This window comes from Hymenobacter piscis, assembly GCF_018760735.1.
Classification (GTDB): domain Bacteria; phylum Bacteroidota; class Bacteroidia; order Cytophagales; family Hymenobacteraceae; genus Hymenobacter; species Hymenobacter piscis.
This window is the reverse complement of the sequence record NZ_JAHHZN010000008.1, coordinates 1-57,671: the sequence shown is the minus strand read 5'-3', so window position 1 is coordinate 57,671 and position 57,671 is coordinate 1. Positions and strand designations below refer to the sequence as shown.

The following is a 57,671-nucleotide window of genomic DNA, read 5'->3' as shown; positions in this document are numbered from 1 at the left end:
CCCACGTTTCGGTGCCATCGGCGGCCTGCTGCCGCTCGCTGAGCTCCATTTTCGGGTCCTGGAGCTTGCCTTCGGCGCGCTTGCGGGCGCGGTACTGGCCCCACTTGCTGCGGTACTGCCGGCCGTTCACCTCAAACTCCACCTCCGACCAACTCTCGCCTGTGCCGTGGCTCATCACCTGTTCGGGCCCGGTGGTTTCGTGGCGGGGCACTTGCCCGTAGAGGGCCAGGGTGATGGCGTCGAGGATGGTGGTTTTGCCCGCCCCGGTAGCGCCCGTGATGGCAAACAGGCCCGCGTCGGCCAGGGGCGAGAGGCTGAAATCCACGGTATGCTCGCCGCGCAGGGAGTTGAGGTTGAGGAAGCGGACGCGGAGAATTTTCATGTATAATCGGTACTCCTCTTCTCCACAGGGCCCTGAGCGTTACTGCCGGCGCTGGAATGGAGAAGATGAATGATAGGGAAACCGCAAGTTAAGACGGTTCAGCAGCACTGGCACCGCCGGGCACACAGGGGAAACCTGCACGGGTGAGCCCTGCCTGAACCAGACAACAATTTCGGCCGCTTGGCTGACCTGAAGAAACGCTGTATCATAGCTCCTGCTGCCTAACCATTAGTGCTACCGTTCTATCCTATTGCCCTATCTGCCTTTTACCCACTTTGTAGCACACGGACAACGCATTGAAGGCCTCTATCAGCACGGTGACCAGGCTGCCATTGTACGAAAGGCCGCCATTGCCAAGAAGCGGAGCAGGCCCGAAGCCTATAGGATCGGTTGCGCCTATTTCCAGCTTGGCCAGGATGCGCTGGCGGATTTGCCTGCTGCATCGGATTACAGAAGCTGAAAAGCTGGCCGCGGCAAGGGGTTAACGGGGTGAAGGCTGAAATAATGGATCTGGAAGACAGTGCTTTAGCACTATTTGTAATTTAAAATAGGAGCTAGGGCTTGCCAGATATAAAACGAACCTCTACTTTTGCACTCCCTTCCGAAAAGGCCTGGCCAACGAAGCGGATCTGATTCTGTAGCTCAGCTGGTAGAGCAATACACTTTTAATGTATGGGTCCTGGGTTCGAATCCCAGCGGGATCACCAAAAACCCTCACTACGCTCCGTGGTGAGGGTTTTTTCTTGCCTAATGGCGCCGGGTCAGTAGGAGCCCGGAGTAAGCCAACACGCCCGCGCCGATAGCCGCGTCGTACTCAACCCAACAGAAGCCAACGGCAAGGCGAACCTTCCGAGAGCAAGAAACGCAAGGGAGGCGCAGAGGTAGAACAATTTCCTGAACCCAAAGGCGAAAGCAGCCCAGGCATACGCAGACTGCCGGTTCCCTTTTCCACATTGGGATGGGTCGTTCCCACAAGTGAATCATTCAGGCTAATTTTATAATCTTTATCAAAAATAATTATATTAAATATTGCTTTAAACATAAAAATAGTTTCCTTTGTAGAAACGGACCCTACCGTATCCCACTCCTCGCAACGCTACCCACCCGTTCTATCTGAGCTGCCCACGTACACTTCACTCCCCGTCTCATGGAACGTTACCGGCACTACACGGACACTTCCCGCCTCATTCTGCCCCTGGTAGACGTACTACTGATTTTCGGCGCCTTCCGGCTGGCGGGTCTGCAGCAACTGGGTAGCTGGCATTTCGGGGGGTATTACCCTTTCTTCTTCGTCATTTTCGCCTTGCTGTGGTGGATTTTGTCGGGGCAGTTCGCCAACCTCTACCGCACTGACCGGCTCATCACCTATCCCGAGAAGCTGCTCTACCTGATGCGCACGTTTCTGCTGCACGCCGGTGTGGTGCTCCTCGTGATTGTGGCGCTGAAACTGTACTGGCCCCCGGCCCGCTACCTGTTTGCCGTGTACAGCTTTGCCGTGACGGCCGTAGTAGCGGGGCGCTTTCTGATGACGTTTGTGTATCGCACCTACCACCGTCACCTGGCGCGGCCTCACAGCCGCTTCGTGATAGTAGGGGCGGGGGCCAGCGGACGGGAACTGTACCGCTTTCTGGAGTCGCACGACCCGATTGCCAATCAGTTCATGGGCTTCTTCACCGATGCGCCCGACAAAGTGCCCGCCGAGCTGCAAGCCACGGTGCGCGGCCGCCTCGCGGAGCTTAAGGCCTACTGCCTGCAGGAGCAGATTGACGCCATCTACTTTGCTATGCCGCTGGACCGGCGCCAGCTGATTGAGGACCTCTCACGCTTCGCCGACGAGCACTTCCTTTCCTTCCGCATTGTCCCCGATTTCCGCGGTACCGTCCGTAAAGATGTGAACGTTTACTTCTACGACCACCTGCCCATCCTCACCATTCGCCACGAACCCCTGGGAATGGGGGCCAATCTGGCCGTGAAACGGGCTTTTGACGTGCTATTTTCCCTGGCTGTTATCGTGCTGGTGTTTCCGCTGGTGCTCACGGTGCTGGCCCTGCTGATTAAGCTCGATTCGCCGGGCCCCGTGTTCTTCAAGCAGCTGCGGCCAGGCAAGCGCAACCAGCTGTTTCCGTGCTTCAAACTGCGCACCATGCGCACCGACCACGGCCGCACCGAGCTGCAGGCCACCAAGGGAGATGCCCGCATCACGCGGGTGGGCAAGTATCTGCGCAAGTACAACCTCGATGAGTTGCCCCAGTTTTTCAATGTACTGCTGGGACACATGTCGGTGGTAGGGCCGCGCCCGAACATGATTTCCCAGCTCGAAGAATACAGCAAGCACATCCGCACCTATCAGATGCGCCACGCCGTGACGCCCGGCATTACGGGCTACGCCCAGGTGAACGGCTTCCGGGGCGAAACCCGCGAAGCCGGTACCATGGAAAAGCGGGTCGAGTACGACCTCAAGTACATGGAAAACTGGTCCTTTGGCCTGGATATGAAAATTATCTGGCTCACCCTCTGGAATATGGTGCGCGGCGAAAAGAACGCCTACTGACAGTGAGGCAGTCAGATACTGTGGTGGTGAAATGGTGAGTTGGATGTTCTCATTCTCCTGATTTCCCCGTTTGCGCCGTAAGGCCCACCTGACCGTCAAACCCGCCATTCCACCCTATCACTACCTCACCGATGCTACCCAAGCTGCCCGTTCTGGACTCGTGGATTTCCACCGGTGCGCCGGCCGATTTCGTGGCGGCTATTCTGAAGCTCGGAGCTCTGCGCGCCTCGGCCTACGTGTGTTTTGCCAACGTGCATATGGTGGTGGAAGCCCAGCGCGATGCCGGGTTTCGCCAGATTCTGCGTAACGCCGCTCTGGTAGCCCCCGATGGCAGCCCGGTGGCGGCGGCGGTACACTGGCTGAATGCAGGGTCGCCGCCCCAGCCCCGCGTGGCCGGTATGGATCTGCTGCCGGAGCTGCTGACCGCCGCCGCCGCCAGCGGGCAGTCGGTGTACTTCTACGGTACCACCGAACCGGTGCTGGCCGCCATGGTAGCCCGGGCCCGGCGCGAATTACCTGCCTTGCGCATCGTAGGCACCTGTTCCCCCCCCTTTCGCCCCCTCACGCCCGCCGAGGATGCCGCCGAAGTAGCCGCTATCAACGCCGCCGACCCCGATCTGCTGTTTGTGGCTCTGGGTTGCCCCCGGCAGGAGCGCTGGATGGCCGCCCACCAGGACCGTGTGCGGGCCTGCATGCTGGGCGTGGGGCAGGCCTTCCCGGTATATGCCGGGTTAGAGCCCCGCCTGCCGCGGTGGGCCCGGCGCTTGTGGCTGGAATGGGCCTACCGGCTGTGGCTGGAGCCCCGCCGTCTCTGGAAGCGCTATCTGGTAACCAATTCCCGCTTCGTGTACCTGCTGGCCCGCCGCTCGGTGGCGCATCTGGTAGGCCGTCCCGCACCCCGGGCCACTGCCTGACGCTCAGTCAGGTGCGCGGACCCAGACAAAGCAGTATCCTTCAGGCTAGGGCAGGAGAAAGGAGCCAGTATGCTCTTACAGGATAATTGCGCTCTTTTATTTTATCATTGTAAAAAATAGTAATAAAAAATATTGACAAGATTATAATTTACTGTATATTTCAGAAACTTTAGCCCCAGCACAGCGGCCGTCTGAAATCAGCTTATTGTCTGCTCTGCCACCCGTCTTTCAGGCTTTTTTCATTGACTCATTCCGGCATCTTATGAAAGCAGTAATACTAGCGGGTGGCTACGGCACCCGAATTAGCGAGGAAAGCGGCGTGCGGCCCAAACCCATGGTTGAAATCGGGGGCAAGCCGATTCTGTGGCACATTATGAAGATTTACGCCCACCACGGCATCCGCGACTTTGTGGTCTGTTGCGGCTATAAGGGCCACCTGATCAAGCAGTACTTTTCTGATTATTTCCTGCACAACTCCGACGTGACGTTCCGTATGGACCGCAACGAGATGCAGATTCATCGCAACCACGCCGAGCCCTGGACCGTGACGCTGGTAGACACCGGCCAGGAAACCATGACCGGTGGCCGCCTGCGCCGGGTGCGCGACTACCTCACGCCCGGCGAGCCATTCTGCCTGACCTACGGCGACGGGGTAGGCGACGTGGACCTGCGGGCGGCCGTGCGTTATCACCGCGAGCAGGGCGCCTTGGCCACGCTCACGGCCGTCCGCCAGCCGGGCCGCTTCGGCGTGTTCAACCTCACGGAGGAGAGCGAGCGAATCGGCAGCTTCACGGAAAAGCCCGAAGGTGGCGAAACACCCTGGATCAACGGGGGATTTTTCGTGCTCGAGCCGGCCGTGCTCGATTACATTGCCGACGACGACACGGTCTGGGAAAAGGGGCCGCTTGAGCGCCTGGCCGCCGAGGGCAACCTGGCCGCCTTCCGCCACACCGGGTTCTGGCAGCCCATGGACACGCTCCGCGACAAGAACATGCTGGAGGAAATGTGGCAGCAGGGCCGCGCCCGCTGGAAGGTCTGGAGCGATACGCCCGAGCCCCTGGAACCCGACCCCGTCCTGGCCGACATTCTGGCCCTGCCTCTGGTGGCTCCCAGCCACGAGCGCGTGGCTGCGCCCACCATCATGCCCGCTGATTAAACTGATTAAGTGGTAAGTGAGTGAGGCGATGCATGCGGGCAGTAACAAGCGAGTATCGCCTTGGGCAGCCGATTAGGGCGCTGCTACCGCATCATGCAGGCTCACCATGTTCTTATCGGGTTTCACGCAGGCAGTTATTTGCTCACTCGCTCATTCACTGAGCCTCTCATTCACACCTTATGCAACGCATCCTGATTACGGGCAACATGGGCTACGTGGGGCCCGGCGTGGTGCGCCATTTGCGCCAGCAGTTTCCGCACGCCGAACTCATCGGCTTCGATATGGGCTACTTCGCGCACTGCCTCACCGGCGCACAGCGCCTGCCCGAGTCGCGTCTGGACCGGCAGCTGTTCGGCGATGTGCGCCACCTGCCGGCCGGCCTGCTTGAGGGCGTGGATGCAGTAGTGAGCCTGGCCGCCATCAGCAACGACCCCATGGGCCAGACCTACGAGGACGTGACCCTGGACGTGAACTACCGCGCGACCATTGAGCTGGCCCGCCGGGCCAAGGCAGCCGGCGTGAGCAGCTTCGTATTCGCCTCCTCCTGCAGCATGTACGGAGCCGGGGGCGAGGGCGCCAAAACCGAATCGGCCCAGCTTAACCCGCTCACGGCTTATGCCCGTTCCAAGGTGATGAGCGAGCAGGACCTGCGCCCGCTGGCTTCGGACGATTTCCTCGTTACCTGCCTGCGCTTTGCCACGGCCTGCGGCTGGAGCGACCGGCTGCGCCTGGATCTGGTGGTGAACGACTTCGTGGCCGGTGCCGTAGCATCCGGCGAAATCAGCATTCTGAGCGACGGCACGCCCTGGCGGCCCCTGATTCATGTACAGGACATGGCCCGCGCCATTGAATGGGCCATTGGCCGGCCGGCCGAGGTGGGCGGCAACTTCCTGGCCGTGAACACCGGCTCCGACCACTGGAACTACCAGGTGCGCGACCTGGCCCACGCCGTAGCCGACTCGCTGCCCGGCACTCTGGTGAGCCTGAACGCCGATGCTCCCCCGGATAAACGCTCCTACCGCGTCGATTTCAGTCTCTACCGCGAGCTGGCCCCGGCCCACCAGCCCCGCCGCACGCTCCTGGATGCCATCGACGAGCTGCGCGATGGTCTGCTGGCCATGAATTTCCGCGACGAAGCCTTCCGCTCCTCCGAACTGATGCGCCTGCGGGTGCTCACCAGCCTGCGGGAGTCGCGCGAGCTGACCGACGACCTGAGCTGGCGGGCGTTGGTGAGTGCCCGCCCCGCTGAGGTGGCCCAGACCGTAGAAGCGTAGCCGCGTCCGCCGCCGGCCCCTGTTTTCGTTTTCATCTTTCCAACCGTCTCTGTTATGATTTTCACCGAAACCGAACTGCCCGGCGCCTTTATTATTGACGTGGACCGCATGGCCGATGAGCGCGGTTTTTTTGCCCGCTCCTGGTGCGAGGACGAGTTTGCGGCCCACGGCATCCTGATGCCCCCGTTGCAGGCCAACGTATCTTCCAACCCCCGGCGCGGCACCCTGCGCGGCATGCACTTCCAGCTCGCGCCCTACGAGGAAACCAAGCTGGTGCGCTGCACCCGCGGGGCCATCTACGATGTAATTGTGGATCTGCGCGAGGAGTCGCCAACCTACGGGCAGTGGCTGGGCGTGGAGCTCACCGCCGACTCGTTCCGGATGCTGTTCGTGCCCGGCCGCTTCGCCCACGGCTTCATCACGCTGCAGGACGATACCGATGTTTGCTACCAGGTATCGGCCAAGTACACGCCGGGCCACGAGCGGGGCCTGCGCTGGAACGACCCCGCCATCGGGATTCAGTGGCCTTTCGAGCCGGTGCTCGTTTCCGAAAAAGACCAGCGCCACCCCGATTTCGAGCTCAACGTGCCGGTAGAGGAAATCAATTAAAAGGGCAGAAGCAGGCAACAAAAAACGGTTCAGAGGGTGCTTGAGCCCCCGGCGCCATCTGAATTCCTGAAATTTTACTTTCCATTTTCTAATTCAGAAGCGCATGCTCATCATTGATACTGCCCTGCAGAAACGTCAGCGTGAAGGCCGTCCGATTCGGGTGGGCATGGTGGGCGCGGGCTTCATGGCCCGGGGCGTGGCCCGGCAGATTTGCTGCTACGTGCCCGGCATGGAACTGGTGGCCATTGCCAACCGTACCCCCGAAAAAGCCCGCGCCATTTACGCCGAAGCCGGTGTGCTGGAGGTGGCCGAAGTAGCGTCCGTAGCTCAGCTCGAAGCCTCTTTGGCCCAGGGCCGCCCCGCCATCACCGCTGATGCCCTGCTGCTGAGCCGGGCCGCGGGCATCGATGCCATCATCGAGGTAACCGGGGCCGTGGAGCACGGCGCGCATGTCGTGCTCGAAGCCATCCGCCACGCCAAGCACGTGGTCCTGCTCAACGCCGAACTCGACGGCACAGTGGGGCCCATCCTGAAAGTGTACGCCGACCGGGCCGGAGTGGTGTATACCGTAGCCGACGGTGACCAGCCGGGCGTGACGCTCAATCTGGCCCGCTTCGTGAAAGGGCTGGGCATCCGGCCGGTGCTGTGCGGCAACATCAAGGGCCTCCACGACCCTTACCGCAACCCCACCACCCAGGAGGGCTTCGCCCGGCAGTGGGGCCAGAACCCAAGCATGGTCACAAGCTTTGCCGATGGCAGCAAAATCAGCTTCGAGCAGGCCGTAACGGCCAACGCCCTGGGCATGCAGGTGGCCCGGCGGGGCATGCTGGGCCCTACCGTGGCGCCCGGCACGCCCATCACCAAGGCTGCCGAGTGGTACCCGCAGGAACTGCTGCTCAGCGGCGGCCCCGGCATCGTGGATTACGTGGTGGGCGCCGAGCCGGGCCCGGGCGTGTTCGTGCTGGGCACCATTGAGGATGCCGTGCAGCAGCACTATCTCAAGCTCTACAAGCTGGGCGCGGGGCCGCTCTACTGCTTCTACACCCCCTACCATCTCTGCCACTTCGAAACGCCGACCACCGTGGCCCGGGCTGTGCTCTTTCAGGATGCGGCCCTGGCCCCCGCCGGGCCCATGTGCGTGGAAGTGGTGACGGCCGCCAAAATCAATCTCCACGCCGGGCAGGTGCTCGATGGTATCGGGCATTACCACACCTACGGCCTGGCTGAAAACGCCGACATCACCCGCCGCGAAAACCTGTTGCCCCTGGGCGTGGCCGAAGGCTGCATTCTGCGCCACGACGTGCCCCAGGACCAGGTGCTTACGTACGACGATGTGCTGCTGCCCGAAGGCCGTCTCATCGACCAGCTGCGCCGGGAGCAGGCGCTTTATTTTGGCGAAGCAGTTATTTCGCACGGCCCGCCGGTTTCGGAACCCATGGCCTGATCCGGCCGTGCCTGTGCAGTTGCCCGCCGTGAGACAAGCCAGGCGGCGGATCAATAAGGCAGATAATGCCGAGGACGCCCAAAGCCGAGACTGGTTTCGTTAACCTGATTTCGGGGCCGTTGTCAGGCAGGGACGGCTGTATAAGCAACTCCTGGTGCCCCGCCCGCCAACGCGCAGCCCCTTCTTCCGTGTCAAAAAGCAGATGACAACGGGAGAAGGGGCTGCGCGTTGGCGGGCGGGGCACCAGGAGTTTCAGCGTCACAGTGGAATTTCGACCGGATATCAGCGGGCAGAGCTGGCGCTGGTGGGAGGAGGAAAGATCCTGGGGCAGCATACGGGCACCCGGGCACGCGCTTTAGCTGACGGGTGTGAGCCAGGCCAGGGAACGGGGTTGCGGGGGCGTCCAGCGCAGGCGCATAAACAGGTGCATAAACAGGTGTACCGGCCGCCAACGTAGTGGCAACCCCATCTGATGCAACTCGGGTAGCTTAAGGAGTTGCAGCGTCCGGCGCGCCGCGGCCGGGTCCTGCTGACGCAGAGAACGGTAGGCCCCGGCCAGCACGAATTGTGCAAAAAAGTGAGCCTGGGCCCTGGCCAAACGGTCGGGGGGGAGCAGTTGCTGCGCACGCGCCTTATGGAAGATGCGCAGCAGCAGCTGGATGGTCTGTTCGTTGAAAACGCCCGTGGTGGCGGCGCCCTCGTGCACGGTGTAGGCACAGGTGGTAACCGGAACGCGGTAAACGCCCACCTGGGCAAAAACCCGCAACCAGAGGTCGGTGTCGTCGGTGGTGCGCTGGGTAAGGTCGGGGCCGCCGGTGCGCTGGTACACGGTTCGGCTCACCACCATGGCCGGTACCCGCACCAGGGAAGAGTTCGAAAGCAGAAATTCAACCGCCGTGTCCGGGGCCAGGTACTGCTCGCGGGCCGGGGTCTGGTGCTGAATAATCCGGCGGCGGGCATCTACCACATCAACCCCAAACAGCACGGCGTGCTGCTGGCCCCGCGTACGATGCAACACCCGGAGTATGTTGGCCAGGCCACCAGGTTGCAGATAGTCGTCGTCGTGGAGCATGAGGATGTACTCGCCACGGGCTCGTTCTACGCAGGCCACCCAGTTGGTGGTGCTGGTTCCGCCGGCCGCATTGCGGTAATAGCGCCACTGGTGGGCGGGCTGCCCGGCCAGTACGTGGGCCGTTAGCTGCTGGCCGTAGTCGTTGGCGGTAGAGTTGTCGGATACCAGCAGTTCTACTTCGGGGGGCAAGGGCCCCACGGAGCGCAGGGCGCGGGCCAGCAGGTCGGGGCGATGATAGGTGGGCACGCAGATACTGAGCAGGGGGGGAGCTGCCGGCGGGGCGGGGCGGGTGGCTGGCGGAGGCCACCCGTGGCGGGCCCGCTGCTGCACTACCCGGCGGCTGGTGAGCACGGCGCGCCAGTGGCGCCAGAAGTAGCGCACGGCCTGGAGCGAGGCCCGCTCGGCCACCAACGAATACGCCACAATGGCCAGTTGGCGGGGCAGAGCCCGGAGCAGCAGGCCCGGCGCCTGATGGGTGGTGGTGTTCTTGAGCAGCAGCAGCCACTGATTTTTTACGGCATCCGCCTTGATAGCCCCGCTCAGACGGCGGCGCAGTTGCAGGTTGGCGGGCAGGAACTGGCGCGGGTGCAGGGCCCGGCACGCCGGCTCCAGCACCGTGCGCCAGCCGTAAAGCCTCCCCCGCCAGGCAATGTCCCAATCTTCCTTGTGGGCAAAAAAACGGGAGTCGAAGAACTCCCCTTCCACCCGCAAATCGTTGATGAAGCGGCGGCGGAACAACGGGAGGGCCCCATCGGCGCCGTCCACGCTCGTGGTGGTGAGAGCCGGTATTTCGCTCAGGCGGCGGCCGTGCAGGCGTAGGCGGTAGCGGCCATCGGGCAGGGCCACCATGCCGGCGCTGTCGATGCGCGGATCAGGTTCCCGGCTTTGCAGCAGCAGGCCGCAAACGGTGCCGATGCGCTCATCCTGGTGCATGGCGGCAACGGCCCGGGCCAGGTAGTCGGGGGCCATTTCCACGTCGGGATTCACCAGTAGCACCAGGTCGTGGCAGGTGCGGTCGAGGGCGTAATTGTGGCCGCCGCAGAAACCGGTGTTGGTCGGCAGCGCGTGCAGGTGCAGCCGCGCATCGGTGGCCGCCAGGGCCGCCACCCGGGCCCGCGTATCGTCCTGGGAGGCATTGTCAACCACCCAGACTTCAAAATCTGGGTAGGACTGGGCCAATACCGACTCCAGGCAGGCGTCGATGGTGGCGGCACTATTCCAGGTAACAACGGAAAGCAGAACAGAAGACATAGGCAGCGCGAAAGAACAGCGGGAAACGAAAGAGCGGCAAGGCCGGGGGCCGGCTCAGAGCACCGGAGGGCTGGCAGGGCGGACCAGGGCCGTATCCAGCAGCCGGCGCAGGGCCGCCAGGTCCACGGTCAGGTCGTCACGCTGGGCGTTGGTACGGGAGGTACTCACCCGGGGCGAGGTGCCCACCAGATACTGGTGCCCGATGCCCAGCCGGGAGGTGAACTCCAGGTAATCGGCCACCACAAAACCGGGCGGGAACAGCTCGATGAGCTGAGCGCCGGCCGGACTGAAGACCAGGTTGGCCAGGCCGGCTCCCACCGCTGCCACCACCACCTGGGCCTGCGCAAAAAGAGCTGTTTTTTCGGCCTGGGAGTAAGGCGTGAGCACGTGGGTTTCGAAGCCGTACGCACGCAGCAAGGCTTCCAGGGCCGGCTCGTTGAGGATGCGGCGGCCGGGAGCGTCGCGGCGGCTGATGTAGATGCGGGGGCCGAAGCGGCGCTCTACCGGTGGCGGGGGCAGCAGGTGGCAGCGCAGAAAATCGAGGGCCCAGGTGGGCGTGTGGGTGAGGTTGCCCCGCACGCTGGAAGTGGCCAGCAGCGTGCGCGCCCGCAGATGCGGGTGGGTGGCCACGTCGAGCAGGCGCTCGGGCCCGATGCCCAGCGCAGCCATGGTTTCCCGCACGAAGGAGGTGGTTTTATCGTAGACGACAAAGTAGTCCACGGCTTCGAGAAGGCCGGCTTCCCGCACCAGGTGCAGGCGGGGCAAGGAGTCAATCAGCCAGTGGTAGTAGTTGCCGCTGGCGGCGCCCCCGCCCGAAAGCAGGCTGCAGACGGTACCGGCAATTTCCAGCGGCGGCTCGAAATAAGCCTGGCGGAAGATGTTGTTGTCCTGGGGCGGGCATAGGCTCCAGTGCTGACTGCTGTACTGAAACGAGACGTCGCCCACCAGGTAGCCGTCGGCCGCCATGATGGCGACGCTGTCGAAATTATCGGCGTAGAGACGGCCATTGGTCAGCTCCACTACGAAGGCGGGCGGTACCTTTTCCTGGCGATGAGGTTTGCCGTGCAGGCCCGAAAATTCGGAGGCCAGGGCGTAAAACGCATCGGGAACAGTAAGGTAGGAGGTATAGCCGGGCACCACCCCGAAATAGGCGGCCCCGCTGCCCGGGCGCGCAGCCAGTTCCCGGCTGCTGCCGTGCACGCCCCCGGGCCGGTACTGAATCAGGTGAGGCGTCCATTCGCGCAGCCAACGACCCGCTTTGCGCCGGGCCCGGATCAGTATATCGTGCATATTCGGCAGAGCTATAACACCGGGAAAGATCAGGCGCCGGCTAGCTGAGGCTCGGCGTATCGGGTGGTGGCCTGCTGCCACTCGCTGGAGCTGAGCACGGCCGTGATGCCCTCCCGCAGCCCGGTGCGGTGCTGCCAGCCCAGGGCGTGCAGGCGGCTCACATCCAGGAGCTTGCGTGGGGTGCCGTCGGGCTTGGAAAAGTCGAACAGGATTTCGCCGGCGTAGCCCGTGAGCTCGGCCACCAGGTCGGCCAGCTCCTGAATGCTGATGTCGCGCCCCGTCCCGATGTTGATGGGAGTCGCCTCGTTGTAGGTCTGCAGCAGGTGCAGGCAGGCATCGGCCAGGTCGTCCACGTGCAGAAATTCGCGGCGGGGCGTGCCCGTTCCCCACACTGCTACCCGGGGCAGGCCCCGGGCCACGGCCTCCGAGAACTTGCGCAGCAATGCCGGCAGCACGTGGGAGTTCTGTAGGTCGTAATTGTCGCCGGGGCCGTAGAGGTTGGTGGGCATCACGGAGATAAAGTTGCAGCCGTATTGGGCGCGGTAGGCTTCGCAGAGCTTGAGGCCGGCAATCTTGGCAATGGCGTAGGGCTCGTTGGTGGGCTCCAGGGGACCGGTCAGCAGGTATTCCTCCCGGATGGGCTGGGCCGCCAGTTTGGGATAAATGCAGGACGAGCCCAGAAACAGCAGCTTGCGCACGCCCCGGCGCTGACTTTCGCGCAGCACGTTGCTTTGAATCATCAGGTTGTCGTGCAGGAAGTCGGCGCGGTAGGTGTTATTGGCCACGATGCCGCCCACTTTGGCGGCGGCCAGCAGCACGTACTCCGGGTTTTCGAGGGCGAAAAAGTCCTCTACGGCGGCGCAGTCGCGCAGATCCAGTTCCCGGGACGTGCGCAGAATCAGGTTGTGGTAGCCAGCCTCGTGCAGGCGTCGTACCAGGGCGGCGCCCACCATGCCTCGGTGACCGGCTACGTATATTCGGGCGTCAGGATGTATCATCTTCAGGCGTGTTGAGGGAAGGAGGAGGTAGATAATGTGTATGAATGTGCTAAATGTGAATTTGAAATGAGGTGTTTATCAGCGAAGTCTGTTGCTTGAGGACTTCACTTATTCACATTCACCGCATTCATCACATTTACAGACTGGGCCTATTCATCGTGGTACATGATCTGATGCCCGGCTTCCCGGAGCACGGCGTCGCGGCGGAACAGGCGCAGGTCGGCCTGCACCATGTCCTGCACCAGGGCCGGCAGGTCGAAGCGGGGCTCCCAGCCGAGCTCGGTCTTGGCGCGGGTCGGGTCGCCGATGAGCAGCTCCACTTCGGTCGGGCGGAAGTAGGCGGCATCCACGGCCACTACCTCCTGGCCCACGGGCAACTGGTAATCGGGGTGGTGGCAGGCCACTACGAAGGCCGTTTCCGCGGCCCCGTCACCGCTGAAGCCCAACTCAATGCCCAGTTCCCGGAAAGCCAGGCGCACAAATTCGCGCACGGTGGTGGTGACGCCGGTGGCAATTACGTAGTCGCGGGGCTGTTCCTGCTGGAGCATGCGCCACATGGCTTCCACGTAGTCCTTGGCGTGGCCCCAGTCGCGCTTGGCATCCAGGTTGCCCAGGTACAGCTTCGGCTGCAGGCCCAGGGCAATGCGGACGGCCGCGCGGGTAATCTTGCGGGTCACGAAGGTTTCGCCGCGCTGGGGGCTTTCGTGGTTGAAGAGGATGCCATTGCAGGCGTACATGCCGTAGGCCTCGCGGTAATTCACCGTAATCCAGAAGCCGTAGAGCTTGGCCACGGCGTAGGGCGAGCGGGGGTAAAAGGGCGTGGTTTCGCGCTGAGGCACCTCCTGCACCAGCCCGTAAAGCTCGGACGTACTGGCCTGGTAGATGCGCGTTTTCTGGGTCAGGCCCAGAATCCGGATGGCTTCCAGCAGCCGCAGCGTGCCGATGCCGTCTACGTCGGCCGTGTACTCGGGCGTATCGAAACTCACCTTCACGTGCGACATAGCCCCGAGATTATAAATCTCGTCGGGCTGCACTTCCTGCACAATGCGAATGAGGTTGGTAGCGTCACTCAGGTCGCCGTAGTGCAGCTTGAAGCGCACGTCCTGTTCGTGGGGGTCCTGGTAGAGGTGGTCCACCCGCTCGGTGTTGAACATGGACGAGCGGCGCTTGATGCCGTGAACCTCGTAGCCCTTGTTGAGCAGCAATTCGGCCAGATAAGAGCCATCCTGGCCCGTGATGCCCGTGATGAGTGCGCGCTTCATAGAGGTGCGAAATGAGACGTAAGACAAAAGGAGAAGCGCCGGAGTAGCGCATAGAACTTTTATTACAAATTATTGCATTATAAATTACATATGCAACATGATCTACTGAAATATTTATTTTAATTATTGAATAAGTAAAATTGGCGCCCAGCCGGGATGGTACGGGTCCGAACGATAGAAGCCAGACTCCGGGTGGAGTCTGGCTTCTGTCGTAAATCGGGCTGGTTAAGCGGCCGAAGCGGCTACAGGACGCGGCTGGTAGCCCGCTGGCGCTCAGCCGACCAGGCCAGGGCCGTGCCTAACCCCGGCTGGGGGGCCGAGGCGGCGGGCGTGCCGGCCGGGGCGGGCGTCAGCACAGCGGCCAGGGCGGCCGTCGTGGGGCGGAAGGGGTTGAGCTGGAAGGCCGTGCCGCTCTTTTTGCTCCATACTTCTACGCCGGAAAGGTTCAGGTCGCCGCCGCTGCCGTTGAGCGTGATGGCCCCGTTGGTCACCGTAACGGCATAGGGCCCAACCTTTTTCCAGGTGCCGGCCGAGCCGGTGTTGTAGTTGCTCAGTACCGACTTGCCATTCAGGCTCAGGCTCACGGTCTGGGCGTTGTTATCCTCCCAGAGGTAGGCGTACACCTCATACTCCCCGTTGGGCACGTTGTTCATCGTGAAGGTGAGGTTACGGCTATACACCGACGAGCGAATCATCTGGGCGCGGGCCGTAGTAGTGCTCGGCGCCAGGGTCACACCCTGGTTAGCGAAGGACTGCCCGTTGGTGGAGTAGCCCCCGGCCGAGCTTGACTGCCAGGCATTGCCGTCCACCGTCAGAGCCGAACCGTTGAGGTTGATAGCCCGGAAGAACGTGGCGGCGGCCACGGGGGCGGCGGTGACGGTGACGCTCACCGGGGCCGACGTTTTGGTGGCGCCGGCGTTATCGGTGGCGCGGGCCGTGAGGCTGAGCGTGCCGGTGGCGGCGGGCGAGAAGCTGAGCGTGTAGGGGGCGGCGGTGTCCTCGCCCAGCTTGGTCGAGCCGCTGAAGAACTCCACTTTGCTCACCGAGCCGTCGGCGTCGGCGGCAGTGGCCGTCAGGGCCAGGGCCGAGTTGACGATGACCGAGGAGCTGGCCGCGGCCAGGCTCACCGTCGGGGCCTGGTTGGTCGAGGTGGTGGTGTGCTTCCACACTTCCACGCCCGAGAGGTTGGGGTGGCCGCCGGAGGTCGTCAGGGCGATGCTGCCCCCGGTTACGTTCACCTGGAACGGACCGAGCCGCTCCCACCGTCCGGCCGAACCCGTGTTGTAGCCCGTGCGCACGGTCTGGCCATTAACCAGGATGTTGGTGGTTTCGGGGTTGTTATCTTCCCAGATGTAGGCGTACACGCTGTAGGTGCCGTTGCTCAGGCCCCCGATGGTAGCGCCCACGGTGGTCCCGCCCACGGCGGACGTCAGCATGTCGGCGCGGGTGGCGTCCACGGCGGGCGAGGGGGTGCTGGCCGGGTTGCGGAAGTTGGTGCCGCGTACGCTCACGTTGGCAGCGCCGCTGGCGGCTTCCCACTGGTTGTTATCCAGCTTCACGGCCGTACCGTTGATGTTGATGCCGCGCAGGAACGTAGCGCCCGTGGGGCCGGGGAAAGTTGTGGGTGGCGTGGTGGCCACGGGGGCGGCGGTGACGGTGACGCTCACCGGGGCCGACGTTTTGGTGGCGCCGGCGTTATCGGTGGCGCGGGCCGTGAGGCTGAGCGTGCCGGTGGCGGCGGGCGAGAAGCTGAGCGTGTAGGGGGCGGCGGTGTCCTCGCCCAGCTTGGTCGAGCCGCTGAAGAACTCCACTTTGCTCACCGAGCCGTCGGCGTCGGCGGCAGTGGCCGTCAGGGCCAGGGCTGAGTTGACGATGACCGAGGAGCTGGCCGCGGCCAGGCTCACCGTCGGGGCCTGGTTGGTCGTTGGTGGGGTGGTGGTGCCGGTATTGGTGCCGTCGGCGCCGATTTTGATGTTGTTCTGCTGGAGCTTCTGCTGCCACAGGTTCCGCTCGCCCTGCTCGGTCTGCAAGGTAATCGGGTTGGGCAGGTGGGTGGTGCCGGTGCAGTTGGCGCAGGCTCCGCTGCTCAGGTCGTGGCGGTTAGCGAAAGGCACCTTATAGCCGTTCTTCACGAAGCCAATGGTGTTGTTCGTCGTACGGTTGCCGTAGAACACGCTGCTGGGCTGCTGGTAGGCATTGAAGATGGCCGTGGCCGCGTACGTGGCATTCAGGGGCGAGCCGTCGGGCAGCAGGGCGCTGGTCACCATCCGGTTGTCGTGGTAGTAGATGTCGTGGCCGGCGGCAATGTTCATGGCCGCGTTGCAGGTCGAGATGAACTGGTTGTAAGCGGCCTCAATGTAAGCTGCCGTCGTGCTGGCCGAAGAACCGTCTCCGTCGGTGGTCATGCCCGTGCCGGTGAACTTGCTGCCGTTGGCCGGATAAGGGTAGGCGCCCTGCACGTAGTTGTTGTGCACCCGGGCCGGGCTCTGCGCCGTGCCGCCCGAGTTGTAGAAGTTGATGTTGTCTTCCACCAAGCTGTTGTTGGGCTCGTTGATCACCTGGTTCCAGCTGATTTGGATGTTGCCCACGTTACGCACCTGGTTCAGGCCGCAGAACTGCACGTACTCGCCGCCGCCGTTGCGGAAGCGGCCGTCAATGTTTTTAGCCTGGTTGTAGCGCACGGTCAGCGTCTGCGACGCCGAGCCGTCGCCGCTCCACTGGTAGGCCGCAATGCCCGAGGTGTGCTCGAAGTAATTGTTTTCCACCCGCACCGAGCGGCCCGTGTTCACTTCCAGAAACCGGCCGTGGCGGCGGTTGTCCACGCTCTGCCGGATGCCGTAGCCTTTATTATTGGTAATCACCAGCGTAGAGCCGCCGTTTTTGGCGTCAATCAGGTTGCCGGCTCCTACCAGTACGCAGCCCGTGATGGTTACCGGCTGGGTGGTTTGAATGCGGATGCAGGGCGTGTTCGAATCCGTACTGCGGAAGTTGCCCGTGTAGGTGCCGCCCTGCGTGATGGTAATGGGGGCGGCGTAGGTGATGTTGGTGGGGTACTGTCCCTGGGCCCGGACCGGGGCCGGTAGCAGATTCAGGAGCAGGAGGGCGGCTGCCGAAAACGACAGTCGGCGGGCGCCAGCAAGGTTGCGTTTAGTCATCAGTGGAAAATTTGATCCGAGGCCTTTTTGCATTCTGCGAGCCTTTAGTGAAGAAATAATATATAGGAATGTCTGCTAAACCATTCCCCTTCGTCAAATCGTTCCAGGTGGCCGAATGAAATTTGTGCTATTTGTGAAAAAGACCTCGAGTTGACTGCCGGTCGAGCTTCCCGAAGCTGGTTGGCGCGGGTAACGTCAGCCGTTGTTCCGGCTTTGGAGCGGCCGCTGCTGCGACCAAAATGTACCGGGCTACTCCTGCAAAGTCTTTAAAATACGGTGGCAAAACCCTTTATCACTCTACACAATCCCATCTGCAGCCACCAGGGGTTGCGTACAACCCGCTGAACAGTTGATTCTCTTTACCAGTCCAACTCAAATAGCGGCGTACACCGCCTGTGGGCTGATTTGGAAGAATCCGACCAAGTGTGTACTTGTAAAAGTACCATATTGGTGCCTGAGGTTCATGACAAATATAGAAAGTCGGTTTGATATGAAGCAAGATGGGATGTTAATCGAAATTGTATTATTAAAATAATGATTAGGCTGTCATATGCGCAAAATGGCCCGCCGGATACCAGCGGGCCATTTTTAGGCAAAACCAGTAATGCCAAAATAATGTACGTTATAAAAGGCAGTCAGCTAGGGGGTTAGCCGGGCAGGGGCCAAGCAACCTAATCCGGCGCGACCGGGGTAGGTTGCCCGGGAGCCGCATTCAGCGCCGGGCCGCGGCCGCTCGAATCCGGCCGCCCGGTTGCCGGGAAACGGGACCCAGATGCTGCTGCTGCCGGCCGAGCCGGGCCCGCCAGGCGGCATGGGCCTGGGTTTCCTGCTGGCGCGTGATGGGATTGGGCAAATGCACTGTTCCGGTACAGTCGGCGCAGGCCTCGGTGCTCAGGTCGTGGCGGTCGGGCAGGGGGCTGTTGCGTCCCCAATGCACGAACCCGATGGTATTGTCGCTCATGCGGTTGGCGAAGAACACAGTGGCGGGCTGGTCGTAGGCATTGAAGATGGCCGTGGCCGCGTAGGTGGCCCGCAGCCGGGTGCCATCGGGCAGCAGGCCGCTGGTGAGCAGGTAGTTGTGGTGGAAGTAATTGTGGTGGCCGGCGGCAATATTCATGGCCGCATTGCAGGTGCTCACGATGGTGTTGTGGTGGGCCTCCACGTAGGCGGTGGTCGTCAGGGCCGAGGAGGCGTCGCCATCGGTGGTCATGCCGGAACCGGTGAACTTGGGGGCCGTGGCGGGCAGCGGATAGGCGCCCTGCAGGTAGTTGTTGTGCACCAGCAAGGGGCTGCGGGGCGTGCCGGAAGAGTTGTGCAGGTTGATGTTGTCCTCCACCAGACTTTCATTGGGCAGATTTATCACCTCGTTCCAGGCAATAGCCACGTTTTCCAGGCCATGTACCTCGTTGAGCTGCACGAAGCTCACCTTGGCCCCACCGCCGTTGCGAAAGCGCCCATCGATGTTGCGGGCCTGGTTGTAGCGGATGGTGACGGATTCATTGGGGGTGCCGCTGCCCTGCCAGCGGAACACCAGCAGGCCGGCCGTGTGCTCCAGGTAGTTGTGCTCGGCCCGCAGACTCACCCCGTCATTGATTTCCAGAAAGCGGCCCCGGGCCCGGTTGTTGGTGGTAGGCTGCTGCCCGAAGCCCCGGCAGTTGCGCACCGTCAGGCGGGCTCCGCCGGCGGTGGCATCAATCAGGCGGCCCGGGCCGCGCAGCTCGCAGCCGTCCAGTACCACGGGCTCGGTGGTGGCAATCCGGATGCAGGCCTGGTCGGAGCGGCGGCTCTCGTAGCGGCCGGAGTAAGTGCCGCCCCGGCGGATGACCAGCGCGGCGCCGTCGGCGGAACCCGGCCCCGAGCAGGACGTGCTGAGCAGCAGCAGTAGAAATTCGAGTACGGATACGAGATAGAGCTGCAGCATGGCGGGTACGTTGGTTGGAGCCGACCGCCCCGGAAACGAATTAGTGCAGGAAGTAGCCCACCAGCCGGCGCGCGTAGCCGTTGAGCAGGAAGTAGGGCAGGTAGGGCCGGGGGCAGTTTTTGAGGCTGAAATGAGTGAAGTTGCGCAGGTTACCCCCGCCCCGGATACCGAACAGGTGCTGGTAGTAGCCGCGCAGGCTGCGCTGGCGCCGGGTGATTTCCTGGCCGCTTTCCTCGGGGTAGGTGCTCAGGCGGGCCTCGTAGTGGCAGTACACCGGGAAGCCGTGGCGGCGGGCCACGCTGGTATAATCGTAGTCGGCCAGATAGTGGGGCAGGCGCTTTTCGTCGAAGAGGCCGATGGTTTCCAGCACCCGCCGCGGAATGAGCAGGCCCCGGCCCGGCAGGTAGGTAACCGGGTGCAGGCCCCGGCGCTGGTCGGGGGGCAGGGTTTCGAGCAGGTCGCGGCGGGTGTTGGTGCGCCAGTCCAGGATTTCGCCCCCGTATACGGGCTGGCCGGTGGCCGCGTCCAGCTCCAGGGCGCCCAGCACGGCGCTGGGGTGCTCGTCGGCCGTAGCCAGCATGCGGGCCACGAAGTCGGGGGCGGCCAGCACGTCGTTGTTGAGGGTGAGCACGCGGGTGGCCCCTTCGGCCAGGGCCCGCCGGATGCCCTGGTTCACGCCGGCCGTCCAGAACAGGTTGCCGTCGCCTTCCTCGATGAGCACCTCCGGAAACTCCGTGCGCAGCATGGTCCCGGTGCCGTCCGTGGAGCCGTCATCCACGACCACCACCCGAAAAGCCAGGTTGGTCTGCGCCCGCAACGACTCCAGACAAGCGCGGGTAAATTCCTTGCGGTTGAAAACGGGAATGATGAGGTAGAGCATCTGAATGGGGATTAAGGGCGGAAGATGGCCGCCAACGGTTACCTGCGGGCTATGAGTAAGGGGCGACGGGAGCGGACCGGGGCATCAGGTGCGGGCCAGGTGCGGGAGAGCCTCGGCGAAATCCTCTTCCAGTGCTTCCCACCCGGCTTGGCGGGGCAAGAGCGGCGTAATCAGAGCCAGCAGGCGGCCGGTGCGGGCCTGCCAGGTTTGGGTGAGGGCGAATTCGTAGCCGGCGCGACCCATATTCCGCAGCTCGGTGGGGTGGTGGTAGGCGTACTCCACGGCCCGGGCCAGGGCCGCGGCGGTGGCCTCGGGCGTGGTCACGGGCACCTTGATGCCGGCCGCAGCCGGAATAAAATCGTGGGCGCCCTGGTGGTCGAGGGTAATAATGGGCAGGCCGGTGGCCATGGCCTCCAGAAACTGGGAGGCGAAGGAGTCGCGCAGGCTGCCGAACAGGAAGGCATCGTGGCTCAGAAAGGCGGCCCGCACCTCGCTCCAGGCCACGGCCCCGCGCCAGGTTACGCGCCCGGTCAGGCCGTGCGCGGCGAGCCAGCCGGGCAGTTCCGCGCCCTGGGGGCCGTCGCCGATGATGGTCAGGTGGAACGGAACGGCCGGGTTCACCTGGCGCAGGGCATCGAGCGCCAGCAGCAGGCCCTTGCGCGGAAACAGGCGGCCCAGCCAGAGCAGGCGCAGCTCCGGGGCGGCCTTGCGTTCCGGAAAAGTGGCCGGGAAAAACGTCTTGGGCAGGCCCGAATCCAGGAACAAATCCACGCGTTGGGCACCGAGCCGACGGGCCAGCCCGGCCGTTTCGGAGTTGGTAGCCAGTACGGTGGTGGCGTGGCGCAGGGTCTGGCGCACGTTGGGGTCGAAGGTCATCAGCAGCCAGCCCACCACGTTGCGCATGGTTTCCGACGAAAACCAGTTGGGAATGTAGCGCCGGAAGGCCGCCGGGGCCCGTTGCGCCCCACCCACGGGCCCGAACACGAGAGGTTTGCCCAGGCGCCACATCCAGGAGCCCATCTGCAGGCTGCCGTAGGTGGCGTGGTGCACGTAGTCGAAATTCACGGTGCGGCTCAGTTCCCGGGCCTTCTTCCAGGCCAGGTACTGCCACACCAGGTAGTGCAGGTATACGCCGAACTGCCAGCGGTGCAGAAACTGCACCCAGCCCGGGACCTTCACGTAAAGGAATTGCAGCTGACCGGGGGCCAGCTCCCGACCGTGCTCGGCCAGGAAAGGCTCGATGCCGGCGCGGCCGTCGGGGTTGGTAATGCACCACACGCGGTGGCCGTGACGGGCGGTCTGCCAGGTCCAGTTGAAACCAAACCCGTCTTCGCCGCCGTGGGCCGGATTGCAGGCGTAAGCGGAGAGTAGAACGTTCATGCGACTTGGGTATGAGCGTGAGCGGCGGCCGCCGCCGGCCCGGAAGCCGGGAGCGGGAGCGGAACAGAAGCAGGAGCAGGAGAGCGGCGCAGGGAACGGCGGACTTTGGCAACCAGCCGGCCCAGCAGAAACTCGCGGAACCGTTGCCGGTCGCGGCGGCGGTCCGCGAGTACGAAATCGGGGTGGTGCAACGGAAACGCCAGCTCCCGGGTGGGCACGTCGGCAAATTCGTCGTGGGCGTCCAGCGTGTGGGTGCCTTCCTCCCCGAACCCGATGTTGCCCACCAGGTTCACGGCCGGCACCACGCACAACCCCGAATGGGCCGCAATGGCAAAGTGCCACTGGTAGTCCCACACGTGGGGCGGACTCGGCAGCGCCAGTACGCCCGCAATCTTGCCCAGACGGTAGCGGTTTTCGAGCCGGGAGCTGTAAAGCCCTCCGAGCCGGCCCTCGTTGCGCAGGCGCTCAAAGTGGGTGAGCAGGAAGTCGAAGTGCTGCCAGGCCCGGCGCCAGGTGGCCCAGCCCCAGCTGTTCACCTGGTGGGAGAAGTAGTAGGAGTCGGTGCCGGCGGGCTGGGGGCGGCGGGCTTCGCGGCTGAAGTTGTTGCCCCCGATGTGCATGACGCGCGTGTCGTGGCGGTAGCGGGTCAGCAGCTCCTCGCAGAAGCGGAAAAAGGTGGGGTGGGGCACGCAGTCATCTTCCAGAATGATGCCCTCTTCCTCCTGGCGGAAAAACCAGTCGATGGCCGAGGCCGGGCCCACGCCGCAGTTCAGGTTGGTGGTGCGGAACAGCGTAAATACCTGGCAGGGCCAGTCCACGGCGGCCACGATGGCGCGGGCCTCGGCGCAGCGGGCGGTGTCGGTGGGGTGGGCGGTGCGGGGGCCGTCGGCGGCCACGTAAAGACGGGGCGGCCGGGCTTGGCGCACGGCCTCGAACACGCGCCGGGTGGTATCGGGGCGGTTGAAGATGAGCAGCAGCACGGCCGTGCGCAGGGAGGGGGCAGAGTCAGGAGAGTGCGGCATAGGAAGCAGGCATGGAGCTGGGCTCAGGTGGCGGCGCGGCCGCGGGTAGCGGGCCGGCGGCCCGCGCCGCCCGGTAGCCGGCCACCGCCGCGTAGGGCAGGGGGGCGGCCTGGGCCAGGGTGAGGCCGAGTACGGCGTAGAGGAAGGGCGGCCAGTCGTAGGAAAAGCCGTAGAGCAGGGTGCAGCCGGTGAAGCAGACCAGGGCCGCGGCCGTGGGGCTCAGGGGCACCGGCTGGCGGACCCGCCGGATGAGCTGACCAATGGGCACGGCCACCACCAGCAGCAGGCCCAGTATACCAAAGTAGAAGAGCCGGTCGAGGTAGAAGCTGTGGAAGTGGTGGCCGGTGCGGTCCTGCCAGAGGGGCTGGTCGTCTTCGCCGTAAAACTGAATCGGCAGCTCGAACCCCGCCAGGCGCAGGCCCAGCAGCGGATTTTCCTCCACAAAGGGCTGGTACGCTTCCAGCTGGTGCAGGCGCCAGCTGCCGGTGCCCTGCTTGTCGGCATTCTGGATGTCGCCCACACTTTCCTCCAGCCGCCGCAGCACCTGGGGGTTATCGAGGACGGTGGCCACCCCGCCCAGGCCGCCCACCACCAGCGGCAGCAGCAGCATGGGCACCAGGCGCGGGGCCGTGAACCGCACCCCCTCCACCCGCCCGAAGGCAATGAGCAGGCCGTTCAGCACCAGGGCCAGGCCGGCGGCCAGCCACACGGTGCGGTGCTGCAGGAACACGATGAGCCCCATAATCAGGAAGAACACGCCCAGGCGCACCAGCCCGCCCCAGCGCAGGTACTGGTTGAAATAGTAGAGCCCCACGAAGAGCAGCAGTAGGGCCGACGTCACCTGGAAACCGCGCTCATTCTCCAGAAAGGCCGACAGGCTGAGCGCATCGGGATGGTACAGGGCCAGGTTGAGCAGCAGCCCGGCCAGCACCAGCGCCATCAGCAGGCCCGCCGGCAGCTCATGGCGGCGGTAGTAAGCGAACAAACCGAAAGCAGGCAGCAGAATGGTAAGCTTGGCAAACACGTGGGGGTAGACCATGGGCGAGCCCCAGCCGTTATACGACTCCAGCGCCAGCGCCCCGAGGGCCACGCCCAGCACCAGCAGCCAGCGCCGCAGCGGGGCGTTCAGGTAGCGGAAATACCCGGCAATGAGCAGCAGCGCCAGCCCCAGCAGGGCGTAGTTATAGAGCCCCAGCACGGGGTCTTCCTCATCCGCGAACAGGAATTCGTTGAAGGCCCGGTCGGTGAACAGCAGCAGCAGCAGGGGCAGCGCATGACGGAAACGCAGGCTGATTTTCATAGCTTCAGAGCAGGCAGCGGGGTGGAAGAAAGGGTGGCCGCCGCACCCGGGCGGGCTTCCTGCAGGGCCTCCTCGTACACGGCGCGGGTGCGGCGGGCGGTGTGCTGCCAGGTGAAATCGAGCAGGCGGAGCTGGCCCAGCTGCACCAGCTGGCGGCGCAGGGGCGCATCCTCAAGCAAACGGCTGAGCTGCTGGGCCAGGGCGGCGGGCTGATCGGGGGGGAAGTACAGGGCCGCGTCGCGGGCAATTTCGGGGAAGCAGGACGCCGCGCTCAGCAGCACCGGGCACTGCTGCCCGTAGGCCTCCAGAATGGGCAGCCCGAACCCCTCGTACTCCGACGGAAACACAAAGGCCCGCGCCCCGCGGTAGAGGGCGGAGAGCTGGGCGTCGGAAACCGGCCCGAACTGGTGAGCTCGGTTCGCCCAGCCGGTCCGCGCCAGCTGCTCCCGCTCCGCCCCGGTAAACGGTCCGCCCCCGGCGCAGACCAGGTGCAGGTCCGCCGTTTCGGCCGCGGGCAGCAGGGCCAGGGCTTCGAGCAGGCAGCCGAAGTTCTTGTAGAGGGCCCGGCTGCCGGTGAACAGCACGTACCGCGCGGGCACGGGCAGCGCGGCGGCCGGGGCGCCGGCGGGCTCGGTGTAGCCGTGGTAGACCACCCGCACCCGCTCGGGAGCCACCGGCAGCAGGCGCAGTACATCGGCCCGGGTGTGCTCCGAAACGGTGATGATGCGGCTGGCCCGCTGCAGAATGTTGCGCAACGTCGTGTCGTCGCGGTCGGGGTAGTGGGCCGGAAACAGGGCCGGAATCATATCGTGAATCGTAACCACCAGAGGCCGCTCGGGGGCCAGCAAGGGCAGAAAGTAGTCGTCGTCGAGCAGGGTGGGGTGGAACACGTCGAAGGCGTTGCGGCGCAGGGCCCGGCGCGAGGCCCGCTCGTTGACATACCGAATCACGCGCCAGCGGGCCGGCAGGCGCGAATCGGGCAGGAAAGTGCGGGGGCGGTACCGGCCCTCGCGCAGGTACAGGTTGTTGCTCAGCACCACGGCCAGCTCCGACTGCCAGCTGGCGTGGCAGAGCAGCTCGTGGTGGTAGCGCGAAACGCCCCCGAAATCCTGGAGCGAAAAGGCCTGATGGTCGTAAAGAAGGCGCATAGCTACACGAGTTCGGTTTCGGGGTCGGACAGCAGGGCGGGATGGGGGCGGCGGAGCGGCGTGGAAACGGGTGTCGGTACGGGAGCCGGTTCGCCATCAAGGCGGGCCAGGCGGGCCGAGTACGCCGCCAGCAGCTGGCTGAGGCGGCCGGCCGGGGCGTCGGCTTCGTGGAGGCGGCCCAGCAGGCGGCGCAGCACCTGGCGCAGGCGCGCTGGCGGCGCCCCTCCGGCCACCGCCAGCGCCAGCAGGGCGCCGGTCAGCATTTCGGCTCCCAGCAGCACCACGGCCGGCAGCGTGCCGGGCGGCAGCAGCAGGCGCAGGCCCGCAATGCCGGCGGCCACCCCCCCCCCGATCAGCAAACCGGGCCCGTAAGACCCCAGCACCTGGGCCACCGTTACGGCCAGCACCCGGCGCATGAGCAGCAGGTAAAGCATGGTGCGCACCACCTCGCCCAGCACCACGGCGGCGGCCACGCCCGGCAGGCCGTAGCGGCTCAGGCCGTAGAACAGGCCCGGCAGCAGCACCACGTACAGCAGGTTGAGCCAGAGCTTGGGCGTGAGCGTGGCCGTGGCGTCGCAGACGACACCGGCAAACATCGTAACCATGCTCAGGGCGAAGGCCGCGCACACCACCCGCAGAATGGGCGTGGCTGCCGTCCAGTCGGGGCCCAGCATCACGCGCACAATTTCGGGGGCCGCCACGGCCGCGCCGGCGCAGATCGGAATCACGAGGGCAGCAATCAGGGTGATGCTGCCCAGGTACACCGTGCGTAGGCGGGGGCGGTCGGCCTGCACCTGGCTGAAGGAGGGAAACACCACCTTCGACACGCTGGTAGTCAGCAGGTACACCGGCAGGCCGATGAGCATCCAGCCCCGGCTGTAGATGCCCAGGGCCGCCGCCCCCAGCAGCCGCCCGATGAGCAGCGTATCGAGGGAGCCGGTCACGAATTCCAGAAAGCTGATGGCCGACATGCGGCCGCCGTAGGCCACCAGGGGCCGGTAAGTGGCCCAGTCGAAGAGCAGGCGCAGGTCGTGGCGCTCGGCCGCGTAGCTGAGCAAGGTCAGCAGCAGATTCTGGCCCAGGGCGGCCGCCACTAGGCTCCAGACGCCGTAACCCCGCAGGGCCAGCCCGATGCCCAGGGCTCCGTAGCTGACCACGTAGCTGACCACCTCCACAACGGCCAGGGTGCGGAACTGCATGCGGCGGCGCAGCAGGCTCAGGGCCGTGGCATTGAGGCCGGTCAGGAAGATACCCCCGGCCAGCACCCGCACCACCGGCACCACCTCGGGCTGACGTACCAGGTCGGCGGCCAGGGGCGCGCCCAGCACCAGCAGGCCCGCAAATAAGGCCCCCAGGCCCAGTGAAGACGTAAACGCGGCCCGGATATCGGCCCGGGTGAGGTCGGGTTTCTGGATGATGGCCTGCTCCATGCCCATCTGGGCGAAGTAGGAGCCGAAGCGCAGAATCACGCCCGCCAGCGCCACCAGGCCAAACGCGGCCGGACTCAGCAGCCGGGCCATGGTGGCCGTGTAGCCAATCTGGAGCACCGCCGTGATAACGGTAGCGGCCGTAGTCCATTTCACGCCGTGAACGGCCGCAGAAGTCAGGTTGGGAGCAGAAGATGCCATGAAGCCATCCGAGAGAAAAGGTGCGAAATGCAGCGGGAGAGAGAAGGAGCGGAGTAGGAAATGAGTGGCTCGGGAAATGAGTGAATGAGTGACGTGGTGAATGAGTGAGTGAGGCAAACAGAACGTCATTCCGAGCGGAGCCGAGGAATCTCGCGTGCTGATGTTGCGCCAGCTAATTCAACGTCAGCACCTTATTCCGCCCAACGGCAAGGATTACCACTGCACGCGAGATTCCTCGGCTCCGCTGCGCTGCGCTCGGAATGACGTGCTTCCCTCACTACTTCACCCATTCCCCGGGGCACTCATTTCCCACTAATACCCGTAGGTGTAGGCTTTTTCCTTGTAGCGGTACTCGTAGGTTTTGGTGAAGTGCATGTCGTTGATGATCATGTAGATCTGCTTGATCTTCTTCTCCTGGTGCAGCTCGTTGATCTGGCTGATCAGGCCCTTGTCGGTGTAGTTCTGGCGCACCACGTAGATGTTGGCGTCGAGGTGGTGGAGCAGCATGAAGAACTCGGCCACGTAGCCCGTGGGCGGCGTGTCTATCAGCACGTAGTCGTAGTGCTGGCGCAGGTGGGCCATGAGCTCCGCCATGCGGGGGCCTTCGAGCAGCTCGGTGGGGTTGGGCGGAATCGGGCCGCAGCAGATCACGTCGAGGTTGCGCACGCCCGCGTCGTGGCGGCAGTCGTCGAAGGTGCTCAGGCCCATCAGGTAGGTGCTCAGGCCGTGCTCGGTGCAGGCCCCTTCGAGGCCGAAGTAGCTGGCCACGGTGGGGCGGCGCAGGTCGCACTCGAGCAGCAGCACCCGGCGGCCACTCAGGGCAATTTCGGCGGCCAGGTTCACGGCGCAGAAGCTCTTGCCCTCGCCCGGCACCGAGGACGTAACGCCCACCACCTTCTTATCGAGGCCGGCCGAGAGATACTGCAGGTTCACGCGGATGGAGCGGAACGACTCGGCAATGGGCCCCTTGGGGTCGCGGAGCATGTTTTCCTTGTCCTGCTTGGTGCCGTGGGCCACCACGCCCAGAATCGGGATGGTGGTGATGCGCGAGAGGTCCTCCTTGCTCTGAATGCGGCGGTTGGCCTTGTCCAGCAGCAGGGTGATGCCGGTCGGAATCAGCAGGCCGGCCAGCAGGGCCATCAGCACCACGAAGCCCTTTTTGGGGGCCGTCGGGCCGTCGCCGTTCAGGGCGGCCACGTCTACCACCTTCTTGTCGGTGGCGTTGGTGGCCAGGGCAATGGCCGCTTCGGCGCGCTTTTCAATCAGAAACTGGTAGTTTTTGTCGTTGAAGTCAGACTTGCTTTGCAGGGTGGCCAGCTGCCGCTGGTTTTCGGGCATGCGGCTCATGTCGCCCTGTACCTGGCTGAGTTGCCCGTCCAGATCACGCAGGGCAATGTCGGCGGCCCGGGTCATGTTGGCCAGCGTCTGGGTCAGGCTTTCCTTGGCGACGCGGATCCGCTCGTCGAGGATGGTGACCATCGGGTTTTCCTGGCTGGCGTTCATGCCCAGCACGGCCCGCTGGCTGTTGAGGTCGGTGAGCTGCAGAATCAGGTTATTCACCACCGGGTCCTCGATGCCCACGCTGGTGGGGGCGGCCAGCTGACCCACGCCCTGGTGGGAGCGGAGGTAGGCGAGCATGTTCTGGTAATACTTGCGGTTGGTGCTGATGCGGGCCCGCTGCATCTGCAGCTCGCCCTGCTGCTGAATGCCGCTGGCCGATTGCGCCCCCACGTCCACCACGCCCCGGGCGGCCCGGAAGGTGCTGAGCGCCGCCGTGGACCGGCGCAGGGAGTCAGAAAGGTGGCCGATTTCCTTGTCGAGAAAGGCTACCGTTTTTTGGCCGGTCTGGTTTTTGGCAAGCAGGTCGTTCTGCACGTACACGTGCATGAGCGTGTCCAGAAACTGAATTTCCTTCTGGGGCACGCCGCCCTTGCTGGTCAGCTCCACGATGCGCGATTCGCGGTCGATGGGGCGCACGGCTAGGTGCTGCTGGTATTCGCCGGTGAGGCTGGCCGCGTCGTGCAGGGTCACGAAGTAGCGCTCCGGCTGGTCGTCGTCGGTGGGGTAGCCGGGCTCGGTCAGCAGCACGGCTGTGAGCAGGGGCGTGCGCAGCGTATCGCCGGCGCGCACCAGCTTATCGATATGCGGGTCGCGTACGTCCCGGATCAGCTCGCCGGTGGGCAGGCTGTATAGCTGGCCTTTGTCGGCCTCGGCCCGGACCCGGAACCGCCCGTCGGGCCGGGACTCCACGTAAATGCGCACGCCCGTAAGCTGAGGCGCGTTGGGGTCGGGCAGCAGACGAAAGGGCACAGAACCCTGGGGCCGCTCCTGCACCTGGACGTCTTTGTAAGCGTTGAGCCAGGTTTTGGGGGCGGCGTAGTAGGCCACCGCGTAGGGGAGCCGGTCCAGGGCCTGGCGCACCATGTCGGCCGAAGTCAGCAGCCCGATTTCGTCCTCCATCTTGGTGCCCTTCTCCTTTACTTCCAGAATCTTGAGCAACTCCTGGGCCTGTTTGGAGCCCGTGCCCTGGTCGCCGAGCAGCAGCGTGGCGCGGAAGGCGTACACGGGCTGTTTCACGCGCAGGTACAGAAACGCCGCCGCTCCCGCCAGCAGCAGGCTCACCAGAAACAGCGGCCAGCGCTGCCGGAGCCGGAAAAACAACTCGTGCAGGTCGAGTTCGTCGGCGGAAGAGGAGGAGCGTGGTTCCATGAGAGAAGGATTAGTTGTCAGTTGCTGGTTGTCAGTTGCTATGCATGGTCAGCGGAGAGCGGTCCTGACAACTGACAATCAGCAACCGACAACTAAAAACCAACGGCTAGAATACTTTCAGATAGCTGAGAATGAGAACCAGGGACGAGATGCCGGCGAAAACCAGCCCGAGGTTGTTGGCGTTGCCGCGGGCATTGCGCGCCGACAGCGGCTCCACGTACAGGGCGTCGTTGGGCAGCAGGTAGAAGTAGGGCGAGGCCAGCAGGGCCGGATCGGTGAGGTCGAGCAGCACGACTTCCGAGCCCTTGGACGACTGGCGGATGAGCTTCACGTTCTGGCGGTTGCCGAACTCGGTCAGGTCGCCGGCCAGGCCCAGGCCCTCGAGCACGGTACACTGGGCGTTGTAGACGAAATAGCGGCCCGGCGCGCGGACTTCGCCCAGCACCGTGACCTTGAACGAAAGCAGCTTGACGAGCACATTCGCGTCGCGGACGAACTTGTTTACCTGCTGCTGCAAGGTCCGCTGGGCCTCTTCTACCAGCAGGCCCTGCACCTTCACTACCCCCACCGTGGGCAGGTTGATGGTGCCGGCCTCATCCACGGAGTAACCCGTCAGATAAAGGTTGCCCGGGTCGCCATTAAACACGGCCCGCGTATCGACGGTATTGAAAATCTCGTTGAGCTGGGGCTGCACGCTCTGGACCCGGATGCTGAGCACGTCGCCGGGCTGGATGCGGTACTGCTGGCGGGCGTTTTCCACCGCTACCGGCGTGCGGGTATTGTAGTCGCGCCCCTGTAAGTACGGCAGTTTCTGCTGCGAAACGCAGCCACCCAGTCCGGTCAGCAAGGGCAACAGCAACAGCAGAATGCGAAGGCGGCGAGGCAGAACCATAGAGGAGCAGGAGAAGGGCGAAGAGGGGAAAGGCGCAGAAAATGACCGTAAGCCATGTTTCGGGACGAAGGCAAGGCTATAGAATATTTCCATAAACGTATTGGATGGAATCGGTAATGTCAAGTTATATTTAAATTATTCGTATATTTTTTTGCATTGTATGGTCTGTTGCGTTGGGAGTCGGGTTCTGCCCCAGCCGGGGCCGGCAGCCACCCATTGCGACGCGGGCACTACCTTGCCGGCCCGAATCCGCACCAATCTTTTCCTATGAAAATTCTGCTCGTCGAAGACGAACCCAACGTGGCCGCCTTTCTGCACCAGGGCCTCACGGAGCAACACCACAGCGTGGATCTGGCCACCGATGGCTTGCTGGGCCTGCGCCGGGCCCGGCAAACCACCTACGACCTGATCATTCTCGATACCCTGCTGCCCGGCCTGAGCGGGCTGGAGGTCTGCCGGCAGGTACGCGCCCACGACGCGAGCGTGCCCATTCTCATGCTCACGGCCCTGGGCGAAACCGACGACAAAATCCGGGGCCTCGACGCCGGCGCCGACGACTATCTGGTGAAGCCTTTCGCGTTTCAGGAGCTGCTGGCCCGCATCCGCGCCCTCACCCGCCGCCGCCACGAAGCTCCCTCGGCCGACAACGTGCTGCGCCTGGCCGACCTCACCCTCGACCCCGTGCGCAAAGTGGTGCAGCGGGCTGGCCAGTCCGTTCAGCTCACGGCCCGCGAATTTGCCCTGCTCGAATACCTGCTACGCAACCAGAACCGCGTCGTGTCGCGGGTCGATATCCTGGAGCACGTCTGGGAAACCAGCTTCGATACCGGCTCCAACGTCATCGACGTGTACATCAACTTCCTGCGCAAAAAGCTCGACAAAGACTTCACGCCCAAGCTCATTCACACCCTCGTGGGCATGGGCTACGTGATGAAGGAAGAGTAGCTTCGTAGTGTGTAAAATGTGAGATAATGTGGTGGAGTGTGCGAAATGTCGGGCAGGGCCTGGGTGAAAACGGGCCTAGGCCGCTCCCTGCATTCTGACGGCACCGCACTGCTCACATTCGTCACATTTTCCACATTCCACCCCATTTGCTACATGTCTATTCGTACCCGGCTCGCGCTGCAGTTCGCCGTTATTCTGGTGCTGACGCTGCTGCTGTTTTCGGCCGTGATATACTTCTTTACCTACCACTCGCGGCGGGAGGCATTTACCGACAGCCTCTTTGCCCGGGCCCGGATTGTGGCCCACGTTTACCTCGACGGCACCCGCCGCGAGGATGAAGCCAGCCGCACAACGTACCGGCGCTACCTGCGGCAGTTTTACCGCACCCTGCCCGAGGAGGAAGTCCGCGTGTTTGACGCCCGCAACCGGGTGGTGTTCAAGGAGGGGCGGAGCGGCCGCGAGGTGGTGCCAGGGGCGTTGCTGGAGAAAGTACGCAGCACCGGCCAGGACGTGCTGCTCGAAGACGGTTTCCGGCAGACCGTGAGCCTGCTCTACCGCGACGCGGCCCGGGGCGACTTCGTGGTGGTGGCTTCGTCGGTGGATTCGGACAGCCGGCTCAAGCTCAACGACCTGCTCACGGTACTGACCTTCGGACTGCTGGGCTCCTTTGTGCTGGTGGGCATCGGGGGGTGGTTTTTTGCCGGCCAGGCCCTCAAGCCCATGCAGCGCATCGTGAAGGAGGTAGACAGCATCACGGCCTCCGACCTGCACCGCCGCCTGAGCCAGACCGAAGGCCTCGATGAGGTGTCGTTGCTGGCCCAGCGCTTCAACAGCCTGCTCAACCGCCTCGAAACGGCGTTTGCCGGCCAGCGCACCTTTGTGCGCGACGCCTCCCACGAGCTGCGCACGCCCCTGGCCGCCATTATCGGGCAGCTGGAAGTGGCCCTGCTTCAGCAGGAGCGTAGCCCTCAGGAATACCGCCGGGTACTGCAGGGCACCCTCGATGCGGCCCGCCTGCTCAAGGACCTCACCAACGGCCTGCTCCAGATTGCCCGCGCTTCCGACGACCCGTCGCAGGTACCGCGCACCCTGCTGCGCCTCGATGAGCTGCTGCTGCAGGCCCACGAGGAAGTGCACCGCCGCCACCCCACCTGCCGCATCGACCTGGATTTCACGGAAACGCCTGCCGCGCGCCGTCCCGTTCCGTTCGAGGTACTGGGCAACGAGGCGCTGCTGCTGTCGGCGTTTCTCAATATTCTGGAGAATGCCTGCAAATTCTCGGTCGGTACTACCGTTCCGGTGCTGGCCACGCTGGCGGCCGGCCGCCAGCACGTGCGCCTCACTATTCAGGACCAGGGGCTGGGCATGACGGAGGCCGACCGCCAGCAGGTATTCGTGCCCTTTTTCCGCTCCGAGGCCGTGCGCACCGTGCCCGGCCACGGCATCGGGCTGCCGCTCACGGCCAAGATTATGGAGCTGCACGGGGGCAGTATCCGGATCGTAAGCCAGCTGGGCCAGGGCACGGCCGTGACGCTGGAACTGCCGGCGGCCTGAGCCGGCCCCGGAATTTTAATGACCTTTTCACTTCCTTTTAATGGGAGCTTAACCCGGCCGGCGTACCATTGCTGTCAGAATGGTCCAGCGGCTGTCTGCCGGTGCCGCCCTTCCGTTGTAAGTCGCCGGCTGCCGCAGTTCCGGCTCGCGGCCCAAACCGATATGGAATATCATCGGGCGTAGTCTGAGGGGAGTGCGCTATCGATGTGTAAAACCGTCATTCTCTTTGAGAATGGCGGTTTTTTTTGTGCTGGAAGAGGAGAAGTGAAGCTTTTTTACAACGCCCGACCCGGTGCTTTGCGTAAGGAATCAGCATTGACTCTCCCCTAACAAATAAACTGATGAACGCCATTTATTTTGAAGAATACGGCCCGGCCGATGTACTGCGCTACGGCGAACAGCCCACCCCCACCCCCAAGCCCCACCAGATTCTGGTGCGCGTGCGGGCCAGCAGCGTAAATCCCATCGACTGGAAAGTGCGCCAGGGCGACCTGAAAATCATGACGGGCCAGAAGTTTCCGAAAATTCCGGGCCGCGACGTGGCCGGCGAAGTAGCCGCCGTGGGCAGCAACGTCACCCGCTTCAAGGTGGGCGACCGGGTGTACGGCATGCCCAACGACGGCACCGGCGGGGCCAACGCCGAATATGCCCTGCTGGCCGAGCCCGTGGCCGCCTTCATTCCCGACAACCTGAGCTTCGAACAGGCGGGCGCCGTGCCGCTGGCTGCCCTCACGGCCCTGCAGGCCCTGCACCACCACGGTCAGCTGCTCTCCGGCGACCGGGTGCTGATTAACGGCGCTTCGGGCGGCGTGGGCTCTTTTGCCGTCCAGATTGCCAAGGCCCTGGGCGCGGGCGAAGTAACGGGCACCTGCGGCCCCGAAAACATGGACCTGGTTCGCAGCCTGGGCGCCGACCACGTCATCAACCACCAAGAGCACGACTACGTGCTGAACCTGAGCCAGTACGACGTGATTTTCGACGCCGTGGGCAAGAGCACCTTCGTGGCCAGCCAGCAGGCTCTGCGCCGCAACGGCCGCTACGTGACCACCACCCCCGACCCCGCTACGGTGCTCACCGACAAGCTGGCGGCGGCCTTCTCTACTAAATCGGCCCACGTGTTCCTGGCCAAGGAGCGCGGCACCGACCTGGCCCTGATTTCGGCCTGGCTGCAGGCCGGCACCGTGCGCATTATCATCGATAAAACCTTCCCCTTATCGGAAACCGCCGCCGCCCACCGCTACAGCGAAACCGGCCACGCCAACGGCAAAATCGTGCTCACGGTGGAGTGACGTGGTGAATGCGTGAATGCGTGAATGAATGAGTGAAGCGGAACGTCATCCTGAGCGGAGCGAAGGATCATATCACGTTAAAAACGAGTCGTAAAAACGATTATCGTTTCGGCCTGATAGGGTCCTTCGCTCCGCTCAGGATGACGTTCCGCTTCACTCACTCATTCACGCATTCACGCATTCACCACGTCACTCTTCCGCGCCTGAGAAGGCGATGAGAATGGCGCCGCCGGCCATCAGGACGGCGCCGGCTACCAGCTGCCAGGTGACTTTCTCCTTGAGAAAGAATACGGCCAGCACGATGGCGAAAACCAGGGAAATTTTGTCGAAGGAGGCGGTGCGGGAGGCCTGACCCAGCTTGAGGGCCTGGAAAGAGAACAGCGACGAAAGGCAGGTGATAACGCCGGCGGCAATGAGGAACAGCCAGGTGCGCCGGTCGATCTGCTGAACCTGGCCCAGATGACCCTGCCAGGCCACCACGCCCCAGGCCACGCTCACAATCAGGACCGATTGGATGGCGAAGGCCAGACTCGATTCAATATTCTTGACGCCTACTTTAGAAAGCGTCACGACAATGGCGGCCGACAGGGCGGCCAGCAACGAAAAAACAATCCACATACAGCTCACAAAACAATGGTCCTGACCCATACGCAACCCACCGCAGTTGGTGGCGCGCCGAAGGTAAAATGGCTGTCGGATGCGGGGCAGGAAACAGGAGGCCGGAAAGGGAAGAGGAAATAATTCGGGCTATTTTGTTTGCTTACTCGTTGATAGTCAGGGCTTCATTGAAAGTTCATGTAACCAAAGCGCAAAAAGGGGAGTCTAGCTAAGGGAACCCTATACCACTTTCCGCATGGCTACTCCCGCATCTTCGCACCGACTCCAGAATCAAATTGCCCTCGTCACGGGCGGCAGCTCCGGCATTGGGGCGGGCGTGGCCCGGGCCATGGCGGCCGAAGGTGCTACCGTCATCGTAAACTACGCCCATAGCGCCGACGAGGCGGCTTCCGTGGTGAAGGAAATTACGGAAGCCGGCGGTAAGGCCATTGATTTCAAGGCCGATGTGAGCAAGGAGGCGGACGTGCTGCGCATGTTCGACCACATCCGGGAGCAGTTCGGCACCCTGCACATTCTGGTCAACAACTCCGGCATTCAGGTCGATGCCAAGTTCGTGGATATGACCCTGGAGCAGTGGCAGAAGGTGATGGACGTGAACCTGACCGGCCAGTTCCTGTGCGCCCGCGAGGCGGCCCGCGAGTTTCTGCGCCGCGGCCCCGAGCCCGAAATTTCGGCGGCCCTGGGCAAAATCATCTGCATGAGCTCGGTGCACGAAGTCATTCCATGGGCCGGCCACGTGAACTACGCCACCAGCAAGGGCGGCATTATGCTGTTGATGAAAAGTATGGCTCAGGAACTGGCGCCCCATAAAATCCGCATCAACAGTATCGCGCCCGGCGCCATTGCCACGCCCATCAACCTTACCGCCCGCGACACGCCCGAGGAGGAGCGCGACCTGCTCACGCTCATTCCCTACGGCCGCATCGGCCAGCCCGCCGACATCGGTAAAGTAGCTGTCTGGCTCGCCTCTGATGAAGCCGACTACGTCACCGGCACCAGCATCTTCGCCGATGGCGGCATGACCCTGTATCCCGGTTTTGCGGATAATGGTTGAGTAGGGTCTTGGGGGCTTAGGGTCTGGGATGACGTTCGGGCTTGATTCATAGCCTGGTGTTATGCCTGCTCAATTATCCCAGCCCCCCAGCCCCTAACCTCTTGGCCCCGGAGTTAACGTGTGCTACCTCTTTGACGCCGAATTCCTGTCCGGCGACCCACTTCTTTATAGATAGGGGGCGGGGGCGCGACGTTGAACAAATCAGAACCTCATCCAAGACCCCCAGTCCCCAAGACCCCAACCAATGAACCAGGAGCAGCAGCGGCAGCAGGAATTGCGGGAGGAGAAGGCGGCCTGGCACCGGTTCGGGCCCTACGTGTCGGACCGGCAGTGGGGCACGGTGCGCGAGGATTACTCGGCCGACGGGCAGCCCTGGCGCTACACTACCCACGACATGGCCCGCAGCTACGCCTACCGCTGGGGGGAGGAGGGCTTCGGGGGCGTCTGCGACGAGAAGCAACTGCTGTGCCTGGCCCCGGCCTTCTGGAACGGGCAGGACCCGATTCTGAAGGAGCGGCTTTTCGGCCTCGCGGGGCCCGAGGGCAACCACGGCGAGGACGTGAAGGAGCTGTACTATTACCTCGACAACACGCCCACCCACAGCTACATGCGGATGCTCTACAAGTATCCACAGCACGCCTTTCCCTACGACTGGCTGGTGCAGGAAAATGCCCGCCGGGGCCGCGAAAAGCCCGAGTTCGAGCTGGCCGACACCTGCATTTTCAAGGAGAACCGCTACTTCGATATTTTCATCGAGTACGCCAAAGCCGGCCCCGACGACCTGCTGCTCCAGCTCACGGTACACAACCGCGGCCCCCAGGAAGCGCCCCTGCACGTGCTGCCCCAACTCTGGTTCCGCAACACCTGGGCCTGGGGGCACGAGAGCTACCGCCCCACCCTACGCCCGGCCGAGGGCGCGGCCGTGGCCATCGACCACGGCAGTCTGCCCGACTTTCAGCTCTACTACGACCAGCCCGCTGGCCAGCCCGCCGACCTGCTCTTCTGTGACAACGAAACCAACGCCGCCGCTCTGTTTGAGGCCCCCAACGCCTCGCCCTACTGCAAGGACGGCATCAACAACTACCTGCTCCACGGCCAGACGGCGGCCGTAAACCCGGCCCAGGTGGGCACCAAGGTGGCCGTGCACTACCAACTCCGCATTCCGGCCGGGGAGAGCCGCACGGTGCGCCTGCGGCTGGCCGCGCCGGGCCTGACTGACCCGTTCGGGGAGTTTGACGGGCTGCGGGAACTGCGCCAGCGCGAAGCCGACGCCTACTACCAGGACCTGCAGGCGGGCCTCGAAAACCCCGACGCCCGCCTCGTGCAGCGCCAGGCCCTGGCCGGCATGCTCTGGAGCAAGCAGTTCTACTACTACGATGTGGCCCAATGGCTGCGCGGCGACCCGGCCCTGCCCGCCCCGCCCGCCAGCCGGCAGTCGGGGCGCAACCATAGCTGGCCCCACCTCAACAACGCCGACATCATCTCGATGCCCGACAAGTGGGAATACCCCTGGTACGCGGCCTGGGACCTGGCTTTCCACTGCCTGCCGCTGGCCATGGTGGACGCCGATTTCGCCAAGAATCAGCTCCGCCTGCTCTGCCGCGACTGGTACATGCACCCCAACGGCCAGCTGCCGGCCTACGAGTGGAAGTTCGACGACGTAAACCCGCCGGTACATGCCTACGCCACCTGGCGGGTGTATAAGATGGACCAGAAGCAGCGCGGCGGCCTCGGCGACACGGCCTTTCTGGAAAGCGTATTTCACCGGCTGCTGCTCAACTTCACCTGGTGGGTGAACCGCAAGGACCGCAACAACCACAACGTGTTCGAAGGCGGCTTCCTGGGCCTCGACAACATCGGCGTGTTCGACCGCTCTGCCCCGCTGCCCACCGGCGGCCACATGGAGCAGGCCGACGGCACGGCCTGGATGGCCATGTTCGCCCTGAACATGATGCGCATGGCCCTGGAGCTGGCCCGCACCAATCCGGTGTACCAGGACCTGGCCAGCAAGTTCTTCGAGCATTTCCTCTACATCGCCCAGGCCATGGGCAACATGGGCGACCAGCGCATCGACATGTGGGACGACGAGGACGGCTTCTACTACGATGTGCTGAACACGCCCGAGCACGGCCGCTTCCCGCTGCGCATCCGGTCCATGGTAGGCCTGATTCCGCTCTTCGCCGTGGAAGTGCTCGACACGGCCACCCTCCAGGACGTGCCCCAGTTTGTGTACCGCCTCAACTGGTTTCTCGACAACCGTCCCGAGCTGGCCGCCCTGGTCAGCCGCTGGCAGGAGCCGGGCAAGGGGCAGAGCCACCTGCTGAGCCTGCTGCGCGGCCACCGCATGAAGCTGCTGCTGCGCCGCATGCTCGACGAAGCCGAGTTCTTGTCGGAGCACGGCGTGCGGGCCCTGTCGCGCTATCACCGGGAGCATCCGTTCGTGTTCAGCACCGCCGATGGCGTAAACGCGGTGGTGCAGTACGAGCCGGCCGAATCGACCACGTCCCTGTTCGGGGGCAACAGCAACTGGCGCGGACCCGTCTGGATGCCCATGAACTTTCTGATTGTGGAGTCGTTGCAGCGCTTTTACCACTACTACGGCCCCGATTTCAAGGTGGAATACCCCACCGGCTCGGGGCAGTACGCCACGCTGCTGGAAATCTCCCGCTCGCTCACCGAGCGACTCACGGCCCTGTTTCTGCGCGACGCCAACGGTCGGCGCCCGGCCTTGGGCTCCAACGCCCAGCTCCAGAACGACCCTCACTTCCGCGACCACCTGCTCTTCCACGAGTACTTCCACGGCGACACCGGCGCGGGCCTCGGCGCCAGCCACCAAACCGGCTGGACCGGCCTCATTGCCAAGCTCATGCAGCCCCGCCACGGCAACGGCGAATAGCCTGCTGGTTGCTGGTGAGGAGTGATTGGTTGTCAGTTGCCAATAAGTACAACCTCAACAGAACGTCATTCCGAGCGCAGCCGAGGCATCTCGCGTGCTGACGTTGAGTTACCAGCACAACAGCAGCACGCGGGATTCCTCGGCCGCGCCTTGGCCCGGAATGACGTTCCTTTTCCTTAACAACCAACAACCAACAACCAACAACCAACAACCAACGCATGAACTGGCTCGATTTCACGACGACGATTTCCGACGGCATGGCCTACTGGCCCGATAACGCCCCGGTCCACATCAAAAAAACGCTCAGCCTGGCCGCCGGCGACGCGGCCAACGTGACGGAAATGAGCCTGAGCGTGCACACGGGCACCCACGTCGATGCGCCCCTGCACTTCCTGGCCGACGGCGGCGACGCCACCACTCTGGACCTGCACACGCTCATGGGCCCGGCGCTGGTGGTCGAAATTGAGGACCCGCAGTTCATCACGAAGGCTGAAATCGAGCACCTGAAGCTGGGCAAAGGCAGCCGGGTGCTGTTCAAAACCCGCAACTCCCGCCGCCAGTGGGCCACCGCGCCCTTCGACCCCGATTTCGTGCGGGTGCGCGCCGATGCCGCCACCTGGCTCCGCGACCAGGGCGTAGTCTGCGTGGGGGTGGATTACCTTTCCGTGGGCCCCGCCGATACCCACCACATTCTGCTTGAAGCCGGTATCAGCGTCATCGAGGGCCTGGCCCTGCAGCACGCCGAGCCGGGTGAGTACGAGCTGATCTGTCTGCCCCTCAAGATTGCCGGCGCCGACGGAGCCCCGGCCCGCGTCATTGCCCGTCGGCGGTAGGGCAGAAGTGAATGAGTGACTCGGTGAATGAGTGACTCGGCACCTGGCAGTCCGCTGCTGCGGGGCACTCCCGCGCCGCAACAATGAAACTTCCTGTACGCACTGGGTTGCTCATTCACCGGGTCACCCTTTCACTCCTTCCCTCATACACAGATGAACAAAACGCAAATTGGCGTCATTGGCTTAGGCAAAATGGGCGCCGGCCTGGCCCAGCAGGCCGCTGAAAAAGGCTACTCCGTGGTCGGCATGGATATTCGCCCGCGCCCGGATCTGGAAACCGACAACCTGCACGTGGTCACCACCATTGCCGAGCTGGCTAAAGGGCTGGAACGCCCGCGCAAGGTGTTCCTCTATATCCCGGCCGGCGCCGCCGTAGACGGCCTCATCGACCAGCTGCTGCCCCATTTCGAGGCCGGCGACATCATCGTGGATGGCGGCAACTCCTACTGGGGCGACTCCATCCGCCGGGCCGAGCGCCTGAAAACGCAGGGCATTTACTTTATCGACTGCGGCACCAGCGGCGGCCCGGGCGGCGCGCGCACGGGGGCCTGCTACATGGTGGGCGGCGAGGCGGCGGCCGTCAGCCAGCTCCGGGACTTCTTCGTGGAAACGGCCGTGCCCAACGGCTTCCTGCACACCGGCCCGGCCGGCTCGGGCCACTACGTGAAGCTGGTGCACAACGGCATCGAGTTCGGCATGCTCCAGGCCATTGGCGAGGGCATGGGCATGCTCACCCATTTCCGGGACGAGCTCGATATCAGTGCCATCCTGGGCCTCTGGAACAACGGCTCGGTGGTGCGCTCCTGGCTGGTGGAGTTGATGAAAAAGATGTACGACGAGCAGGACCAAAGTTTCAACGTGCCCAGCTACATCGAGGACACCGGCGAGGTGAACTGGCTGGTTGCCGACGCCCTGCGCATGGAAGTGCCCATTCCGGTTATTGCGCAGTCGGTGATGCAGCTCTTTACTTCCCGCGACCAGAACCCCACCTGGGCCAAGGCCATTGCCATGATGCGCCACGGCTTCGGCGGCCACCCCTACGGCGAAGACGCCGGCATCCGGCACGAGCGCAACTTCGGCCGCGTGGGCGAGTACGAAATGCCCCGCCCCGCCCCGGCCGGAAGCCCGGTCAAACCAGACCAGGGGCCGTAAACTACAGCGCAACCTACGCCGGAAGGACCGGGAAAAGGTTGCGGGCCCGGTGGAAACGCCCCGGAAGGCGGGGGCTCCCACCGGGCCCGCGACCTTTTCCCGGCCTATCTTTGTTGATTCCCCGCTGCCCCCCGAATCAGCGAAATCAGCGACCCAAATCAGCGTAATCCGTGATTGTTTGCATTGCCGAAAAGCCCAGCGTAGCCCGTGAAATTGCCCAGGTTCTCGGGGCCGACCGCCGCCTGGACGGCTACTACGAGGGCAATGGCTACCAGGTGACCTGGACGTTCGGCCACTTCTGCCAGCTGCGCGAGCCCGAGGACTACCGCCCCGAGTGGAAGCGCTGGAGCATCCACGATTTGCCCATGCTGCCCGAGCAGTTCGGCATCAAGCTCATGCGCCGCGACGACGGCGTGGTGCGCCAGTTCACCGTCATCAAAAACCTGCTGGCTACCGCCGACGAGGTAGTGAACTGCGGCGACGCCGGCCAGGAAGGGGAGGTGATTCAGCGCTGGGTGCTGCTGGAGGCCAAATACCGCAAGCCCACCAAGCGCCTCTGGATTTCCTCCCTCACCGAGGAAGCCATCCGCCAGGGCTTCCAGAACCTGCGCGAGGGCTCGGAGTTCGACTCGCTCTACCAGGCCGGCAAGAGCCGGGCCGTGGGCGACTGGCTGCTGGGTTTGAACGCCACCCGCCTGTTCACGCTCAAGTACGCCCCCGGTCAGCGCCAGGTGCTCAGCATCGGGCGGGTGCAGACGCCCACGCTGGCCCTGCTGGTTGACCGCTACCACGAAATCCAGAACTTCCGGCCCGAGCCCTACTGGGTGCTGCGGGCCGAGTACCGCAGCACCCTGTTCAGCCACGTGGCGGTGGTGAAACCGGGCAAGGACGACGACGAGCCCGACGAAAAGGCCCGCCTCAAGGCCCGCGGCTACTTCGTGACCCAGGAGGAGGCCGACGCCGCCCTGGCCCGCGTGACCGGCCAGCCGCTGACCGTCACCAGCGTCATCATCAAGAAAGCCCTGGAAAGCCCGCCCGCGCTGTTCGACCTGACCTCTTTGCAGGTGCAGTGCAACAACCAGCTGGGCCTCTCGGCCGAGGACACGCTCAAGACGGTGCAGGGCCTCTACGAGAAGAAGGTGGTGAGCTACCCCCGCGTGGATACCACGTTTCTGCCCGACGACCAATACCCCAAAATTGCCGGCATCCTGCGCGGCCTGGGCGGGTACGCGGCCCTCACGGCCCCGCTGCTGGCAGCCCCCAAAATCCGCAAGAGCGCCAAGGTCTTCAACAACAACAAAGTCACCGACCACCACGCCATCATCCCGACCGGGGCCAGCGCAAACGGCCTCGGCGGCCACGAGCAACGGGTCTACGACATCATCGTGCGCCGCTTCCTGGCCGCGTTTTACCCCGACTGCGAAGTGTCGAACACGACCGTAACGGCCGACGTGGCGGGCCTCACGTTCCGGGTCCGGGGCCGGCAGATTCTGAGCCCCGGCTGGCGCGAAGTGTACGGCGACCCGGAGAAGCAGCAGGCGCCGGGCCAACAACCAAGAACCAACAACCAACAACCAGAAGATGATGACGTGGTGGGCACCGTGCTGCCGGCCTTCGTGAAGGACGAATCGGGTCCCCACCAGCCCCGCCTCGACGCCAAGCAGACCCAGCCCCCGCGCGACTACACCGAGGCCATGCTGCTGCGCGGCATGGAAACCGCCGGCCGCAACGTCGACGACGACGAGCTGCGCCAGGCCATGAAGGAAAACGGCATCGGCCGCCCTTCCACCCGCGCCGCCATCATCGAAACCCTGTTCAAGCGCGGCTACATCGTGCGGGACCGGAAGAAAATCGTGCCCACGGCCACCGGCATCGAGCTCATTGGCCTCATCCGCAACCCCACGCTCAAATCGGCGGAGCTCACGGGCCAGTGGGAGAAGAAGCTGCGCCAGATTGAGGGGGGCGAGCTGAACCAGGACCAGTTTCTGGGCGAGCTCAAGCAGCTGGTACGCGAAATGGTGCAGGAAGTGAAGCAGGACGGCTCCGGTAGGGCGATTAGCACGGTGGCGCCGCCAGCGGGTTCCGTGGCTCTTGCGGGAAAGGGAGCCACGGCGGGCAAGGCCGCGCCCGCTCGCCCAACAACTAACAACCAACAACCAGCAACCAAAGAAGGGCTGGGCCCCTGTCCGGTTTGCAGCTCCGGGCACGTGTTGCGGGGCAAGGCGGCGTTTGGCTGCTCGCGCTGGAAGGAAGGCTGCCAGTTCCGGCTGCCCACCGAGTTCGAGGGCAAGAAAATTACCGATAAACAGGCCGCCGACCTAATCAAAAAAGGGCGCACCCAGGTGATGAAGGGCTTTCTGGACGACGATGGCCACAAGTTCGATGCCGCCATCCGGCTCACGTCCGCCCGCACCCTGGAGCTGGTGCGCGCCGCCGAAAGCAAGCCCACCACCGCCCAGGACCCCGGCCAGATACCCTGCCCGGTGTGCCGCCTGGGCCAGATGCTGCGCGGCAACAGCGCCTGGGGCTGCTCCCGCTTCCGTGAGGACTGCCAGTTCCGCGTGCCCTTCACCTGGGGCGGCAAAACCCTCACCGACACCCAGATGAACCTGCTCCTGCGCAAAGGTAAAACCGGCGTCATCCGCGGCTTCCTCTCCAGCAAAACCGGCAACCGCTACGAAGCCGCCCTGCAGGTAGGGGCCGAAGGGCGCATTGAGCCGGTGTTTGATAATAAGGGGTGATGCAGGTGATACGCGAGGCCAAAAGACCGTCATGCTGAGCGCAGCCGGAGGCGGAGTCGAAGCATCTCTACCGCTTCGTCGCAATCGACATGATTAGCCTTGCAATAGAGATGCGTCGCTTCCGCTCAGCATGATGGTCTTTTTGTTGATTCCATAGTTATTTATAAGTCCAATTCTATGCCTCCTCACCTCGGTAAAACCATCTTCCTGCTCGGCCTGATTTTACTGCTGTTCGGGATTTTGCCGCTGCAAATAGCGGCGCAGGAGTATATTCCCGGCCAGATTGCGGCCATAAAAACGGACGCGCAGGTGCTAGAGCTTATCCGTCCGTTTGGCTGGGAATTCGAAGAAGCAATCTTGGGCGATTCGGCCGTGTCGGCGTACCAACCGTATCGTTCCACCCGGTTTGCGGTGCGGGGAGCACAGACGTGGTTTAAGGCCGATTTCGACCACAACGGATTGCCCGATTTGCTGGTACTGGCCCGGCGCAAGGATATTCCGTTTGTGTTTTGCGTGCTGGATACGGGGACCAAATTCCAGGTAGTGCGCAATTTTTATAACGCCGTGAAACGTCGTCAGCCCGTGGCCCGGGTAGTTGCGCGCGGTGGTCAGGACCTACTGAAATACGCTGATTTTGCCAGAAGGAGAGGAGGGAGGGGGCAATTGGTAGGCCGTCGCATTTCGCTATTGAGCTTCGTATCTGGTGGATTCGTAGAATATAACTCCCAGCCTGTTCCTCGCCAGATTAGACAGCTCACATACGAAAGCAGTTACTCCTACCATCAAACTATTCATACCCGCATTGCAGTAAGAGGAGACTCTATTCAGTTCTGGGAGCAACGTACGGATAGTCGTGACAGCACTCAGAATTCACTAGCTCAACAGCGAAAACTACTGACGCCCGCGCAACGGCAGCGGCTCATTCAATTACTGTCTTATATCAATTATTCTGCCCTGCGAAGTAGTTACGGCAGCATTCATGTTAATCATACCCCCTATGTTGAGTTAATGGTAGAGGATGAGCGTGGGAAAAAGAAAAACATAGATGATCTGAATGGAATGGGGACTTTGGGGTTGCGGCGGCTATATGCCTTGTTGCATGAATTGGGTAGACCTTAAGACCATCTTGTATGCCTCCCCATGTCGGTAAAACCCTCTTCCTGCTGGGCCTGATGCTGCTCGGGGCGCTGCTGTGGCTGGGCGGCGGGAGCCTGCTGGGCTGGTTCGGGCGGCTGCCGGGCGACGTGCGGGTGGAGCGGCCGGGCTTCCGGCTCTCCGTGCCCTGGGTGTCGATGCTGGTGGTGAGCGTGGTGCTGAGCGCGCTGCTGTGGCTGGGGCGGAAGCTGGGCGGGTAGGGGAAATGCTATTTTGCAGCGCGTAACGGGCAGCCAGACCAGCCCGAAGTAGTAGCCAAATGCCGCGCAGCAATACCCTGGCCGCAGCTTTCGGGCTGGCGCTTTTTCCTGCATCCGGAGCAGCAGCCCATGCGGGCAGGCTGTTCTGCCCGGCAAGACCGTATTCGAAACCGCAAAACCGGTCTGGGGTCCCGCCGCCCGTACCGTCGAGCCCGCCATCATTGCTTACCGCCCAGGCGGCTAACGCGCCTGCAGCCCGGCGCCCGGCGCCACTCCGTCGGACTACTGCCGCCACGAAGCGCAGAGGATGCTGCGGCTCTGGCTCGGTGCCGCCACGAGCGCAGCATAACGAAAAACCACCCACCAACAACCAACAATGAAACCCCGGCTACCGGGAACGTTTGCGTAGAGTAAATATGCGTGCAGGCGCCGGAAACGCCATCTATTGGGCAGGGAACCCGGTATCTTTAACCGACCCATCCTTCCCCCCACCGGGAACCACCCACTGGTTTTTGCCGCTTATGAAGCCCTTTCTCAACGAGGATTTCCTGCTTCGGACCGCTACGGCCCGCACGCTCTACCACGCGTATGCCCAGCAGATGCCCATCATTGATTACCACAACCACCTGCTGCCCGACCAGATTGCCGAGGACCGGCAGTTTGACACCATCACGCAGGTGTGGCTCTACGGCGACCATTACAAGTGGCGGGCCATGCGCACCAACGGCGTGCCCGAGCGCTACATCACCGGCGACGCCTCCGACTGGGAGAAGTTCGAAAAATGGGCCGAAACCGTGCCCCAGACCGTGCGCAACCCGCTCTACCACTGGACGCACCTGGAGCTGCAGCGCTACTTCGGCATCACGGAGCTGCTGAATCCGGCCTCCGCCCGCCGCATCTACGACCAGTGCAACGCCCTGCTGCAAACCCCCGGGTACTCGGTGCGCAACCTGCTGCGCAAGATGAATGTGGAGGCCCTCTGCACCACCGACGACCCGTCTGACTCCCTGGAGCACCACCGCGCCCTGCAAAGCAGCGGCTTTGAAATTCAGGTGCTGCCCACGTTCCGCCCCGATAAGGCCATGGCCGTGGAGGACGCCGCCACCTACAACGCCTACCTCGACAAGCTGGGCCAGTCGGCGGCCGTGGACATCCACACCTACCACGACCTGCAAACGGCCCTGCGCCTGCGCCACGACTACTTCGCGGCCCTGGGCTGCCGCCTTTCCGACCACGGCCTGGAGCAGCTCTACGCCGCCGACTACACCGACGCGGAAATCAACGATATCTTCCTCAAAATTCGGGGAGGGGCGGAGCTGACCGCCGCTGAAGTGGTGCTGTTCAAATCGGCTCTGCTGATTCTGCTGGCCGAAATGGACTGGGAAAAGGGCTGGACCCAGCAGTTCCATTTGGGCGCGCTGCGCAACAACAACGCCCGCATGCTGCGCCAGCTCGGCCCCGATACCGGCTGGGACTCCATCGGTGACTTCTCGCAGGGCCGGGCGCTGTCCCGCTTCCTCGACTGCCTCGACGGGCAGGACAAGCTGGCCAAAACCATCCTCTACAACCTCAACCCCGCCGACAACGAGCTGATGGCCACGATGGTGGGCAACTTCAACGACGGTTCGGTGGCCGGCAAGGTGCAGTTCGGCTCGGGCTGGTGGTTTCTGGATCAGAAGGACGGCATGGAAAAGCAGCTCAACGCCCTCAGCAACATGGGCCTGCTGAGCCGCTTCGTGGGCATGCTCACCGATTCGCGCAGCTTCCTCTCGTACCCGCGCCACGAGTATTTCCGCCGCGTGCTCTGCAACCTGCTGGGTACCGATGTGGAAAACGGCGAGCTGCCCGACGACCTGGAGCTGCTCGGGAGCATCGTGCAGAACATCTGCTACCACAACGCCAAAGCCTACTTCGGCTTCGAGAAAGTGCCTGCCGAACCGGCCGCGGTGTAAGTGTAAAATGAACGTCATTCCGAGCGTGCGAGGAATCTCGCGTGCTGACTTCGGAGCTAGCGTTACAACGTCAGCACGCGAGATTCCTCGCACGCTCGGAATGACGTTCTCACATCCCCAGCATCATCCTACACATGAAGCAAGTCGTCACCTTTGGTGAAATCATGATGCGGTTGTCGCCGCCGTTGCAGAACCGCTTGTCGCAGGCCAGCTCGCTGGATATCACCTACGGCGGCGGCGACGCCAACGTGGCTGCCGGGCTGGCCTACCTGGGCGTGCCGGCCGCCCACGCCGGCTGCTTCCCCGATAACGCCGTGGGCCAGGCTGCCGCTCAGCACTTCCGCGGCCACGGCGTGGACATGCAGCACTGCGTGTTTCGGGGGCAGCGACTGGGGCTGTATTTCCTGGAAGTAGGCGCTTCGCTGCGGGCCAGCCGCATCGTGTACGACCGCTACGATTCGGCCTTCGCCAACCTGCAGCCCGAGTGGTTTAACTGGGACGAGGTGTTCCGGAACGCTCAGTGGCTGCACTGGACGGGCATCACGCCCGCCATTTCGGCCACGGCGGCCCAGGCCACCCGCGAGGCCATTGCCGCCGCCCGCCGCCTCGGCCTCACCGTCTCGGCCGACGTGAACTACCGCCGCAACCTGTGGCAGTACGGCCAGCGCGCCCAGGACGTGATGCCCGAGCTGGTGGCCGGCTGCGACCTGGTAGTCTGTACCGAAGGCGACGCCGAGGACCTGTTCGGCATCAAAGCCGCCCCCGATACCGACAACAGCTTTGTGTCGATGAGTGAGCAGCTGATAGCACGGTTTCCGCAGATCCGGACGGTCATTGCCACCCGCCGCGACACCCGCAGCGCCTCGCATGAGCGCATCCAGGGCCTGGCCTTCAGCGGCGGCGAGTACCACGAAACCGAGTTCTTCGACATCAACCCCGTGGTGGACCGCATCGGGGGCGGCGACTCTTTCATTTCGGGCTTCATCTACGGCCAGCTGACCTACGCCACGGTGCAGCGGGCCCTCACGTTTGCCGTGGCCGCCTCCGCCCTCAAGCACACCATCCCCGGCGACATCAACCTGGTAACCCCCGCCGAAGTCGAGCACATCGTGGCCGGCAACACCACTGGCCGCCTACTCAGATAGTTGTTAGTTGCTGGTTGTCAGTTGTCAGTGAATCAATCCACTGACAACTGACAACCAGCAACTAACAACTAATAACTAACTGCAAAATGCCCCGCTTCTCTCCCGAACATATCCTCGAAACCGTGCTGCGCTACCCGGTGGTGCCGGTGTTCTACCACGCCGACGCGGCATTTGCCCAGCAAATTCTGGCGGCCTGCTACGCGGGCGGGCTGCGCGTGTTTGAGTTTACCAACCGGGGCAGCAATGCCTTTGATGTATTTGAGCAGCTGGTGGCCTACGTGCACGACCACTGCCCGGATATGCTGCTGGGTATCGGGACCATTTACACGGCGGAAGAGGCCAAGCGCTTTATTCAGGCGGGGGCCGATTTCGTGGTGCAGCCCTGCCTCACGGCCGACGTAGCTGATGCCTGCCGCCGCAACGATACGCCCTGGCTGCCCGGCACCATGACGGTTTCGGAAGTTTTCCAGGCCACCCGCCTGGGCGCGGCCATCGTGAAAATCTTCCCCGGCAACGTGCTCGGTCCGGGCTTCATCAAAAGCCTGCGCGGGCCGATGCCAAGCGTGCCGCTGATGGTAACCGGCGGCGTGGAGCCCACCGAAGCCAGCCTGCGTGAGTGGTTCGGGGCCGGCGTGAATGTGGTGGGTATGGGTTCCCAACTCTTCAAGAACCCCAACGATACCGAGGCCCTCAGCCGGCAGATTGCCGACCTGCTGGCCTTTGCCCAAACCGCCGTGTCATCCTGACCGCCGTGTCATCCTGAGCGCAGCGAAGGACCTTCTCACGCCTGAACGAGCCGTGCTAACGGGATAAGGTCCTTCGCTCCGCTCAGGATGACAGCGCTAAATGCCCTGAAACGGCCAAATACCCCGACAGCGCCGGTTGCCCCAACGGCCGGCTGCTCCAAATTTCCTTTCCAGTATCAGCCCCCGAATTCCCATGAGCGCCATGATACAGACTTCCGCCGCTGCGCCCCCGGCCGCACCGCCGACTACCGGCCTCGGCCGCTACCGCTGGACGATTTGCGGGCTGGTGTTTTTCGCCACCACCGTCAACTACCTCGACCGGGCCGTTATTTCCCTGCTCAAGCCTTACCTCGAAGTCGAGTTCAAGTGGAACGCGGGCGACTACGCCAACATCGAAATTGCCTTCAAGCTGGCGTATTCGCTGGGTATGCTGGGCGTGGGGCGGGTTATCGACAAGCTCGGGACCAAAATTGGCTACGCGCTGTCTACTTTTCTGTGGAGCCTGGCCGCCATTGGGCACGCGTTTGTGAGCAGCACGCTGGGGTTCTCGGTGGCGCGGGCGTTTCTGGGAGTTACGGAGGCCGGCAACTTTCCGGCAGCCATCAAAACCACGGCCGAGTGGTTTCCGCAAAAGGAGCGGGCTTTGGCTACCGGTATCTTCAACTCGGGCTCCAACGTGGGGGCCATCATTGCCCCGCTCACGGTGCCGCTCATTGCCGAAACCATCGGCTGGAAGTGGGCTTTCGTGATTACCGGGGCGCTCGGGTTCGTGTGGCTGGCCTTGTGGTTCTGGCTGTATGAAGTGCCCGCCCGCCAGGCCCGCCTCACCCAGGCCGAGTTCGACTACATCCACAGCGACGTGGACGATCAGGCCGCCGCGGCCATTACCACCGAGCCTAAGGTGTCGTGGTTTAAGCTGCTCACTTTCCGTCAGACCTGGGCCTTCGTGCTGGGCAAGTTCCTGACTGATCCGGTGTGGTGGTTTTACCTGTTCTGGCTCCCCGATTTCCTCAGCAAGCAGTACGGCCTCAAGGGCACCGATATTGCTTTGCCCGTGGCCATGGTGTACCTGCTCTCGAGCGTGGGCAGCGTGGGCGGCGGCTGGATTCCGCTCAGCTTCATCAAGCGCGGCTGGGCTCCGTTCCGGGCCCGCAAAACCAGCATGCTGCTCATTGCCTTGTGCGTGTTCCCGATTGTGTTTGCCCAGCAGCTGGGGCAGGTGAATATGTGGCTGGCGGTGCTGGTAATTGGTATTGCGGCGGCGGCCCACCAGGCCTGGAGCGCCAACATCTTCACCACCGTGTCGGATATGTTCCCGAAGAAAGCTGTGGCCTCGGTGACGGGTATCGGGGGCATGGCCGGGGGCTTCGGCGGCATTGTGCTGTCGGCGCTGGTGCAGAAGCGCATGTTTGTGTACTACGAAAGCATCGGGCAGCTCGATAAGGCCTATTTCATCATGTTCTGGATTTGCGGCGCGGCCTACCTGCTGGCCTGGGTGCTGATGCACTTTCTGGCTCCCCGCATGAAGCGCATCGACCTCGACGCGGCTCCTGCGGCCTAACTCTCCTTGCTTTCTGAGCTATGAAAAGGCTACCTGTCTTGCTGGCCCTGCTGGGGCTGGCCGGGCCGAAACGGGAACGGGGCCGGTGCTCGACCTGGAACCCGTAGATTTTCACCAGGGCAGCCCGTTGTTTATTGGCTCCCCAGAGCTGGTAGCCAGTCTGTTAGCGGAAACGGCGGAGTCCAACTAAAACCCGTAGAAATTCCAGTTGGTTGTTAGTCCGCGTGCGGGCAAACCGCCCGCAGCGCTTACCTTGACGCGCACGTTCTCCCCGGGGCCGCGGTTGCCGCCCTCCGAAACCCTACACTTTCTTTCCCCATGGCAAAAATGATTTCCCCGCAGGTGGAGTTTGGCTTCCTGCTGCAACAGACCAAAGCCGCCGCCCCCGAAATCTTCACCCCCGACGGCAACGGCTTCCTCAACCTCATGGAAGGCCGCTGGCAGGAGCCCGGCAAACCCCGCGAGTTCATCTCGCCCATCGACGGCACCCAGCTCGGCTGGCTGCCCATGCTCGATGAAGCCACCGCCCTGCGCGCCGTGCAGGCCGCCAAAAAAGAAGCCGCCGACTGGGCCCGCGTGGACCTCGATGAGCGCAAGCGCCGCGTGCAGGACTGCCTCGACCAGCTCCGCCCGCAGGTGGAGCTGGTGGGCAAGCTGCTGATGTGGGAAATCGGCAAAACCTACAAGCTGGGCTTCACCGACATCGACCGCGCCATCGACGGCGTGCAGTGGTACGTGGACAACATCGAAAGCATGCTCGGGCAGCGCAAGCCCCTGGGCCTAGTCAGCAACATTGCCTCCTGGAACTACCCCATGTCGGTGCTGCTGCACGCGGTGCTGGTGCAGGCCCTGTGCGGCAACGCCGTGATTGCCAAAACGCCCACTGATGGCGGCTTCATTTCGCTCAGCCTGACCTTCGCCATTGCCCGCCGCTGCGGCCTGCCCGTGACGCTGGTCAGCGGCTCGGGCGGGGAGCTCAGCGACGTGCTGGTGAAGAATGACGCCGTGGACTGCCTCAGCTTCGTGGGCGGGCGCTACAACGGCCGCAACATTGCCGACGCCCTGGGCCAGAACGACAAGCGCTACATGCTGGAAATGGAAGGCGTGAACACTTACGGCATCTGGAATTACTCCGACTGGGACGGCCTGGCCGAGCAGCTCAAGAAGGGCTACGACTACGGCAAGCAGCGCTGCACGGCCTACGTGCGCTTCGTGGTGGAGCGCCGCTTGTTCCCGCAGTTCGTGGAAACCTACTGGAACACCATCAAGAACCTGAAAGTGGGCAACCCCACGCTCGTGGATTCGGCCGACGACCAGCTGCCCGACCTGGCTTTCGGGCCCGTCATCAACCGCGCCCAGGCCGAAGACCTCGACCGCCTCTATCAGGACGCGCTCAAAACCGGCGCCACGCCCATCTATGAAGGCAAGCTGGATGAAAGCCTGTTCCTGCCCGGCCAGGACCGGAGCGCCTACCGCGCCCCCCGCGCCCTCGTGAACCTGCCCCGCCAGAGCGAGCTCTACTTCAAGGAGCCCTTCGGCCCCATCGACAGCATCGTGCTCGTGGACCGGGTGGAGGAGCTGGTGGGCGAAATGAACATCAGCAACGGCGCCCTGGTGGCCGCCCTGGCCTCCGACGACCAGAAGTGGGCCGCCCGCACCGCCAAGGAAGTGCGCGCCTTCAAAGTGGGCCTCAACAAGCTCCGCAGCCGCGGCGACCGGGAGGAAGTGTTCGGCGGCCTCGGCGAGTCGTGGAAGGGTGCCTTCGTGGGCGGCGCCCTGCTGGTGGAAGCCGTCACGGAAGGTGAAAAAGCCATCCTGGGCAACTTCGAAGATGCCACCCTGCTGCCGGAGCACATCTAGCCCCGGCCGGTTAGGTAGCGGTTTCGTGAACGGTATGCCTGATCGTAGAGACGCATAGTTGCGTCTCCTTGTACGCGTCGTTATTACGTCGTCGCTCAACGTGAGACGCAACTATGCGTCTCTACAGCAGCCGGGTTGCACTGTTCACGAAACGCCGGCCAGCCCCGGAAAAACCGGCCGCTGCCCCCGGCACCTCAGGCCCGTTAGCAGCGAAAAGCCCCGCCGGAAGCTGCATGCTTCGGGCGGGGCTTCTTTACTGTTACATGTTTATTTTAGCTATCGGTAGTTATCTAATACACAGATTCATTTCTGACCTTAATGTCGTATTCTTCTAGCTTGTGCTTGAAGTCGAGCCATTTTTTATTGCTAAGGGTAGTGGCTGAGAAGGTTTTGCTTTTAAAGTCATGTGTAATTATTCTTAGTATATTTGGTAAATTTCCATTCTGCTCAAATACGATTTCTCGTATATTTTGCATATTATACAATTCTTTTTTCCAAAATATGATGTGATTTACGATGATTAAATCGTTATTTAATATTTGAAAATAATTCATGAATGATGTTATACAAATTAGAAGCAAAAGCAGTAGTGAAAATACAATTCCTAAGAACATAAAACTGTCACTGTTTCCGGCTAATATTATATATAAAAAAAATATTGCTAAAGACCAGAATGAAATTCCAGTGAAAGATAATAGTTGATGTCCCTTGAATGAGTATAGAGAATTATCATCTGATGAAATATAATTGATATGTTCGGGTGAAGTGCCTTTGTTTTTCTCAAAAATTTCTGCCAAAAAAGATTTTATCTCCCACGTATTAGAATACATATCATCAAAAATATATCTTGATTTATCATCGTTGAATATTAATTCAGCGCCTTCCTTGGGAAGGTTTATTATATGATTAAAAGGTTGTTTTCCTGATAAATTTATTTTATTTATTTCGGATATTAAATAGTTATGATTATTAAAATAGATGTTTTTTGAGTTTAGCTTTATCAAGGGTGTATTATTAAAATATGTATATATGTTATAAATAAAGGAGATATAGAAAATAAAACCAACTACTAAAAAGAAGTAGCTATTATCTTTTGATTTATCCTCATTAAGAGAGAATATTGCGCCTGAAACAAGTAGGCTTCCTAAAGCGAAATACAAGAAAGATGTAATTATCAGCGGTAGATAAAATTTAGAAAAACGCCTTTTCGATACGATTGTTTTCATGAATCCGAATTAGATAGCAAAAGAAGAGAGGTGATTTTATGGTCTGGCAAGTCTAGCGTATTTGCCTCAGAATCAAAATTAGCTTTCTAAATGAATTCCACAAGCCAACGCACCAGAACAATCACTCGACCCACCTCCACCCATGCGCCCACTTCTTCCGCTACTCCTGTTGCTGGGGCTGCTGCTGGCCCGGCCGGCGGCCGCCCAGAGGCCCTACCACGTCCTCGACTGGAAGGCCCCGGCCACGCTCAGTACCTACCTGCTCCAGCAGCTGCACGGCCAGTACGATGCGCGCCGCCGCGCCGGGGCAGCTGCGTGGCAATAACCTAAGGCTGCCAGGCGTGCAGCCCGGCTTTCGTCCTGGTTACCTGCGGGGAATTCGGTAGCCCAGCCGCAGGCCGGCCTGGCGCTGGTTGGGGTTGCCGAGCAGTAGGAACGTGCTGGCCTGCCAACGGTCCGAAAACTGCCCCTGCGCCTCCACGAAGCCCGACCACCGGCTTTGTCCCGGCAGGATTTCGTAGTCTTTGGCCGTGGCGGCGCCGGCCAGCAGCTGCCAGCGCGAACCGTTGAAGCCAGTGCCCAGGCCCAGTCGGTGCTGGGGGTTGGCCGAGCCGTAGCCCAGGAAGTTATATTCAGCCAGCCCGTACACGATTTTGCGGGGCCCGATGCGCACGGAGGCCTGCACGTCCAGCGCGCTCTGCTCGTCGCCGAAATTGATGCGATGGAAGCCCAGACTACCCACCATGAGTCCTGCCCCGAAGCCCACCCAGTGACGCTCCATACGCATGTAAGGGTTGATGGCCAGGATGAGTGAGCGCGCCCTGTAATCAGGCGCGAAGGGGACAGTATCGGGCAGCAAAACGCGCTGCTGATCGGAGCCCGCGTGCAGGCGTACGCCGTACGTGTTGCCGCCCCAGTCCGGCTGATCGGGGGTGTGGTAAACATTGCTGGACGAAACATCGAGGGTACCGGTGGTGTAGCGGTGGCGGTAGGCCAGCAGCTGCGAGGAACCGCCGCAGCCCCCGCTGCCCGTGTTCTGGAGCCGCTCGAACGAGCCGGTACTCAGGCTCCCACTGATAGTAGTGAATCGTTCGTGATGCGTACTGTCGGCTACGGGGGCCTGGCTGGTGAGCACGAATACGGTGCAGGCCAGCCCCAGGGGCAGGGCCACGCGGGCGGGCCGGGCGGCCTCGGCGGCCCCCAGCAGCAGGGCCCCGCCTTCGAGCACCACCACGGCCAGCAGCAGGGTTTTGATAACCAGCACTTCGGGCCGCACCAGGGCCACCGGACCCAGCCAGGCCGTGAGGGCCAGCAGGGCCGCTACGGCCAGCAGGTTGCGCACCGGGTGTTGAACCGGGCCGGTTTCGGGGCGCCGCACGGAGCCCCGGCGCACCCGCCAGACCCAAAGCGCCAGTACGGCCGGGCCCAGCAGCAGCAGCACCCACTGCACCTGCTTGAGGGCCAGGCCGGCGTGGCTATGCATGGCGCTGCCCGCCTGCTCACCGGCCGGGTCGCGCCAGAACTCAATCAGGAACCGGCCCGTGAGCAGCAGCCCCAAATGAAGCAGGCGCTGGCTGCCCCCGGGCCAGGTGCGCCGCCGGCTCATCAGCAGCACCAGGGCCACGCCCGCGCACAGCAGCAGGGAGTAGAGCTGGGTAGGGTGCACCGGCAGCGAATGCGCCGCCCCGCGCGGAAGCTGGCCCTGCACGGCCTGCACCAGGTAGGGCAGCGTATCGGGCGGGTAGGTAAAGCCCCAGCCGCCCGCCGTGGCTTCACCGAAGCAGCAGCCCGTCAGGATGCAGCCCAGGCACTGCACCACCAGGGCCGCGCACATGGGCAGGGTAAACGCATCGAACACGTGCCAGCTGAAGCCAAAGGGCCGGCGCAGGGCCAGCAGCGTGAGCGTGCCCGCCAGGGCTCCGCCCAGCACCGTGCGCGCCTCCGAAGCCGGCCAGCGGCCGGTGTGCAGCAGGCTCTGCCACTCGGGCGCGGTGAGGGCCAGCAGCTTGGTGCCCAGAATAAAGGCCAGGGTGGTGCAGGCCAGCACCACCAGCCAGGGCCGCAGCGCGTAGCCGCGCCGCCACCCTTCCCACACCAGCAACGCCAGGTTGAGGGCGAAGGCCAGCACGTAAAACGGGGTGTAGAAATCGTAGTGCGGGTCGGCCGGCACGGCCAGCGTCCAGGCCGGAGCAAGCGTAGATAGGAGCATAAGCACGGGAATGAATTGGGGAAGTAATAACCAGCCGCCGGCGGCAACGGGCGAAGTAAGCTAAGCAGAAATAAAGAGGCCGCCGCCCGGACCACAAGTAGGATTTCGGCGACGGCCCGGATCAGGAAGTAAGGATGGGTTGGTAACGGGGAGCTTGGGGAAGCCGGACACGGGAATAGGGGGATGACTACTGCTGACAAGGTAGCGCCACGCCCGCGCCTCCCGCCAACCAGAATAGCCGCTATTCAGACTTTACCTTTCGCGCCGAAAACCCTGTAAAGACGGTTTTACCGCCGGTAGCCCGGCTTTTAGCAGACTTCTGGGCGGGTCTGCGCCGCCCGCCGGACGCGCCATCCGGGCAATTCGGGGCTCAGGGCGGAAGCCGCCGCGGAGCTTGTTGGGCTCAGCTGCGGGGCTCTGGCCGGCTGACGTGGGCAGGCAGCGGCGCGGGCTAGGAAAGGCGAACCGGCGAGGACACGGCCGGACCGGATCCGGCAGTCCGGCCCGGGGAGGCCGTCGGCTCGTCGTACTGCACGATGTTCTCAATCATGCCCTTGAAAATAATGAAGTGAAAGGGCACCAGCGAATACCAATACAGGCGGCCGGCCAGGCCGTGGGGGCGGAAGGCGGCCAGCTGCTCCAGGGTGTGGGAGCCGTCGTCGTTGGGCCGCACCTGGAACTGAAGCCAGGCTTCGCCGGGGAGCTTCATTTCGGCGTAGAGCAGCAGGCGGCCCCCGGCGCGGTCGGCCACGAGCACGCGCCAGAAGTCGAGCGGGTCGCCGGCGCGCAGGTCGGTGGGGGAGCGGCGGCCCCGGCGCAGGCCCACGCCCCCGGCCAGCTTATCAAGCAGGCCCCGGATGCGCCAGAGCCAGTCGACCTTGTACCAGCCCCGCTCGCCCCCGATGCTCCACACGTTTTGCAGCACCTGCTGGGGCGGGCGGGTGAAGCGCAGCGTCTGGCGGTCCTGCAGCAGGCCATAGCGCGGAATCTGAATGTGGTCCATCAGGTGCTTCTTCATCACCCCGCTGCTGAGCGCGTCGCTCCAGCTGCTGACCACTTCGTTCTGCTCGATGCGCTGGAAGGCCAGGCGCACGGCCGCGGCGTAGCTCATGCAGGGGTGGGGCACCACGGCCGCAATGCTGCGGGCGGGGTCGGCCACGGTGTCGTTGCGCAAACTCTCCACCAGGCTCTGGGCCAGCGAGAACGTGGTGCTCGTGACCAGGTACAGCCACCACGACGAGAGCCGGGGCGTAAGCACGGGCACCGTGATAATGTAGCGGCGCAGGCCCCGGGCCTCGGCCAGCCCGAGCAGCATCTGGCGGTAAGTGAGCACGTCGGGCCCGCCGATATCGAAGGAGCGGCCCCGGGCGGCGGGGTTGTCGAGCACCTGCAGCAGGTAGTGCATCACGTCGCGGATGCCGATGGGCTGGCAGCGGGAATTGAGCCAGCGGGGCGTCACCATCACGGGCAGCTTTTCCACCAGATCCCGGATAATCTCGAAGGAGGCCGAGCCCGAGCCGATGATGATGCTGGCCCGCAGCACCGTGAGCCGGGCCGTAGCGGCCTGGCCGAGCACCTTCTCCACGGCCTTGCGGGAGCGAAGGTGTACGCTCAGGGCCCGGTCGTTGGCAATGCCCGAAAGGTAGATGACCTGCCGGCAGCCGGTGCCGTTGAGGTAGCCCACAAAATTGCGCGCCGATTCCTGCTCGAGGCGGTAAAAGTCTTTGTCGTGCCCGCTCATGGAATGCACCAGGTAGTAGGCCGCATCGATGGTACGGGGCAGATCAGTCAGGGAATCGGGCCGCAGCAGGTCGCCTTCGGCCACGCTGATGTTGGCGCGCAGGCCTTCGGGAAACTCGAAGCGGCGGGCGTCGCGCACGAGGCAGACCACATGATGGCCCGCGGCCACGAGCAGCGGCAGCAGGCGCTGGCCAATGTAGCCGGTGGCCCCGGTGAGCAGAATGTTCATGGCGTTGACGGTTAGCTGGTAGCGGCTGGCTGCGGGCTTAGGTGCTGGCGGCCAAGGCCGGAGCTTTGCGCCGGGGCCTCGCTAATTCAACTGTGGAAGCGCGCTGCAGGTTATGGGTGCGGGCCTAAGGTTTGGGGGGAAGAGGTGAGAAAAACGTCATTCCGAGCGAAGCCGAGGAATCTCGCGTGCTGACGGAAGGTTTCGCGTGCTGACGGAAGGTTTCGCGTGCTGACGGAAGGTTTCGCGTGCTGACGGAAGGTTTCGCGTGCTGACGGAAGGTTTCGCGTGCTGACGGAAGGTTTCGCGTGCTGACGGAAGGTTTCGCGTG

42 protein-coding genes and 1 tRNA gene (1 of these 43 running past the window's edge) are annotated in these 57,671 nt (G+C 63.2%); 24 read left to right on the top strand and 19 right to left on the bottom strand.

What is annotated here, in order from left to right:
* On the bottom strand, window positions 1–382 hold the beginning of the coding sequence (locus KLP40_RS10520) for an AAA family ATPase (protein ID WP_215593738.1). The gene continues 3,056 nt to the left of window position 1, outside the view; the window shows 382 of its 3,438 coding nt (coding positions 1–382); the start codon lies at window positions 380–382; the stop codon falls past the left edge of the window.
* 250 nt (window positions 383–632) lie between these two features.
* Between KLP40_RS10520 and KLP40_RS10515 the strand changes: the two genes are divergently transcribed.
* The 8 genes from KLP40_RS10515 to KLP40_RS10480 all read left to right on the top strand — a co-directional run bounded on the left by KLP40_RS10515 (window position 633) and on the right by KLP40_RS10480 (window position 8,330).
* The gene (locus KLP40_RS10515; protein ID WP_215593737.1) at window positions 633–842 is read left to right on the top strand and encodes a hypothetical protein; all 210 of its coding nucleotides are present in this window, start codon (window positions 633–635) and stop codon (window positions 840–842) included.
* A 171-nt stretch (window positions 843–1,013) separates the two neighbouring features.
* A tRNA-Lys gene (locus KLP40_RS10510) sits at window positions 1,014–1,089 on the top strand.
* 440 nt (window positions 1,090–1,529) lie between these two features.
* Window positions 1,530–2,933, top strand: a complete 1,404-nt coding sequence (locus KLP40_RS10505; protein ID WP_215593736.1) for an undecaprenyl-phosphate glucose phosphotransferase — start codon at window positions 1,530–1,532, stop codon at window positions 2,931–2,933.
* A gap of 131 nt (window positions 2,934–3,064) precedes the next feature.
* Window positions 3,065–3,847 (top strand): WecB/TagA/CpsF family glycosyltransferase, encoded by a 783-nt coding sequence (locus tag KLP40_RS10500; protein ID WP_215593735.1) that lies wholly within the window; start codon window positions 3,065–3,067, stop codon window positions 3,845–3,847.
* A 262-nt stretch (window positions 3,848–4,109) separates the two neighbouring features.
* The gene (gene rfbF / locus KLP40_RS10495) at window positions 4,110–5,003 is read left to right on the top strand and encodes a glucose-1-phosphate cytidylyltransferase (RefSeq protein WP_215593734.1); all 894 of its coding nucleotides are present in this window, start codon (window positions 4,110–4,112) and stop codon (window positions 5,001–5,003) included.
* A gap of 179 nt (window positions 5,004–5,182) precedes the next feature.
* Window positions 5,183–6,277 (top strand): NAD-dependent epimerase/dehydratase family protein, encoded by a 1,095-nt coding sequence (locus KLP40_RS10490; protein ID WP_215593733.1) that lies wholly within the window; start codon window positions 5,183–5,185, stop codon window positions 6,275–6,277.
* A 54-nt stretch (window positions 6,278–6,331) separates the two neighbouring features.
* Window positions 6,332–6,886 carry a dTDP-4-dehydrorhamnose 3,5-epimerase gene (gene rfbC / locus KLP40_RS10485; protein WP_215593732.1) on the top strand — a complete coding sequence of 185 codons (555 nt, stop codon included), beginning with the start codon at window positions 6,332–6,334 and terminating at the stop codon, window positions 6,884–6,886.
* Between the two features lie 103 nt (window positions 6,887–6,989).
* A complete protein-coding gene (locus tag KLP40_RS10480; RefSeq protein WP_215593731.1) occupies window positions 6,990–8,330 on the top strand; it encodes an NAD(P)H-dependent oxidoreductase in 1,341 nt (446 codons plus the stop codon).
* A 355-nt stretch (window positions 8,331–8,685) separates the two neighbouring features.
* Here the strand turns inward: KLP40_RS10480 and KLP40_RS10475 are convergent, their stop codons facing one another.
* From KLP40_RS10475 to KLP40_RS10410, 14 genes are all read right to left on the bottom strand, one after another.
* The gene (locus KLP40_RS10475; protein WP_215593730.1) at window positions 8,686–10,653 is read right to left on the bottom strand and encodes a glycosyltransferase family 2 protein; all 1,968 of its coding nucleotides are present in this window, start codon (window positions 10,651–10,653) and stop codon (window positions 8,686–8,688) included.
* A gap of 54 nt (window positions 10,654–10,707) precedes the next feature.
* Entirely contained in the window at window positions 10,708–11,943 is a 1,236-nt protein-coding gene (locus tag KLP40_RS10470) for a glycosyltransferase family 61 protein (protein WP_215593729.1), read from the bottom strand.
* A gap of 29 nt (window positions 11,944–11,972) precedes the next feature.
* Entirely contained in the window at window positions 11,973–12,938 is a 966-nt protein-coding gene (locus tag KLP40_RS10465; RefSeq protein ID WP_317196769.1) for a GDP-L-fucose synthase family protein, read from the bottom strand.
* 152 nt (window positions 12,939–13,090) lie between these two features.
* Entirely contained in the window at window positions 13,091–14,203 is a 1,113-nt protein-coding gene (gene gmd / locus KLP40_RS10460) for a GDP-mannose 4,6-dehydratase (RefSeq protein ID WP_215593727.1), read from the bottom strand.
* Between the two features lie 242 nt (window positions 14,204–14,445).
* The gene (locus KLP40_RS10455; RefSeq protein WP_215593726.1) at window positions 14,446–17,358 is read right to left on the bottom strand and encodes an Ig-like domain-containing protein; all 2,913 of its coding nucleotides are present in this window, start codon (window positions 17,356–17,358) and stop codon (window positions 14,446–14,448) included.
* Between the two features lie 712 nt (window positions 17,359–18,070).
* A complete protein-coding gene (locus KLP40_RS10450; protein WP_215593725.1) occupies window positions 18,071–19,279 on the bottom strand; it encodes a hypothetical protein in 1,209 nt (402 codons plus the stop codon).
* Window positions 19,280–19,319: 40 nt separating this feature from the next.
* Entirely contained in the window at window positions 19,320–20,159 is an 840-nt protein-coding gene (locus tag KLP40_RS10445; RefSeq protein ID WP_215593724.1) for a glycosyltransferase family 2 protein, read from the bottom strand.
* A gap of 84 nt (window positions 20,160–20,243) precedes the next feature.
* Complete coding sequence (locus tag KLP40_RS10440; RefSeq protein ID WP_215593723.1) at window positions 20,244–21,539, bottom strand: glycosyltransferase family 4 protein; 1,296 nt, start codon at window positions 21,537–21,539, stop codon at window positions 20,244–20,246.
* Window positions 21,536–22,561, bottom strand: a complete 1,026-nt coding sequence (locus KLP40_RS10435) for a nucleotide-diphospho-sugar transferase (RefSeq protein WP_215593722.1) — start codon at window positions 22,559–22,561, stop codon at window positions 21,536–21,538. Before KLP40_RS10435 ends, KLP40_RS10440 begins: the two co-directional genes overlap by 4 nt.
* Window positions 22,545–23,861, bottom strand: coding sequence for an O-antigen ligase family protein (locus KLP40_RS10430; RefSeq protein WP_215593721.1), 1,317 nt, complete (start codon window positions 23,859–23,861; stop codon window positions 22,545–22,547). Before KLP40_RS10430 ends, KLP40_RS10435 begins: the two co-directional genes overlap by 17 nt.
* Window positions 23,858–25,009, bottom strand: a complete 1,152-nt coding sequence (locus KLP40_RS10425; protein ID WP_215593720.1) for a glycosyltransferase family 4 protein — start codon at window positions 25,007–25,009, stop codon at window positions 23,858–23,860. Before KLP40_RS10425 ends, KLP40_RS10430 begins: the two co-directional genes overlap by 4 nt.
* Window positions 25,010–25,011: 2 nt before the next feature.
* Window positions 25,012–26,637 carry a lipopolysaccharide biosynthesis protein gene (locus KLP40_RS10420; RefSeq protein ID WP_215593719.1) on the bottom strand — a complete coding sequence of 542 codons (1,626 nt, stop codon included), beginning with the start codon at window positions 26,635–26,637 and terminating at the stop codon, window positions 25,012–25,014.
* 312 nt (window positions 26,638–26,949) lie between these two features.
* Window positions 26,950–29,346, bottom strand: a complete 2,397-nt coding sequence (locus KLP40_RS10415; protein ID WP_215593718.1) for a GumC family protein — start codon at window positions 29,344–29,346, stop codon at window positions 26,950–26,952.
* A gap of 106 nt (window positions 29,347–29,452) precedes the next feature.
* Window positions 29,453–30,238 (bottom strand): polysaccharide biosynthesis/export family protein, encoded by a 786-nt coding sequence (locus KLP40_RS10410; protein WP_215593717.1) that lies wholly within the window; start codon window positions 30,236–30,238, stop codon window positions 29,453–29,455.
* Window positions 30,239–30,505: 267 nt separating this feature from the next.
* Here KLP40_RS10410 and KLP40_RS10405 point away from each other — a divergent pair, with 267 nt between their 5' ends.
* From KLP40_RS10405 to KLP40_RS10395, 3 genes are all read left to right on the top strand, one after another.
* The gene (locus KLP40_RS10405) at window positions 30,506–31,183 is read left to right on the top strand and encodes a response regulator transcription factor (RefSeq protein ID WP_215593716.1); all 678 of its coding nucleotides are present in this window, start codon (window positions 30,506–30,508) and stop codon (window positions 31,181–31,183) included.
* A 153-nt stretch (window positions 31,184–31,336) separates the two neighbouring features.
* Window positions 31,337–32,737, top strand: a complete 1,401-nt coding sequence (locus KLP40_RS10400) for a HAMP domain-containing sensor histidine kinase (protein ID WP_215593715.1) — start codon at window positions 31,337–31,339, stop codon at window positions 32,735–32,737.
* 341 nt (window positions 32,738–33,078) lie between these two features.
* Window positions 33,079–34,026: an NAD(P)-dependent alcohol dehydrogenase gene (locus KLP40_RS10395; RefSeq protein ID WP_215593714.1), complete on the top strand. Its 948-nt coding sequence runs from the start codon at window positions 33,079–33,081 to the stop codon at window positions 34,024–34,026.
* A gap of 189 nt (window positions 34,027–34,215) precedes the next feature.
* Here the strand turns inward: KLP40_RS10395 and KLP40_RS10390 are convergent, their stop codons facing one another.
* Window positions 34,216–34,644 carry an EamA family transporter gene (locus KLP40_RS10390; protein ID WP_215593713.1) on the bottom strand — a complete coding sequence of 143 codons (429 nt, stop codon included), beginning with the start codon at window positions 34,642–34,644 and terminating at the stop codon, window positions 34,216–34,218.
* A gap of 235 nt (window positions 34,645–34,879) precedes the next feature.
* Here KLP40_RS10390 and KLP40_RS10385 point away from each other — a divergent pair, with 235 nt between their 5' ends.
* The 12 genes from KLP40_RS10385 to KLP40_RS10330 all read left to right on the top strand — a co-directional run bounded on the left by KLP40_RS10385 (window position 34,880) and on the right by KLP40_RS10330 (window position 51,939).
* Window positions 34,880–35,698 carry an SDR family oxidoreductase gene (locus KLP40_RS10385; protein WP_215593712.1) on the top strand — a complete coding sequence of 273 codons (819 nt, stop codon included), beginning with the start codon at window positions 34,880–34,882 and terminating at the stop codon, window positions 35,696–35,698.
* A gap of 244 nt (window positions 35,699–35,942) precedes the next feature.
* Window positions 35,943–38,594: an MGH1-like glycoside hydrolase domain-containing protein gene (locus tag KLP40_RS10380; RefSeq protein ID WP_215593711.1), complete on the top strand. Its 2,652-nt coding sequence runs from the start codon at window positions 35,943–35,945 to the stop codon at window positions 38,592–38,594.
* Window positions 38,595–38,812: 218 nt separating this feature from the next.
* Window positions 38,813–39,427, top strand: coding sequence for a cyclase family protein (locus KLP40_RS10375; RefSeq protein ID WP_215593710.1), 615 nt, complete (start codon window positions 38,813–38,815; stop codon window positions 39,425–39,427).
* A 93-nt stretch (window positions 39,428–39,520) separates the two neighbouring features.
* Window positions 39,521–40,579, top strand: coding sequence for an NADP(+)-dependent, decarboxylating phosphogluconate dehydrogenase (locus tag KLP40_RS10370; protein ID WP_317196768.1), 1,059 nt, complete (start codon window positions 39,521–39,523; stop codon window positions 40,577–40,579).
* A gap of 170 nt (window positions 40,580–40,749) precedes the next feature.
* On the top strand, window positions 40,750–43,320 hold the full coding sequence (locus KLP40_RS10365; protein WP_215593708.1) for a type IA DNA topoisomerase: 2,571 nt from the start codon (window positions 40,750–40,752) through the stop codon (window positions 43,318–43,320).
* A gap of 177 nt (window positions 43,321–43,497) precedes the next feature.
* Entirely contained in the window at window positions 43,498–44,439 is a 942-nt protein-coding gene (locus tag KLP40_RS10360; protein WP_215593707.1) for a hypothetical protein, read from the top strand.
* A gap of 11 nt (window positions 44,440–44,450) precedes the next feature.
* A complete protein-coding gene (locus tag KLP40_RS10355) occupies window positions 44,451–44,675 on the top strand; it encodes a DUF2905 family protein (RefSeq protein WP_215593706.1) in 225 nt (74 codons plus the stop codon).
* A 521-nt stretch (window positions 44,676–45,196) separates the two neighbouring features.
* The gene (gene uxaC / locus KLP40_RS10350) at window positions 45,197–46,627 is read left to right on the top strand and encodes a glucuronate isomerase (RefSeq protein ID WP_215593705.1); all 1,431 of its coding nucleotides are present in this window, start codon (window positions 45,197–45,199) and stop codon (window positions 46,625–46,627) included.
* A 134-nt stretch (window positions 46,628–46,761) separates the two neighbouring features.
* Window positions 46,762–47,772, top strand: a complete 1,011-nt coding sequence (locus KLP40_RS10345) for a sugar kinase (protein WP_215593704.1) — start codon at window positions 46,762–46,764, stop codon at window positions 47,770–47,772.
* Between the two features lie 86 nt (window positions 47,773–47,858).
* Window positions 47,859–48,518 (top strand): beta/alpha barrel domain-containing protein, encoded by a 660-nt coding sequence (locus KLP40_RS10340; protein ID WP_215593703.1) that lies wholly within the window; start codon window positions 47,859–47,861, stop codon window positions 48,516–48,518.
* 202 nt (window positions 48,519–48,720) lie between these two features.
* The gene (locus KLP40_RS10335; protein WP_215593702.1) at window positions 48,721–50,079 is read left to right on the top strand and encodes an MFS transporter; all 1,359 of its coding nucleotides are present in this window, start codon (window positions 48,721–48,723) and stop codon (window positions 50,077–50,079) included.
* Window positions 50,080–50,397: 318 nt separating this feature from the next.
* Window positions 50,398–51,939 carry an aldehyde dehydrogenase family protein gene (locus KLP40_RS10330; protein WP_215593701.1) on the top strand — a complete coding sequence of 514 codons (1,542 nt, stop codon included), beginning with the start codon at window positions 50,398–50,400 and terminating at the stop codon, window positions 51,937–51,939.
* A 290-nt stretch (window positions 51,940–52,229) separates the two neighbouring features.
* On the opposite strand, the gene KLP40_RS10325 is transcribed toward KLP40_RS10330, so the two are convergent.
* Complete coding sequence (locus tag KLP40_RS10325) at window positions 52,230–53,165, bottom strand: hypothetical protein (RefSeq protein ID WP_215593700.1); 936 nt, start codon at window positions 53,163–53,165, stop codon at window positions 52,230–52,232.
* A 142-nt stretch (window positions 53,166–53,307) separates the two neighbouring features.
* On the opposite strand from KLP40_RS10325, the gene KLP40_RS10320 reads away from it, so the two are divergent.
* Window positions 53,308–53,490 carry a hypothetical protein gene (locus KLP40_RS10320; protein WP_215593699.1) on the top strand — a complete coding sequence of 61 codons (183 nt, stop codon included), beginning with the start codon at window positions 53,308–53,310 and terminating at the stop codon, window positions 53,488–53,490.
* 39 nt (window positions 53,491–53,529) lie between these two features.
* Here KLP40_RS10320 and KLP40_RS10315 read toward each other — a convergent pair whose 3' ends face one another.
* Both KLP40_RS10315 and KLP40_RS10310 read right to left on the bottom strand, forming a co-directional pair.
* The gene (locus KLP40_RS10315) at window positions 53,530–55,374 is read right to left on the bottom strand and encodes a prolipoprotein diacylglyceryl transferase family protein (RefSeq protein ID WP_215593698.1); all 1,845 of its coding nucleotides are present in this window, start codon (window positions 55,372–55,374) and stop codon (window positions 53,530–53,532) included.
* Between the two features lie 451 nt (window positions 55,375–55,825).
* Window positions 55,826–57,343, bottom strand: coding sequence for an SDR family oxidoreductase (locus tag KLP40_RS10310; RefSeq protein ID WP_215593697.1), 1,518 nt, complete (start codon window positions 57,341–57,343; stop codon window positions 55,826–55,828).
* Window positions 57,344–57,671: the final 328 nt, after the last annotated feature.

Bases quoted from the DNA above. Each gene is read 5' to 3' on its own strand.
- KLP40_RS10505 (WP_215593736.1), top strand. From the start codon at position 1,530: ATGGAACGTTACCGGCACTACACGGACACTTCCCGCCTCATTCTGCCC.
- KLP40_RS10500 (WP_215593735.1), top strand. From the start codon at position 3,065: ATGCTACCCAAGCTGCCCGTTCTGGACTCGTGGATTTCCACCGGTGCG.
- rfbF (WP_215593734.1), top strand. From the start codon at position 4,110: ATGAAAGCAGTAATACTAGCGGGTGGCTACGGCACCCGAATTAGCGAG.
- KLP40_RS10490 (WP_215593733.1), top strand. From the start codon at position 5,183: ATGCAACGCATCCTGATTACGGGCAACATGGGCTACGTGGGGCCCGGC.
- rfbC (WP_215593732.1), top strand. From the start codon at position 6,332: ATGATTTTCACCGAAACCGAACTGCCCGGCGCCTTTATTATTGACGTG.
- KLP40_RS10480 (WP_215593731.1), top strand. From the start codon at position 6,990: ATGCTCATCATTGATACTGCCCTGCAGAAACGTCAGCGTGAAGGCCGT.
- KLP40_RS10475 (WP_215593730.1), bottom strand. From the start codon at position 10,653: ATGTCTTCTGTTCTGCTTTCCGTTGTTACCTGGAATAGTGCCGCCACC.
- KLP40_RS10470 (WP_215593729.1), bottom strand. From the start codon at position 11,943: ATGCACGATATACTGATCCGGGCCCGGCGCAAAGCGGGTCGTTGGCTG.
- gmd (WP_215593727.1), bottom strand. From the start codon at position 14,203: ATGAAGCGCGCACTCATCACGGGCATCACGGGCCAGGATGGCTCTTAT.
- KLP40_RS10455 (WP_215593726.1), bottom strand. From the start codon at position 17,358: ATGACTAAACGCAACCTTGCTGGCGCCCGCCGACTGTCGTTTTCGGCA.
- KLP40_RS10450 (WP_215593725.1), bottom strand. From the start codon at position 19,279: ATGCTGCAGCTCTATCTCGTATCCGTACTCGAATTTCTACTGCTGCTG.
- KLP40_RS10445 (WP_215593724.1), bottom strand. From the start codon at position 20,159: ATGCTCTACCTCATCATTCCCGTTTTCAACCGCAAGGAATTTACCCGC.
- KLP40_RS10440 (WP_215593723.1), bottom strand. From the start codon at position 21,539: ATGAACGTTCTACTCTCCGCTTACGCCTGCAATCCGGCCCACGGCGGC.
- KLP40_RS10435 (WP_215593722.1), bottom strand. From the start codon at position 22,561: ATGCCGCACTCTCCTGACTCTGCCCCCTCCCTGCGCACGGCCGTGCTG.
- KLP40_RS10430 (WP_215593721.1), bottom strand. From the start codon at position 23,861: ATGAAAATCAGCCTGCGTTTCCGTCATGCGCTGCCCCTGCTGCTGCTG.
- KLP40_RS10425 (WP_215593720.1), bottom strand. From the start codon at position 25,009: ATGCGCCTTCTTTACGACCATCAGGCCTTTTCGCTCCAGGATTTCGGG.
- KLP40_RS10420 (WP_215593719.1), bottom strand. From the start codon at position 26,637: ATGGCATCTTCTGCTCCCAACCTGACTTCTGCGGCCGTTCACGGCGTG.
- KLP40_RS10415 (WP_215593718.1), bottom strand. From the start codon at position 29,346: ATGGAACCACGCTCCTCCTCTTCCGCCGACGAACTCGACCTGCACGAG.
- KLP40_RS10410 (WP_215593717.1), bottom strand. From the start codon at position 30,238: ATGGTTCTGCCTCGCCGCCTTCGCATTCTGCTGTTGCTGTTGCCCTTG.
- KLP40_RS10405 (WP_215593716.1), top strand. From the start codon at position 30,506: ATGAAAATTCTGCTCGTCGAAGACGAACCCAACGTGGCCGCCTTTCTG.
- KLP40_RS10400 (WP_215593715.1), top strand. From the start codon at position 31,337: ATGTCTATTCGTACCCGGCTCGCGCTGCAGTTCGCCGTTATTCTGGTG.
- KLP40_RS10395 (WP_215593714.1), top strand. From the start codon at position 33,079: ATGAACGCCATTTATTTTGAAGAATACGGCCCGGCCGATGTACTGCGC.
- KLP40_RS10390 (WP_215593713.1), bottom strand. From the start codon at position 34,644: ATGTGGATTGTTTTTTCGTTGCTGGCCGCCCTGTCGGCCGCCATTGTC.
- KLP40_RS10385 (WP_215593712.1), top strand. From the start codon at position 34,880: ATGGCTACTCCCGCATCTTCGCACCGACTCCAGAATCAAATTGCCCTC.
- KLP40_RS10380 (WP_215593711.1), top strand. From the start codon at position 35,943: ATGAACCAGGAGCAGCAGCGGCAGCAGGAATTGCGGGAGGAGAAGGCG.
- KLP40_RS10375 (WP_215593710.1), top strand. From the start codon at position 38,813: ATGAACTGGCTCGATTTCACGACGACGATTTCCGACGGCATGGCCTAC.
- KLP40_RS10360 (WP_215593707.1), top strand. From the start codon at position 43,498: ATGCCTCCTCACCTCGGTAAAACCATCTTCCTGCTCGGCCTGATTTTA.
- KLP40_RS10355 (WP_215593706.1), top strand. From the start codon at position 44,451: ATGCCTCCCCATGTCGGTAAAACCCTCTTCCTGCTGGGCCTGATGCTG.
- uxaC (WP_215593705.1), top strand. From the start codon at position 45,197: ATGAAGCCCTTTCTCAACGAGGATTTCCTGCTTCGGACCGCTACGGCC.
- KLP40_RS10345 (WP_215593704.1), top strand. From the start codon at position 46,762: ATGAAGCAAGTCGTCACCTTTGGTGAAATCATGATGCGGTTGTCGCCG.
- KLP40_RS10340 (WP_215593703.1), top strand. From the start codon at position 47,859: ATGCCCCGCTTCTCTCCCGAACATATCCTCGAAACCGTGCTGCGCTAC.
- KLP40_RS10335 (WP_215593702.1), top strand. From the start codon at position 48,721: ATGATACAGACTTCCGCCGCTGCGCCCCCGGCCGCACCGCCGACTACC.
- KLP40_RS10330 (WP_215593701.1), top strand. From the start codon at position 50,398: ATGGCAAAAATGATTTCCCCGCAGGTGGAGTTTGGCTTCCTGCTGCAA.
- KLP40_RS10325 (WP_215593700.1), bottom strand. From the start codon at position 53,165: ATGAAAACAATCGTATCGAAAAGGCGTTTTTCTAAATTTTATCTACCG.
- KLP40_RS10320 (WP_215593699.1), top strand. From the start codon at position 53,308: ATGCGCCCACTTCTTCCGCTACTCCTGTTGCTGGGGCTGCTGCTGGCC.
- KLP40_RS10315 (WP_215593698.1), bottom strand. From the start codon at position 55,374: ATGCTCCTATCTACGCTTGCTCCGGCCTGGACGCTGGCCGTGCCGGCC.
- KLP40_RS10310 (WP_215593697.1), bottom strand. From the start codon at position 57,343: ATGAACATTCTGCTCACCGGGGCCACCGGCTACATTGGCCAGCGCCTG.